This is a genomic window from Paenibacillus mobilis, from assembly GCF_058267595.1.
Genome location: NZ_JBZCMS010000002.1, coordinates 517,219 through 574,889, shown reverse-complemented (window position 1 = coordinate 574,889; position 57,671 = coordinate 517,219). Strand labels below are relative to the sequence as shown.

The following is a 57,671-nucleotide window of genomic DNA, read 5'->3' as shown; positions in this document are numbered from 1 at the left end:
GGAGGAGCTGCAGCACCGGCGCGGGCTCGGTTATCCGCCCTATTGCCGGCTGATCCTGATCACGCTGTCCCATGAGCATATGCCCGTGCTGGTCCGCATGGCTGAAAATTTTGCCGCGGAGCTGCGGGGCAATGCCGTGAAAAAAGGGGTCTTCGGCAGCCTGGACCGTTTGTCCGCGGAAGCGCTGGACATTCTCGGGCCGATTGCCTCGCCGATGCCGAGGTTAAAGAAACGCTATCGTTTTCAATGTATGGTAAAATATCGGGGGGACATCGACGCGGTGGAGCTTGTGCGGCAAACCGCCGTCGGCATGCTGGACGGACTCAAGGATTCGCTGTTCCAGATCAGCATCGACGTGGACCCGCAAATGTTGATGTAAGGCCTCCGGGTATGGAACCTCCCAATTTGGTCTTATCATATACTAATACACAGACGACTCAGTGAATGAAGGAAGGGAATTTATATGGCATTAAGAATTATTGTGCTTGAACCGGACGACGTGCTCCACAAGAGGGCAAAGGAAGTTACAAAAATTACCCCTAATGTACAAAAGCTGCTCACGGATATGGCGGATACGATGTACCACGCCGAAGGCGTAGGACTGGCCGCTCCGCAGGTCGGCATTTTGAAACGGATGATCGTGGTGGACGTCGGCGACGAAAACGGGCTGATCGAGCTGATTAACCCCGAAATCGTGTCCAAAGAGGGCGAACAGTTTGGTCCTGAAGGCTGCCTGAGCATCCCTGGTTATCGCGGCGATGTTAAACGTGCCCAGACCGTCACCGTCAAAGGGCTGGACCGCAACGGCAAAGAGGTGACTTATACCGGTTCCGATCTGCTGGCCCGTGCGTTTCAGCATGAAATCGACCATCTGGACGGCGTCCTTTATACCGATATCGCAGAACGGGTATACGAATCTCCTCGAGAAGAAGAGGAACGAGAGTGAGGCGGATGGCATGAACATCGTATTTATGGGAACGCCGCAGTTTGCGGTTCCTTCTCTGGAGATGCTCCTTGCCGAAGGCTACACCATTGTGGGAGTCGTGACGCAGCCGGACCGCCCGCAGGGCCGGAAAAAGGTGCTGACGCCGACGCCGGTCAAGGAAGCGGCGCTGAAACACGGTCTCCCCGTGCTTCAGCCCATCCGCCTGCGCGCTCCGGAAGCGGTTGCCGAAGTGGCTGCTCTGAAGCCGGACCTGATCGTGACGGCCGCGTACGGCCAGATTTTGCCGAAGTCCGTGCTGGACATGCCGAAGTACGGCTGCCTTAACGTGCACGGCTCGCTGCTTCCGAAATACCGCGGCGGCGCGCCGATTCAGCGCTCCATTATCAACGGCGAGAAGGAAACCGGGGTTACGCTGATGTACATGGCTGAGGGACTGGATACCGGCGATATGATCGCCAAGGTCGTGGTTCCGATCGAAGTTGAGGACACCTCGGGCACAATTTTTGAAAAACTCAGCACGGCGGGGGCCGAGCTTCTTAAAGAGCAGCTTCCGCTGATTATAGAAGGCCGTGCCGACCGCATCCCGCAAAACGATGCCGAATCGACCTATGCGCCGAATCTGACGCGCGAGGATGAGAGGATCGACTGGAGCGCGGATGCCGAAAGCATCCGGAACCGGGTGCGGGGGCTGCTGCCTTTTTCCGGCGGGTTTACGCAGTGGAACGGGGATGTTTTTAAGGTTTGGGAACTTTCGGTAGCCAAGGAAAGCGGCGGAGGTTCGGGCCAGGCTCCCGGCACGGTGCTGGCTTTGTCCGACAGAGGCATCGAGGTACAGGCCGGAACGGGTACGGTGCTGCTTACGCGGGTTCAGCCTGCAGGCAAAAAAGCGATGCCCGCTGCTGAATTTCTGCGCGGCGGCCAAATGAAGCCCGGCGAGGTTTTGTCATGAGCGCCGGAAGAAACGAAGGCAGAAATTCCGCATTTAAGGCTGGAGGACAAGCTTCCGGCAAAGCCGGTGGACGGGGGCCCCGCTCCAAGGGGAAAAGCTCGGCTGCAGGTGCCCGCGGCATGTCTACCGCACGTGAAACAGCGCTTTATGTGCTGACCGAAGTGGAGACGGAAGGGGCATACAGCAATTTGCTGCTGAACGGGGCTATCCAAAACGCCGGGTTATCCGGCCCGGATGTCGGCCTCGCCACCGAACTGGTTTATGGAACGATTTCCAGAAGATCCACGATTGATTATTTTCTGGCCAAATTCGTCTCCAAAGGATTGGACAAACTGCAGCCGTGGGTCCGCAATCTGCTACGGCTCAGCTTCTACCAGCTATATTATCTGGACCGGATTCCTCCCCATGCGGCCGTCAACGAGGCTGTGAACATCGCCAAGAAACGCGGCCACCAAGGAATTTCCGGCATGGTGAACGGCGTGCTGCGGAACGTGCTGCGCCAGAAAGAAACGCTGAAGCTGCCGGACGGCTTGCCTGATGTGCAGCGGATCGCCCTTGCGGAATCCCATCCGAAGTGGATGGTCGAGGGCTGGATCAGTCAGTACGGCGCAGAGACGGCCGAAGCGATCTGCCGGGCCGATAACGAACCGCCGTCCGTCAGCGTCCGGGTCAACCGGACGAAAGCGGACCGGGACGGCCTGCTTAAAGAGATGGCCGCTCAGGGACTGGATGCCTTTCCGTCCACATTGTCGGAGGACGGCATTATTGTACGGGGCGGCGGCAACATGGCGTTGTCCGCCTGGTACCGGGACGGCCGGCTTTCGGTCCAGGACGAAAGCTCCATGCTGGTGGCCGAGGCGGTGGATGCCCGGCCCGGCATGAAGGTGCTCGACTGCTGCGCGGCTCCCGGCGGGAAATCCTGCCACATCGCGGAGCGGATGGAAGGCAGCGGAACCGTCATCGCCAATGACGTGCATGCGCATAAGGCGAAACTCATCGAGGAGCAGGCCCAGCGGCTTGGCCTGTCCAACGTGCAAACCCGGACCGGCGACGCGCTGGAGCTCGCCGGTCCGTACGAGCCGGCTTCCTTTGACCGGATCCTGCTCGACGCCCCGTGTTCGGGGCTTGGCGTGATCCGGCGGAAGCCGGATTTGAAGTGGACCAAATCCCCGCAGGATTTGGTCGAAATTGCGCAGCTGCAGCAGCGGCTGCTCGATGCGGTCTGCGGCCTGCTGAAGCCGGGCGGCGTGCTGGTTTACAGCACGTGTACGATCGGGCAGGCCGAAAATGCCGGGGCGGTCGAGGCGTTCCTCGCCCGCCATCCCGAATTCGCGGCGGATGAAACGCCCGCGCTGTTCCGGCGCCTGTCCGCAGCCAAGGACAGGGAGCCTGTCGGCCTGCAGGTGCTGCCGCAGGACGCGGGTTCGGACGGCTTTTATATCGCCAGGCTGGTTAAACAAGCCTGAGGCGAAAGGATTTAGCCGCCTTTGCTTTTGGCTCCAAAATCTGCTTCTTAACCCGCCGCTCCGTGCTGGCGGGTTATTTCCTCTTTAGACTATCCGGGTTTTATGCTAAAATGGGAAGAATGAGTGAGCATGGCATCCCAGAAGGCAACATACATTAAATTAGAACAGGTGTGTGACAATGAAACCTTTTATATATGATTTTACTTTGGAAGAACTGCAGGCATGGGCAGTGGAACAAGGCGAGCCGGCGTTCCGCGGCGGCCAGATTTTCGAATGGATTTACGTCAAACGGGTGAATGCTTTTGATGAAATGACGAACCTGTCCAAAGCTTTGCGTCAAAAGCTGAACGATGAGTTCCAGTTCGTCACGCTGAACGAAATCACCAAATTCGAGTCCAAAGACGGCACGGTGAAGTTCCTTTTTGGTCTGCATGACGATCATGCGATCGAAACGGTTATCATGAAACATAACTACGGCAACAGCATCTGCGTAACGACCCAGGTCGGCTGCCGGATCGGCTGTACGTTTTGCGCATCGACGCTCGGCGGGCTCAAACGCGATTTGACTGCCGGCGAAATCGTGGCCCAGGTCGTGAAAGCCCAGCAGATTCTTGACGAACGCGGCGAGCGCGTCAGCAGCATCGTCATCATGGGTACGGGCGAACCGTTTGAGAATTACGACAACACGATGAAATTTTTGCGCCTCATGATCCATGAAAAAGGGCTGAACATCGGGCAGCGCCATATCACCGTATCCACCAGCGGCATTGTGCCGAGCATCTACAAGTTTGCGGATGAGGGGACCCAGATCAACCTGGCGATTTCCATCCATGCGCCAAACGATGCCCTGCGCTCCAAGCTGATGCCGGTCAACCGCAGATATCCTTTCGACGACGTCATGGAAGCCCTCCGTTATTACCAGGCGAAGACAGGACGCCGGATTTCCTTTGAATATGCTTTGATCGGCGGAGTTAATGACCAGCCCGAGCATGCGGAGGAGCTCGCGTCGGTGCTAAAGGACATGCTCTGCCATGTCAATCTGATTCCGGTCAACCACGTTCCGGAGCGCAAATATGTGCGCACTTCGCGGAACGACATCTTTAAATTCCAGCGTACCCTCGCGGACCAGGGCATTAACGTGACGATCCGCAGGGAGCAGGGCCATGATATTGCGGCAGCCTGCGGACAGCTGCGGGCTAAGCATATGGAGTCTAATGCGAGGTGAGATTTTTTGATCAATAGCGTAAGTGTAACCAATATCGGACATATCCGTTCCGTGAATGAAGATTCGTTTTCCGTGGTGAAGCTGGAACAGGGATATACGCTCGGGATTGTGGCAGACGGCATGGGCGGCCATCAGGCCGGGGACACGGCCAGCCGTCTGGCCGTCGAGACGATTTCGTCGGACTTGTACGAAGTTTCACCGCACCTGACTCCCGATTCCTGCGGCGTCGCTCTTAAGGAAGCTATTTTGCATGCTAACAAAGTGATTTATGAGACGGCTTCCGAGCATGAAGAGCTGCACAGCATGGGGACGACGGTCGTTGCCGTGCTGCTAGGGCCTGCCGGCGGCGTTATCGGGCATATTGGCGACAGCCGGGCCTACAAGTTTAAGAACGGGACAAGCGTTCAACTGACGGAGGACCATACGCTGGTAAATGAACTGGTCAAAAGCAAGCAGATCAGCGAAGAGGAAGCCAGCGTCCATCCCCGCAGAAATGTAATTATGCGAGCATTGGGTACCGATGCCGAAGTAGAAGTGGATTTGTACCCTGTAACACTGGAGGAGGAAGAAATCCTGCTGGTTTGCAGTGATGGCCTCAGCAGCTATGTATCTGCTCAGGACATTAACCGGACGCTTGGCCTTGAAGGGGCAACCTTAAAGGAGCGCGCCGAACGTCTTGTCTCGCTTGCCCTTGATGCGGGCGGAGAAGACAATATCACTGTCGTACTGCTGGAACTTCAGCCCGAAGCACCTGGGTCAGGCACAAAGGAGTTGAGCTTATGATCGGTCACGAAATCGGCGGCCGTTATCAAATTCTTGAGCGTATTGGCGGCGGAGGGATGGCGCTTGTTTACAAGGCCCAGGACCTTCTGTTAAACCGTCACGTCGCGATCAAGGTGCTGCGGCAGCAGTTCGTCAATGACGAGGAGTTTATCCGCCGCTTCCGCCGGGAAGCGCAGTCGGCGGCATCGCTTTCCCACCCGAATGTGGTCAGCATTTATGATGTAGGGGAAGAGGATGATGTCTATTACATCGTCATGGAATATGTCGAAGGCCAGAATTTGAATGAAATCATTAAGGAGCGTGCTCCGCTGCAGGTGGACGAGGCGGTGCGCATTGCCGCCCAAATCTGCGATGCGCTTGATCACGCCCATCAGAATCAGATTATTCACCGGGACATCAAACCCCATAATATTTTGATAGGCCGCAACGGCCGGGTGAAGGTGACCGATTTCGGCATTGCCCGGGCGGTGACTTCAGCGACCATTACCCAGACCGGCTCGGTTGTGGGCTCCGTGCATTATTTTTCGCCGGAGCATGCCAAAGGGGTGGCGGCGGGGGAGAAGTCGGATTTGTATTCCCTCGGAATCGTGCTCTACCAGATGCTTACGGGCAAACTTCCCTTTCATGGAGAAAGTCCGATCAGCGTAGCGCTGAAGCATCTTCAGGAGGATTTTGAGGAGCCGCGCCGCGTCAACCCTATGATCCCGCAAAGCGTCGAAAACATCATTTGCAAATCGATGCGGAAAAATCCCGACGAACGTTATACGTCCGCCAAGGAAATGCTGCTGGATCTCGAGACATGTCTGCTTCCGGAACGCAGAACGGAGCCGAAGCTGGAATTTGACCCGGAGGACGAGGATAGTACGCGAATCATTCCGGCCATCAAACCCGAGCAAATCGCGGCCGTAAAGCCTAGAAGAACTCGGGAGTATGAATATGAAGGTCCTTCGGCAACTGAAGAACCAGCAAAAGCAAAGGAGCCGGGCCGCAAAAAATCCTCCAAGAAACCGCTCGTTTGGGCAGGCATTGTTCTTGTTATTATTCTCATCCTTGGAGGGATGGCCTGGTACTTTAAAAGCCAGCTGGAGGTGCCGGATGTCAAGGTGCCGAATCTGATTGGCCTGACGCAGGATCAAGCGCAAACCAAGCTGACCGAGATGGGACTTGCGGTCGGCAACGTCAAGCAGGCTTATAACAAAGACTATGAGCCTGACGTCGTTTATGAGCAGAGCAAACCGGAAGGCACTGATGTGAAGGAAGGCGCTTTGATCGACCTGACGGTCAGCATTGAAAAGCCGCTGGAGAAAATGCTTGATCTGAGCGGAATGACGCTGGATGAGGCCAAGCAAAAGCTGGTCGGGCTTGGTGTAAACGACCAGGCTATTTCCAGCAGCGAGGAGTACAGCGACACCGTTGAAGCCGGCAAGGTCATCAGCCAGGATCCCGCTCCAAACAGCGATATTAATCCGGAGATGGCTTCGGTTCATTTGACGATCAGCAAAGGCAAGGAATCGGTCACGATGCCGGATCTGACCGGCCTGGACCAAAAGTCTGCCAAAAGCAAGCTGGATGATCTTGGGCTGACCCTGGTCACCAAAGAAGAGTCAAGTTTTACGGTGGAGAAAGGTTTGGTAATTGAGCAATGGCCTTACAAGTCCGGAGATTCCGTGGAGCCTGGAGCCGAAGTCACCCTGACATTCAGTACCGGTTATCCGGAGGATGCAATCAACTATTCTTATGGCGTTCCGGTCGCCCCGGCGCAAGAGGACAAAAACAGCAAAATCCGCATCGTCTTTAGCGACGCGCGCGGTGATAACCAGGATTGGGGCACGAAAACCATCAACACGATGCAGACGTTGTCCGTCGATTTGGTTCTGGCTCCGAACAAGGACGCTTCCGTCAGCGTTTACCGGGACGGCCAGTTGTTCGACACTTACCGTGTATCCTATATAGACGCCAAACAGGGGACCGTGCCGACTCCCGAGCTGCCGGTGACGGTTCCGCCCGCGTCAAGCGATCCGGGGAATTCCGTTCCGCCGAGTGAATCAGACGGTGACGGTTCAGGGAATGATGTAACGGGTATGTACGGAAATGGAAACCAATCCGGCAACGATCTGGCCTCGCTGAGCCTGAATCAGGGAAACGGCGAAGGCCAACATGATCACGGGAAAGCTAAAGGCAAAAAAGGCCATTAAAATCCTACTCTTACAGCAAACCTAGACAGATGAAAGCGAGGAACCTCATGCCTGAAGGTTTAATCGTTAAAGCGTTAAGCGGATATTATTATGTAAAACCGGACCTGGCGGACGCCGATGCAACGCTGCAGTGCCGGGGACGGGGAATTTTTAAGAAAAAGGGTCTCACTCCGCTTGTGGGCGATCGCGTCGTTTTTGCGCCGACGGAAAACGGAGAGGGCACGGTCGATGAAATTTTGCCGCGGAAGACGGAGCTGATCCGTCCTCCTGTTGCAAATGCCAGCTTGGCCGTGCTTCTTTTTTCCGTAAAAGAGCCGGATCTCAATTTGCAGCTGCTCGATAAATTTCTGGTACATATTGAGCATGCGGGGCTCCAAGTGCTGATCTGCCTGACCAAAGGCGATCTGATGGACGAGCAGGAGGACGAAAAGGTCTCCCGAACCGTAGAACTCTACGAGCGGGTAGGTTACGAGGTGCTTGTGACCAGCTCGCTTAAAGGTGAAGGCATGGAGCTTGTGAAAGAAAAGCTGGCCGGGCATATCAGCGTTTTTGCAGGCCAATCCGGCGTCGGTAAATCTTCGTTGCTGAATGCGATGCTTCCGGGTCTTATACTGGAGACCGGCGAAATCAGCATGCGCCTGGGCCGCGGCCGCCATACGACCCGGCACGTTGAGCTGATTGAGCTCGAAAACGGCGCTTATGTCGCGGATACACCGGGCTTCAGCCAGCTGGATTTCCTGGAACTCGGCGTGGACGAGCTGTCGCCCTGTTTTATTGAATTTGCCCCTTATGCGGAGGAATGCAAATTCCGGGGCTGCAGCCACCTGCATGAGCCCGGCTGCCGTGTCAGGGAAGCGGTGGAATCCGGCGATATCGCCGCAAGCCGGTACGACCATTACAAGGATTTCTATCAGGAAATGAAAGACAAGAAACGGAGGTACTAACATTATGGTATATATTGCACCCTCTATTTTATCCGCCCGCTTTGACAAGCTGGGCGCAGAGATTACAGAAGTCGAAGCCGCAGGAGCGGATTGGATTCACGTGGACGTCATGGACGGACATTTTGTGCCGAACCTAACCTTTGGACCGATCGTAATGGACGCGATTGCGCCGATTGCCAAGAAACCGCTGGATGTCCATTTGATGATCGAGAACCCGGAAAATTACGTCCCGGCGTTCGCCAAAGCCGGCGCTTATATGATTACCGTACATGCGGAAGCCTGCGTGCATCTGCACCGGGTATTGCATTTGATTAAAGAGCACGGAGTTAAAGCCGGGGTGGCGATCAATCCGGGAACGCCGGTATCCGCCATCGAGCAGGTGCTGGAGGACGTGGATCTGGTGCTGGTGATGACCGTCAATCCGGGATTTGGCGGACAGGCGTTTATTCCGACTACGGTTCGCAAGATTGCCGAAATCAGAAAACTGCAGCAGGAGCGGGGAATTGCGGAACTCCATATTGAAGTAGACGGCGGCATTACTGCCGAAACGGCTCCGATAGTGGTTGAAGCGGGCGCTGATGTCCTGGTAGCGGGCAGCGCCGTATTCGGGCGCAGCGACAGGGCTGAAGCGATTCGCGAGATCCGCTCCAGTCTGGCCGTTTCAAAAGGCTGATTTCCGAAAAGGACAAGCAGGACCAAGAACGAATGGCATAGGCGGAGTTTGGTTCGCATAAGAATGGTTACATGAGCAGGCGTTTTCTCATGTAGCCATTTTTTTTGTGCGCGAAAGCGGGACTCGGGCACTCAGATTCGCATATGGTAATGGTGAGAATGATGGGGAGGGTGAAGGATGAAATTTTACACGTTTAAGCTGCCGAAGTTTTTGGGAGGATTTGTGAAGGCCGTTTTGAATACATTTCAAAAGAATTAAACAAAACCGGCTGCCGGAACCGAGCGTAGGGAACCGGACCCCCTGCGCCTTCCGCACCAGGACATGAAAAAAGCACCTCTATAATCAAAGGTGCTTTTTGTTTATATGCGTATGTGATTAAACGCGTGTTACCTTGCCGGATTTCAGCGCGCGGGTGCTGACATAAACGCGTTTTGGTTTACCGTCTACCAAGATCCGTACCTTTTGCACGTTTACGCCCCAAGAACGGCGGTTACGGTTGTTTGCGTGGGAAACATGGTTACCGGTGCTTGGTTTCTTGCCAGTTACATAACATTTGCGGGACATTGATTACACCTCCTTATTCCAAGACGATCATCTTGAAAACACAACACTCTAAATATAATATCACAGCAAAAAAAGCTACGTCAACCGCTCCGGAAACATTATTTCCCGGCCGATGTCATCTTTTATTTATTTCTCTTTGTTCTTATAGTACAATGTTGTTTAAAGCCGGGCATCCCTTATCGGCTTGGCGGCTTGTTTAGGCATGTTTGCATGCGGGCGGATCCCGATGGTGCCGTTGGCCTTGCTGATCCGGGGACTGCTGTTTACCTGACCCACCTTTTTGATAGGATCCGTTATGGGCATGGAAGAATCCGGAGTCAGGGAAATTCCGGTATTGGACCGGTTTTTATAGACAAAATGAAGAATAGGAGCCGCAGAGGAAACCGGCTGGAGAAGCCGTTTATTTCACTGCGCAAATGCGTATTTAAGCTAGGAAGGGGAATTCTCATTGAGTAAGCGTTCTCTAAATGGAACAGATTTCAGCGCGATGGTTCTTGCCGGCGCGGAGCAGCTGCACGGACATGCCGAGCATGTCAATTCACTGAATGTTTTTCCGGTACCTGATGGAGATACGGGAACCAACATGAATTTGACGATGACAAACGGAGTAACGGAGCTGCGCAAACAAGACACCGGAGGGGTGGGAACCAGAGCTGCCGTTCTTTCCAAGGGACTGCTGATGGGGGCTCGCGGGAACTCGGGGGTTATTTTGTCCCAGCTGTTCCGCGGGTTCAGCCGCTATGCAGCAACATATGAAGAATTAAATGCGATTCAGTTTGCTTCAGCGCTGCAGAGCGGTGTTGATACCGCTTATAAAGCCGTTGTTAAACCGGTCGAGGGTACGATTTTAACGGTAGCGAGAGAGGCCGCGAAACAGGCCGTTTATCTCTCCCGCCGCACAACCGACGTAGCTGAGCTGATGAATGAGGTGCTGCTCAAAGCGAAAGAGGCGTTGGCCCAGACGCCTGAACAGCTGCCGGTACTTAAGCAGGTCGGGGTCGTAGATTCGGGCGGACAAGGGCTCGTATATATCTATCAAGGTTTTGCCGATTATTTGAACGGGGTGACCGGACAGCGGTCTGGAACGGCACCGGCTGAAGGACAAGCCGTCCAAACGGCATCCGCTGCTTCAGCTGCTGCGGAAGCTCATTACGCGCAGTTCGCGCCGCCTGTGCAGCGGCCGGCCGCTGAAGTGCCGATGTCCGCGCAGGCGAAGCTTGAAACGGAAGATATCGAATTCCTGTACGATATGGAATTTTTTATTAACCGCAAGCTGGGGGGCGGCGGACTTGCCGGCTTCTCGGAGGACGCATTCCGCAGCGCTTTGGCGGTTAACGGGGATTCTATCATCGTGATTGCGGACGACGAAATCATCAAGGTGCATGTCCATTCGAAAGCGCCGGGCGAAGTGTTGAATCTTGCGCTGCGGTACGGCGAGATTACGCAGATTCATATTTTGAACATGCGTGAACAGCACCGGGAACTGCTCACGGCGGGCATGGATATCGCTCCGGCTCCCGAGCTGTTTGCGGATATTCCGGCAGAACCGGTAAGGCAGGAAGACCCGGCCATTTTGCCGGCGGATGAGCTGGCTCCGTACGGTTTTATAGCGGTGGCTTCGGGCGACGGCATCACGGAAATTTTTAAAAGCCTGGGCGTAGATATCGTCTTGTCCGGCGGACAAACGATGAACCCGAGCACCGAAGATTTCGTGAATGCGGTACAATCGATTACCGCCCAGCACCTCTTTATTCTGCCGAACAATTCGAATATCGTTTTGGCTGCCCGGCAAGCGCAGGAGCTGCTGGAAGGGGAACGCAGCATTACGGTCATTCCGAGCAAAAGCATTCCGCAGGGAATGGCGGCGGCGTTTGCTTTCCAGGAGGAAGACGATGTTCAAATCAACGAAAGCCGCATGATGGAGGCGGTCAGCGAGGTCAGAACCGGACAGGTCACTTATGCGGTTCGTGATACGGCTTTTGACGGGCTGGAGATCAAGGCGGGGCATTACATCGGTATCGCCGATTCCAAAATTGTGGCTACGGAAGAAAACATGATCACGACCTGCCAGGAGCTTTTAGCGAAAATGCTCGTAAACGGCGATGAGGTCGTAACCATTTTGACCGGCGAGGAAGCAAAAGAGGACGATACGCTCCTGCTGACCGGATGGCTTAAAGAGCGTTATCCGGACGCTGAGCTTGAAGTCCATGCCGGCGGCCAGCCGATCTACTATTACTTGTTTTCGGTAGAAGGTTAATCGGCCGGGAGCAAAGCAAGGGGGATTAGGATAAAGATGGCGAAACCCGTTATCGTAACAGACAGTACAGCCGATGTGCCCAAATCAATCGTCGAAGCTTACGGGATTCACGTCATTCCGATGGTTGTCCGATTTGGCGAAGACTCGTACCGCGAAGGCATCGATATGACCGCGGGCGAATTTTATGAGCGGCTGGAGAAAGAGAAGGATCTGCCGACTACCTCCCAAACTTCTCCGTCTCAATATATGGAGGTCTTTCGGACGCTGCTGGATGCCCATCCGGGCAGCTCCGTTATTTCCGTGCAGATTTCTTCCGGCATGAGCGGCACTTACCAATCGGCTCTGCTCGGCAAAGAAATGCTTGAGGAAGAGCTTGGACATCCGGTAGACGTGCACGTGGTCGATTCCAAATGCGCCAGCTACGGCTTTGGCCTGCAGGTAGCGGCCGCGGCCCGAATGGCGGAGGAAGGCGCGGATACGGCGGCAATTCTCAATGAAGTTGAACGGCTGCGCCAGGTCCGGCATTTGTATTTTATGGTCGACACGCTGGAATATTTGCAGAAAGGCGGCCGGATCGGCCGTGCCACCGCGCTGCTTGGCACTTTGCTGAACATCAAACCGATTCTTTCGGTCGGCGAAGACGGCATTATTTATTCGGTGGACAAAGCCAGAGGCCGGAAGAAAGCGATCGCGCGTATGATGGAGCTGTTTCGGAATGACTTTGGCGATGTGCAGGACATTCATGTAGGGCTCGCCGATTCGGCCAATCCGGAAGGAGCCGAAGAGATTCTGGCGGAACTGCGCAATCATTTTACGCTGCATGAAGTGGTCCGCACGGATATCGGCGCCGTCGTGGGCGCCCATGTAGGGCGCGGAACGGTGGCTGTATTTTGCTGGCCTGCGGGGGATCAATGATGTTGCTTAACGAAATTTCGGTAAAAAAAGTCAGCGGCGTGAGTGCTCTCAAAGAAGGAGAGCTTCACGCCTTTCATATCTTTACGGTAAACGATCTGCTTGAATATTACCCGTTCCGTTACGAGGATTACCGCCTCCGCCCGCTTAGCGAAGTGCAGGACGGCGAAAAGGCGACCGTTCAGGGAAAGGTGTTTGGCGTTCCCGTCCTGCAGCGATACGGCAAAAAATCCAGGCTGACCTGCAAAATCATGGCCGATGACTGGATGTTTACGGCGACCTGGTTTAACCGTCATTTTCTGAAAGACCAGCTGACGCCGGGACGGGAGATTACGCTGACCGGCAAATGGGACATGAAGCGGATGCAGCTTACGGTTTCCGATTCGGAATTTCCGGATCAAGGCGTGAGCCGCAGCGGCAGTCTGCAGCCGGTTTATTCGGTAGGCGGAAACATTACGCAGGCCTGGATGCGCAAAACGATCAAGCAGGCGCTGATGCAGTACGGCGAGATGATCCCGGAAATTTTGCCGCAGGAGCTCGTGAACAAATACGGCCTGATGGCCCGCAGCCGCGCCATTCAGCGCATCCACCAGCCGGTGGACAATGAGGAAGGCCAGCAGGCGCGGCGGCGGATGGTTTATGAGGAGCTGTTTCTTTTTCAATTGAAGCTGCAGGTGTACCGGGCGATGAATCAACAGCGGCAGGACGGGGTGCAGCACACGGTCGATAATGCGACCATGCGCGAATTTGTGCGCAGCCTGCCCTTTGAGCTGACGGATGCGCAGAAGAAGGTAGAGCTGGAGATTCTGCAGGATATGCGCTCCCCATACTGCATGAATCGTCTGCTCCAGGGCGATGTGGGCTCCGGCAAAACCGTCGTGGCGGCTCTGGCGTTGTATGCGGCGGTCAAATCGGGGTACCAGGGCGCGCTGATGGTCCCGACGGAAATTCTCGCCGAGCAGCACGCCCGCTCGCTGACGAAATTGTTCGAGCCGTTTGGCATTACGGTGGGGCTGCTTACGGGGAGTATTACGGGGCGTAAAAGAAAAGACCTGCTGGCTTCGCTGCAGATGGGACTCACCGATATTGTGGTCGGCACCCATGCGCTGATTCAGGAGGATGTTTTTTTTCGGTCGCTGGGTCTCGTAGTTACGGACGAGCAGCACCGCTTCGGCGTGAACCAGCGCAGCATTTTGCGGCGCAAAGGCTATAATCCGGACGTGCTGACGATGACGGCGACGCCAATTCCCCGTACGCTGGCGATTACCGCTTTCGGGGATATCGATGTGTCCACCTTGTCCGAACGGCCGGCAGGACGGAAGCCGATTTCGACCTATTGGGTCAAGCACAGCATGATGGACCGGGTGCTTGGTTTCATCAACCGGGAGATCGGCCAGGGGCGGCAGGCTTATCTGATCTGCCCGCTGATCGAGGAGTCGGACAAGCTGGATGTGCAAAACGCCATCGACCTGTTCGTTTCGATGCAGCAGGCTTTTCCGGATTTTAAAGTGGGCCTGCTGCACGGGCGGATGACGCCGGTTGAGAAGGAAGAGGCGATGCGTCTCTTCTACGCGAACGAAACGCAGCTGCTGGTTTCGACGACCGTCGTGGAGGTCGGCGTAGACGTGCCGAACGCGACGCTGATGATCGTCATGGACGCCGACCGGTTCGGGCTGTCGCAGCTGCATCAGCTGCGCGGCCGGGTCGGCCGGGGGGAGCACGCGTCTTATTGCGTGCTCATCGCGGATCCGAAGTCGGAGGTAGGTCAGGAACGCATGCGCGTCATGACCGAAACGGACGACGGCTTCGAGGTGGCCAGACGGGACCTGGAGCTGCGCGGTCCCGGCGATTTCTTCGGCACGAAGCAGAGCGGCGTGCCGGAGTTCCGAATCGCGGACATGGTCAGCGATTTTGCGGTGCTGGAGGCGGCGAGGGACGACGCCGCCGCGCTGGTGCGCCAGCCGGCGTTCTGGACGTCGCCGGCTTATCAGCCGCTGCGGGAATACCTGCGGCGGGAGGAGATTTTGCAGGGCGAGTTGATCGACTAGCGGCCCGATGTTCGCGCGGCCGGTTTTGAGCGCTGCATTTTGTTGGCACTTGGGACAAGACTGCCGTCATATACTGGGAAAGACGACAGTTTTGACAGGAGGTGCCATGGCGTTTGGGCTATCAGCAGTTTGGAATCAGCCAGCAGCTTGTGCAGCGGGTGAAGCAGAAGATGAAAAATCCGGTTGTGAAGGACCGGATCAAGAAGCTTGTGGAGAATGTAAATAAAGCGGATCTGCAGGATCCTGCCAAGGTCCGCAGGCTTGTAAAAAGCGCTTCTGTTATACTTAACGAACGTTTGACCAGTGTGCAGGAAGAGCAAATGACACAATTTGTGCTTGCGCAGCGGATCGATCCGAAAAACACGTTCCATTTAATCAAGCTGTGGGGAATGTTCCGTTAAGCGGATCAGCTATTTGCCAAATAAAAATCCATTTTCATTTTGTACCTGCCGGGGCGGAGCTCCGGCGGTTTTTTTAGCAATAAAGGTGGATAAGCCCCGAGAAATCGGCGGCGACAGTGAACTTCACCGGCTCCAGAGCTCCCTTTACGCTTCGCTAAATTTGCATTTTGCAAAACATAGGTGTAGTTTGGGTAGAGAGAAAAAAGGGGGATAACCGTTATGATTCAACTGAAGACGCCGGAAAACATTGAACAGATGAAGCCGGCCAGCCAGATTGTGGCCGATTGCCACCGTGAAATTGCAAAGCTGATTGCGCCGGGGATTACAACCCTGGAAATTAACGATTTTGTGGCCCGTCATATTACCAAGCTTGGAGGCAAGCAATTTACGAAAGGTTATAACGGCTTTCCTGCCGAAACCTGCGCTTCGGTTAATGACGTCATTGCCCACGGTTTCCCGAACCGGACTCCGCTGAAGGAAGGCGATATCGTTAAAATGGACATCGTGGCGGAATGCGGAGGCTGGTTTGGCGACTCGGCCTGGTGTTACGCGGTCGGCCGCATCAGCGGGGAAGCCCAAAAATTAATGGACGTGACGAAGGAATGCCTCTACTTGGGCATCGAACAGGCGCTGCCGGGCAATCGTCTCGGCGACATTGGCCATGCGATTCAGTCCCATGCGGAAAGCCAGGGTTTCTCCGTGGTCCGGGATTTGCTGGCCCATGGCATCGGCCGCTCTCTGCACGAGGATCCAAGCTTTGAGCATATAGGCCATCCCGGTAGAGGGCTGCTCCTTAAAGAAGGTATGGTCCTGACGATTGAGCCTATGATCAACGAAGGCACGTTCCGGATTACGATCGACGAGGATGAATGGACGGCGCGGACGGCGGACGGCCGTTTGTCGGCGCAATATGAGCATACGGTAGCGATTACCGCGGACGGTCCGCTGATCTTGACGGCCCAGTAATCCGTCTGATGCAGCAGCTTTTAAACGCTTCAAACCCAAAAGAGCCCAGGACGCCGGTCCGGGCTCTTTTTCGACTCTAAGCAAGGCCTGTTATAAGTATCCGTGAAAGCCGGGAGGCTTCACGGGTGACATCAGGACTTGTAAAGCAGCATGACCTCGCAGGGTCACGCTGCGTCAAACATCAGTCTGTTAGATAAAGAATGTGCGGGAAATGATGACGAGAAGAATGAACAATACCAAAATTACGCCTGTGGAAGTCCAAAGTCCGCCAACTGGTCCATAACCTGCGCCTGCTACTTCACCCATGTAAAATTCCTCCTAAATTGTTTTTTATTTTGATTTTGTTGCAGTCCGGCCCAGCCGGACGGATTTACAGCTTAGTAAACAAACCCAAAGCTGCGAGTGATGATAACGAGGAGAATGAACAGAACGAGGATTGCTCCTGTGGAAGTCCAAAGTCCGCCGCCTACCGGACCACAGCCTGCATCATATCCCATGGTTGTTTCCTCCTTTTAAGGAATTGTTACTTTCGGAATCATTGTATGAACGGGAAGGGCATTCGTTATAGACGTTTACCCAGACGAAGCGCCCAAATCTGCTTAAAGGGATAGGGAGAGGCTTGCGTTTATATTTATCCGGCCAGGAAACGGCTGGAATCCGCCCGCTTACTGGGTGAAATAACCATTGCATAACGAACATACATTCGGTATATAATGTTATACGAACGTATTTTCGGTTTGGATGGGGAGTGAGGGAGTGAGGGAGTGAAGACGGAACGTGTCATTATGCTGGCGGATGGGCAGTCCTTTTACGCTTCTATTGAGAAGGCATCCCGGCCGGATTTGAAAAATAAACCGGTAGCGGTCGGGGATCCTTCCCGCCCCTCCGGCATCATTCTGGCGGCCTGTCCAATCGCCAAAGCACGGGGCGTCACGACCGCCGAACGGGTGGGAGAGGCGCTGGCCAAATGTCCCGATCTGGTGGTGATCCGCCCGCGGATGCAAACGTATATCGCCGTCTCACTGTTGATTACGGAAATCTTTGAATCGTTTACGGACCAGGTCGAGCCTTATTCCATCGACGAGCAGTTTCTGGATGTGACCGGGTCCATCCCTTATTTTGGGCCTCCGGAGGAAATTGCCCGTCAAATCCAGACGCGAGTGCTGACCGGCGTCTGGACCCGGTGCGGCATCGGTACCAGCAAGATTTTAGCCAAGATGGCGACGGACAATTTTGCGAAAAAGAAAACGGAAGGCATATTTAAGCTGGATGCCGACAACATCGAATCCGATCTATGGTCCCTGCCCGTCCAGCAAATGTTTATGACGGCGTCCCGGATGACCCGGCATTTTAAACGGATGGGCTTACATAAGATTGGAGACATTGCCCGGCTGGAGCTTCCGGATTTCAAACGGCGCATGCGGCAGGAAATGGGCAGGCAAAGCGATATTCAGGCTGAATATTATTGGCAGACGGCCCGGGGCATCGATCCGAGTCCGGTGGTGACCGGGATCCGCAGCAAGCTGAAATCGGTCAGCCACGGCAAGGCGCTCCGAAGCAGCCTGTATGGCAGGCTGGAGGATATCGAGGTGGTGCTTCTTGAGCTTGTGGTGGAAGTCTGCCGCCGCTGCAGGAGAGGGGGTTACATCGGCCGGATAGTTACGGTGGGGGCCGCCGAGACCGACGGAAAGCGTTCATCCTCCTTCAGCCGCCAGGTCACCCTTCAGGAGCCGACCTCGCTTACCCACGAGGTGGCGGCTGCGGCCAGACGGATTTTCGAGCAATACTGGAAGGGGATGCCCGTAAGCTGTCTGCAGGTTTCGCTGACCGGGCTGATGGATGATGATCTTGTACAGCTTACGCTTTTTGATGACCGCATGAGAACCTACAGACTTGAACAAGCGTCCGACCGGATTAAGGACCGGTACGGCAGCGATGCGATCGTAAGAGCTTCATCCCTGCTGGAATCCGGGGTTGCCAGAGAAAGAGCCGGACAGATTGGAGGCCACTACAAATGAGTAAATTGGACGGGAACGAGCGGTGGAAATCCAAAATGCTGCTTACCGAACACCAGGAGCAGTATGAGCAGCGGCACGAGGCGAAAGTGCCCGTGGCCCGCCCGACGGCGGAGGAGATGATCATGATCCGCGATTATATTTTGCTTCCTTATATGCTCAGCATGGTGGAGAAAAGCCTTGACGATATCGAGCGCCGCTCCAATTTGCTGAAACCTCTATATTTAACAGCGGGCAAAGTCGTACGGGGCAAAATCAGCGAAGATTTGTACCGTTTGCGCCGGGAGTTGTCCAAGCGGAACATTCGGGTCATTCGCGATGAACAGGAGGAAATGGTCGTCTATCACCGTTTTACATGCCGGGGGTACGAGGAGCGGTTCGGCATGGTGCGCGATGTGGTACGCTCCGAGATCAGCGTTCGTTTATCCCGATATCTCAAGGAAATTGCCGAGTGTTTGGCTTAAGCGAATGAAGGCTCCTTGAACGGGGAAAAAGATAAGGCTTCCGTTTAAAAGCGACGGGCGGATGTGGAGCCGGCCTGCAGCAGAAAGGAGAGGGGAGAAAAAAGCTGCCTCTCCTTCTTTTGCTTTAATATATACATAGACTAACGCTTTAGGGCAGAAAAGTTAACGCTGACTTTGAAAAAAATACAAATTTTCCGGCTTTTTTAGGAGATATACACCTATTTCATGTTCGAATATGTTCCAACTATGGGTCTTCTCATGTAATATATAGGAGTAGCTGGGAAGAACGGTCGCCTGGGCCGCAGTTTACATACCATTTAGGAAGGAAGTCTTGAACAATGCGTGTAGGAATTCCGAAGGAAATCAAAAATAATGAAAACCGTGTGGCCATTACCCCGTCGGGGGTGGATACGCTTGTTCGCGCCGGTCATGAAGTCTGGATCGAAACCTCCGCGGGCGCAGGCAGCGGGTTTACGGATGAAGAGTATCTGGGCAAAGGCGCCCATGTGGCGGGTTCGGCGGCAGAGGTTTGGTCCCATGCCGAAATGATCATGAAGGTAAAGGAGCCTATGCCGGCGGAATACGGATTTTTCCGTGAAGGTTTGATTTTGTTTACCTACCTCCACCTTGCTCCGGAGCCGGAACTGACGCGTGCCCTGGCGGAAAGCGGCGTGCATGCGGTGGCCTATGAAACGGTTCAGCTTGAAGACGGCTCGCTGCCGCTGCTTACCCCGATGAGCGAGGTAGCCGGACGGATGGCGGTGCAAATCGGAGCGCAATTCCTGGAGAAACCTTACGGCGGCAAAGGGATTTTGCTTGGCGGCGTGCCCGGGGTGGCTCCGGCAGAGGTTGTGATCGTTGGCGGCGGCGTGGTAGGGACCAATGCGGCCAAAATCGCGCTGGGCATGGGAGCCCGGGTAACCCTGTTGGATCTTAACGCGAGCCGCCTGCGCTACCTGGATGAAATTTTCGGCGGGCGCCTGACCACGGTTATGTCCAGTCCCTACAACCTTGAGCAGGCCGTAGCGAAAGCCGATCTCGTTATCGGGGCCGTGTTGATTCCGGGAGCGAGGGCGCCGAAACTCGTCAAGGAATATATGGTACAGCAAATGAGCGAAGGTTCGGTAATCGTCGACGTGGCTATTGACCAGGGCGGTTCGGTGGAAACGATCGACCGTGTAACGACCCATGCTGATCCGACTTACACCAAACATGGCGTGATCCACTACGCCGTGGCGAATATGCCTGGAGCGGTCGCACGTACGTCCACGCTGGCGCTGACCAGCGTCACGATGCCTTATGCTTTGCAGATCGCCAACCTTGGCCTGGCGGCGAGCATGGAGAAAAACCACGCTTTGGCGAAAGGCGTCAACGTTTTGGCAGGAAAAGTAACCAATGAAGCCGTGGCGCTCAGCCTGGGATACGAATACAAGCCGGTTAGCGAAGTTCTGGACGCTCTGAAAGCTTAAAAAGGCTTTTTCTCACCCGTTTATCCGATATTTCTTTGAAATGTCACGGGTTTGATGGCAGATTTTGTGACATTTTAATGGGCCAAATATTATACTGTATAGAGAAGAAAACTAGGGTAACGGATGACAACAGGAGGATGGCGGATGAGAAAAGGAACAAGAAGAGTAGCCGTGGTAGGGGCGGGCATGGTTGGCGCCGGATGCGCTTATTCCATGATTAACCAGTCGATTTGCGACGAGATCATGATTATTGACCGGACCTACGACAAAGCGGTGGCGCAGGCGCTGGATTTATCGCATTGCATGGAGTTTACCTCCACCCGTACCAAAGTTTATGCGGGTACGCTGGAGGATTGTGCGGATATGGACGTGATTATTTTAACGGCGGGCCGGAATCCGAAGGGCATGCAGTCTCGGCTCGTTTTGCTGGAAGATGCCAAAGCCATTACGGAGGATATTGTAAGCCGGATTATGGCCAGCGGGTTTGACGGCGTATTTGTCGTGGCGGCCAATCCGGTGGATATCGTGACCTATCTCGTACGCGAAGTTTCGGGACTGCCGCGCGGCCGCGTTCTTGGTACGGGCACTTCTATCGATTCCTCGCGGCTGAAGACGCTGCTGTCCGAGGTGTTTTCCGTCGACCCGCGCAGCGTTCAAGGTTATGCGCTCGGCGAGCACGGCGATTCCCAGTTCGTGGCCTGGTCGCACGTCACTATCGGAGGAAAGCCGATTCTGCACATTTTAGAGCAGCATCGGGAACGTTTTAAAGATCTCCATCTGGAAACGATCGAGCAGCGGACGAAAGATGCGGGCTGGGAGATTTTTACGCGCAAAGGCAACACCCAGTTCGGTATTGGCAATGCCCTGGCCTACATTACCCGGTCCATTCTGAACGACGAGCACAAAATCATCGCGGTTTCCGCGATTCTGGACGGCGAATATGGACAAAAGGAGCTTTGCATAGGCGTGCCGGCGATTGTCGGCAAAGGTGGGATTCAGGAAATTCTGGAGCTGAATCTTTCGGCGGACGAGGAGCGGAGGTTTCAGAAGTCTTCCGGAATTATTAAAGAAAACATCGCCAAGCTGGTGGAGACCGTTTGATCCAAGCCGCCGGCTGGAAGCAGAAGAAAGGCTGTGCCTGGGAATCAAGGCGAGCCTTTCTTTTTTTGCGTGTGATGACAATTAATGTTGAAGAAGGAAGCCGGGAGGCTGGTATTTCGGCCAAGCCGCTTATATACTGAATGTAGTTCAAAATGAAAACGCTGCCTTCTTACTAAATGAATCGAAAAAGGGGAAAACCATGACCATTCATTACGACTCCGGCAATCATATTTTTCATTTGCAATCCAAAGATTCCAGCTACATCTTTCAGCTTGTGCAGGCCGGTTATCCGGCTCATTTGTATTGGGGACCGAAGCTGGACGCCTCCCGCTTCCAAACGGACTACCTGACGATCGAGCGCTGCTCGTTCAGCCCGAATTTTATCCGCGAGGACCGGACTTTTTCCTTTGATACGCTGCCGCATGAATATCCTTCCTATGGAACGGGGGACTTCCGCGAGCCTGCGCTGGAAATCCGGTTTGCGGACGGATCGGCAATCAGTGATTTCCGCTACGAGGGACATGCAATTAAGGCGGGCAAACCCGAGTTGACCGGACTTCCGGCCACCTATGCGGAAACCGAAGGGGAAGCCGATACGCTGGAGCTATATTTGAAGGACGAGCCAAGCGGGTTGTCGGTGGTGCTGGCTTTTACCGCCTTCCGGAATATCGATGCGATTACACGTTCCGTGCGGATTGAAAATAAAGGGACAAGCCCGGCCGTTCTGGAGCGGGTGATGAGCGGCAGCGTGGAATTCGCCGATGCGGATTATGACATGCTGCAGCTGTCCGGCACGTGGACGCGGGAGCGCCATATGCATACCCGCCCGCTCGTGCCGGGCATTCACCGGATTGACAGCAAACGCGGCTCCAGCAGCCATCAGCAGAATCCGTTTATCGCGCTGCTTGAGCGGAATGCGGGTGAGGATTTCGGCGAAGTTTACGGCTTCAGCCTCGTGTACAGCGGCAGCTTTATGGCCCAAGCCGAGGTGGATCAGTATGCCACGACACGGGTCATGCTGGGGCTTCAGCCTTTCGGCTTTAGCTGGCAGCTTGAGCCGGGGCAGACGTTCCAGGCGCCGGAGCTTGTGCTTGTCCGGTCCTCAGAAGGGCTTGGCGGCATGTCGCGCACTTATCACAAGCTTTACCGGACCCGCCTTTGCCGCGGCGTTCACCGCGATCAAAGCCGGCCGATCCTGATCAATAACTGGGAAGCGACTTATTTCAACTTCAACGAATCGAAGATCAAGGAGATCGCCGCTGCCGGCAAAGCATTAGGCCTGGAGCTGTTTGTGCTCGACGACGGCTGGTTCGGCCGCCGCGACCGCGACGATTCTTCGCTGGGCGACTGGAAGGAAGACCGCCGGAAGCTGCCGAACGGTTTGAAGCAGTTAGGCGAAGACATTACGGAAACCGGCATGCAGTTCGGACTGTGGTTCGAGCCGGAAATGGTGTCCCCGGACAGCGATCTGTACAGGGCGCATCCGGACTGGTGCCTGCATGTGGAAGGCCGCAGCCGCACATTGGCCCGGGAACAGCTGATTCTGGATCTCAGCCGGCCCGACGTCTGCGATTATATCGTGGAATCCGTGAGCGGCGTTTTATCCTCTGCGCCGATTACCTACGTGAAATGGGACATGAACCGCAACATGACGGAGATCGGCTCGGCCCTGCTGCCGCCTGAACGCCAGCGCGAAACGGCCCACCGTTACATGCTCGGCTTGTATGATGTGCTGGAACGGATCACCTCGAAATTCCCGCATATCCTGTTCGAAAGCTGCTCCGGCGGAGGCGGAAGGTTTGATCCGGGCATGCTGTATTACATGCCGCAAACATGGACCAGCGACGATACCGATGCCGTGGAACGCCTGAAAATTCAATACGGCACCAGCCTCGTGTATCCGGCCAGCGCCATGGGCGCGCATGTGTCCGCCGTGCCGAACCATCAGGTGCACCGCAGCACGCCGTTTGAAACCCGCGGCCATGTGGCGATGTCCGGCAACTTCGGCTATGAGCTGGATCTGACCAAGCTGACGGACGAAGAGAAGCTGAGCGTCAAACTTCAGGTCGAGCAGTATAAGCAGCTCCGGGGATTGATCCAGTTCGGCGATTTTTACCGGCTGCTCAGCCCGTTCGAAGGGAATGAAACCGCCTGGATGTTTGTGTCCGAGGATAAAAAAGAAGCGTTCGCCGCGTATTTCCAGGTGTTGGCCGGCCCGAACGCGCCGCTTCGCCGCCTGAAGCTGAAAGGGCTGGATCCGGCCAAAGCTTATCGTCTGGAAGCGGACGGCAAAGTGTACGGCGGCGACGAGCTGATGTACCGGGGCCTGCATTTTAAGCCGCTTGAAGGAGATTTCAAGAGCTTACTGTTTATCCTTCGCGAAATTTAACGGCCTACGCCGGTTTAAAACAGCGGACGCCCGTATAAACGGGCGTTAAGCTGTTTAGTCATCATTTTTCCTGTGTTATAATAATATTAGGAAAAAAGGAAGCAGAACCGGCTGATCGGCTTTTGCTTCAAATCAAATAAGGAAAGGATCAGGATACCATGAGTTCCCGAAGGACGAAATCCGAAAGGACGATTTGGAAACGTTGTGATCTCTCTTATACTTAGCTCCCTTTCGTAGTGGCATGCCGGATAGGCTAATTCCCTGCGAAAGAAGCGTGTAATCATGCGAAGGACAAAAGCTCGAAGGACCTTCTTTGCAGGGCGTTGCCGAAAGGACAACAAAACTGCGATAAGAGGGATACCTGATGAGAACAGAAAACACCTACCATGTCAGACAGATTTTAATGATTTTAACGGGCTCGATTTTGCTTGCATTGACGTATTACCACATTAACTTTCAGAATCATTTGGCGGAGGGCGGATTTGTCGGGATAGCCCTGCTGGGGAAATACCTGTTTAATCTGCCGCCCGGCCTGATGACGATTCTGCTGGACCTCCCCCTGATGGTGCTTGCTTTTTACCTGAAAGGACGCCGTTTCATCGGCTATATGCTGCTGGGTTCGGTTTCTTTCTCGGCTGTGTATGAAGCATGCGAACGTTTTTCGCCGATAACGCTGAATCTGCACCATAACCTGCTCGTCGTTGCGATCCTTTCCGGATTGCTGACCGGGATAGGGGCCGGTCTTGTTCTGCGCGGAGGCGGAGCCTGCGGAGGGGACGATATATTGGCTTTATGCGTAAGTAAATGGACCGGCATGAAGATCGGTACGGTATTTATTTTACTGGATGCTGTGGTCCTGCTGGTTTCACTGATTTTCCTGCCGCTGCCGGAAACGCTGTTTACGGTTCTGGCCGTGTTGATCGCGGGAAAAATCATCACCTGGATCGTCGGTTTCCAGAAGAAAACCAAACCGGCCAAATCGGTCACCATCTCTTACGTCGTGGAACGGGTGGATGGCAAACCGGTGCAAGCTTAAGACCTTGGGGCGCTTCCCTTTTCGGGGAGCGCTTTTTACATAACGAACTTTCATTTTATGGCTGAAAGGAGCATGGCGGATGAACGAAACGAACAGAAACAGCAGCAGAAGCGGAGAGGTTTTGATTCAGGAAGTCAACAACACGGAGGTGCCGTACGGCTGTCTGGCAGTCTGGTTTCTGGGCCAGGAAAGCGTCATCATCAAAGGGGGAGGAGTGACGGTTTACGTCGATCCTTTTGTGTCCGAGTTTGAGGCGCGGACTTACCCGGCGCCGATTCGCCCGGAGCATATCACGGGGGCCGATCTTTGCCTGATCACGCACGAGCATATCGATCATATGGACCCGGCCACGCTGTCGGTTATGGTCCGAAGCAATCCTTCCATGAAAATGATAGCGCCGGCCTGGTGCCGCAAACCGCTGCTGGAGGAAACCGGCGTTCAGGAGGACAAGCTGCAAAATGCCGAAACCGGGGTTTGGATTTCTCCCTTGGAGGGACTTCGCCTTCAGCCCATCCCGGCAGCGCATGAACAATTGGAGCAGGACGGGCAGGGTTTTCACCGTTACGTCGGCTACATCCTTGAGCTGAACGGCGTTACGCTGTACCATGCGGGGGACACGGTCATTTACGACGGCCTTCTGGAAAAGGTTCGGCAGCATAACGTGGATTTGGCGATGCTGCCGATTAACGGACGAGATTATTTCCGGACCAGCCGGGACATCGTCGGCAACATGAATTACCGGGAAGCTGCCGAATTCGCTTATGCTGCGGAGTTTGAAACCGTCATTCCGCTTCATTATGACTTATTTGCCGGCAATGCCGAAAATCCGGGGTATTTCGCCGACTATCTGTACCGCCATTTTCCGGAGCAGAAATTTCATATCATGGCGCGCGCCGAACGGTTTGTGTATGTATCGCCGCGGGCGTTTCTGAACTGATCCCGCAACGAACCCCACCTCGTGGGGTTTTTGTTTTTGTATTTCCTGCGGGGGTAAGGGGACATAAACAAACTTTGCAGGCCAATCTTGGTGCATTTATTGAAAACGCTTGCAGGAAAGCGGCCGCCGATACTAAAATAAGGGCGGGAAAGCTGTTTTCAAAAACGGTATCAACTTGGACGAGACAAGGGGGATGGAGCGATTGCTGGCGCTTATCGTTGATGATGAATTGGAAATCCGCGAAGGACTTCGCAAAAGCATTCCTTGGTCCGCTTACGGTATAGACCGGGTAATAACGGCCGACGACGGGGATTCCGCCCTGGAGCTGGCGCGCAGGGAACTGCCGGATGTCATTGTGGCCGATATTCGCATGAAACGCATGTCCGGGCTGCAGCTGATCGAGGCGTGGGGAAACGAGCGGCCGGACGGGTGGAAAGCCGTCATTGTCAGCGGATACGACGATTTTGACATGGTCCGGCAGGCGATGAAGCTGGGCGCCTTGGATTATGTGCTGAAGCCGATCAATACGGAGGAGCTTGGCGACATCCTGAGGCGCGCGGCCTTGCTGCTGCAGCAGGAGCAAAAGGACGAAGAAACCCGGCTGCTGCTGCATAATGAAGTCCGCAGCATCCTGCCGAAGATCCGCGAGGACCTGCTTAAGGAAATTCTGGAGCAGGAATATGATCCTTACCGCGAAACGCGGATCCTGCACCGACTGCGAACGCTGGAGCTGGACTGGCTGGTTGCCGGCCCTTCTGCGGTCATGCTGATCGAGGCGGACGACCTGAAGGCGGTGGAGAACCGGAAAGGGCTCCGCAGGGAAAAGGAACTGATTTTGTTCAGCATCGGCAATGTGGTCAAGCAGACGCTGGAGGAAGAATTCGACGGGCGTTTTGCGCTATATGAGGATTCCAAGCAGCGCTGGGCGGCCGTGTTTTATTGCCCGCATGAAGGGGATTTGGAGAAAGCCCAGGCTTTGGGGCGGCTGCTGGTGGAACGGTTCCATGATTTTGTGCGGGCCAAAGCCAGCGTGGCCTTTAACCTGAATGCTTCCGCGCTGGCCGGCCTGCATGGCCGTTATCTCGAAACCGAGGACATCTTGGAGCAGAAGGCGGTATACGGCGGAGATCGGCTGCTGACGAGCCAGGGCTGGGAAAACGAAGCGGAGCAAGAGGATATCCCGATCACGAACCCGGAGGAGGTCGTCGATTTGATCCGTTACGGTTCTGAGGACGATATCCGGCAGGCGATGGGTCAGTTTTGCAATTTGGTGCAGGGCTGGCCGGCCGTGCAAATCAAGGATATCCAGCAGCGGGTGTTCGAATGGCTGCTCGGCATTTTTCAAAGGGCGGCCAGATACGGCGGGAAAGAGCAGGTCTGGCTGCGGAACCCGATGCAGCTGTGGGAGCGGCTGGAGCGTTACGATACGCTGGAATCCCTGCGCGGGCAAGCCGAGCAGTGCCTGATCGAGTTGTCGCGGGAGTTTGACAAATGGTCCTCGTCGCCGGGACAAATCATCCAGGAAGCCGAGCGGTACATCCGCGGGCATTATGCCGACAACCTGACGCTGAACAACGTGGCGGCCGAAGTGCACGTCACCCCGGTTTGGCTCAGCAAACTGTTCAAAAAAGAGAAACGGCAGACCTTCCTCGAATTTTTGACGGAGGTCCGGCTGGAGAACGCCAAAGCGATGCTGGGGGAAGTCCACTATAAAATTTATCAAGTTTCCTCGCTTGTCGGTTATAAGGACCCGGTCCATTTTACAAAGCTGTTCAAAAAACAAACGGGCTGCACGCCTAAAGAATACCGAAAGCTGCAGGGGATCGCCGATGAATAGAATAACCAGCTGGAGAAAGATGAAACTGGAGCCCGGTTCGCTGCGCGACCGGGTTATTTTGATTTTTTTTGCGATGATGGTCGTTCCGTTTCTGCTGTTTGCCTATTATTCACACGTCAAAGCGATCGAAGGCATTTCGAATGCCAACAACATCACTTCTTTCAGTTATCTGGTGCAGGCGCGCCAAAACTTCGAGGGTTACTTGGCACGTCTGAACGACCAGATCAATGACCTGATCGGCAACAAAAACCTGCAGGCCATCCTGGAGGATCCGCCGAAAAATGCGGATGAGGAAAGCACGTTTACAGTCAGCATGCTGACCCTGCTGAATCAATGGACGCCGACGATCGATGCTTTCCGCGTGCATTTTTATCCGGCCCATCCGGACCGTTATCCAATTTATATGAACACGGTGGGGGAAAACGCGGCCCATATCGCCGAAGAGGCGTGGTACAAGGACGTTACCGCCACGGGAACGCCGACCTGGACGCTCTATATGCCGCAAAGCGGGCAATATGCGAAACCGCTGCTGACCTATATCAAGCAGTTTACGGGGCTCTACGACAACACGCCGCGCGGGATTATCGCGGTTGATGTCTCGGAAGACCAGCTGGGCCGTTTTTTCAATCCGCCGGGTTATATCAAAGGCCAGAAGATCCTGCTGCTGGATGAACACGGGAACGTCATGTACGATTCCTCAGCCAACGAATGGACAGGCCGGACGGATATGGCGAAAAAGTTTGCCGGGCTCGCCGTAGGCGACGCCGAAAATGCGCAAACCCTGATCGTGGGCGGGCAAAAATATTTGGCTTCCAGCGTGAAGCTGGGCGACCGCCCGTGGTATGTCGTCAATCTGTCGCCGCTGGCCGAGCTGACCGGCTCCATTTTCGAAATCAACCGCGTCATGCTTGTTTTCCTGATTATTTATCTGGTCAGCAGCTTTGGCGTGGTTTTTTATATCACGATCCATTTTACCCAGCCGGTGGTGAAGCTGGTGCAGCTGATGCGCAAAGCGGAGCAGGGTTTCCTGCGCCATCATACTGCCTGGAGCAGCCGCAAGGACGAGGTCGGCTGGCTGTACCGGGGCTTCAATAGCTTGACGGCGCGGATCGAGCACCTGGTCGAGGAGGCGGCGCGTTCGGAGCTGAAGAAGCGGGAGCTCGAGTTTCAGGTGCTTAGCCACCAGATTAACCCTCATTTCTTATATAACACGCTGGAGTCCATCCGCTGGAAAGCGGAAACGAACGGGCGCAGCGATATCAGCGAAATGGTCGCGGCCCTGGGCAATTTGCTCAGGCTCAGCCTCAACCAGGGCAAGGAGATCACCTCCCTGCAAAGGGAAATCGAGCAGGTCCAGGCTTATGTGCAAATCGAACAGGCGCGGATGGGGGAAAAAATCCGGATTGCGTACGCCATCGACCCCCGGCTGCTGCCGCTGCCGTTTCTGCGGCTGCTGCTGCAGCCTTTGGTGGAGAACGCGATTCATCACAGCATCCGCGATAATTTTGCGCATGGCAAAATTCTGATTTCTGTTTACCGGGAAGCGCAGGACCTGGTGCTGGAGATTATCGACAACGGCAAAGGCATTCCGGCGGAGGTGCTGGCCAAGCTGAACGAGGATACCGGAGTGGCCGGCGCTTTCAAGCCTTCCACCGGAACGAAAGGCGTGGGCCTGCGCAATGTCAACGAACGCCTGCGGCTGTATTTCGGCGAGGGTTACCGCTTGAAGATCGAGTCAAACGCGGAAGCGGGTACGCGCATTACGCTGCGCCACCCGGTAATGGAGGGCCAATCCGCGGAGAACGGGGGAGCGGATTCGGACAAACGCCGGGAAGGCTAATTCTGCACTGGAAAGAACAAGATCGGCTCGTAGAGATGCGCGTGGACCTGTTTTATGATGAAAACATCAATCATAGAGAAAGGTACATGCGTATGAAAACGATAACCGCAACCCCTAAAGGCCGGCCGGAACGCCGCCTCGCGACCGTGAACAAACATAGCGTGTTTAAAGAGCTTTACAAGAGTCGCACGCTGCTGCTCATGTTTCTGCCGGTGGCCGTGCTGCTGCTGCTGTTCAACTACCTCCCGCTGGCCGGCCTTGTCATCGCCTTCAAAAATTTCAGCTTTGACAAAGGCATTTTCGGCAGCGACTGGATGCATCCGCTGCTGAACAATTTTGATTACCTGATGTCCTCGGACAGCGCTTTCCGCGCTATCCGGAACACGATCCTGCTGAACGCGCTGTTCATTGTGGTCGGGCTTGTTTTTGAGGTAGGGCTGGCGCTGCTGCTGAATGAGCTCAGGAACAAATATTTCAAAAGCGTGGCCCAGTCGCTGACGTTCCTGCCGTTTTTTATTTCCTGGATCGTCGTCGGGGTGTTTACCTACAACCTGCTGAATTATGAAAGCGGTTCAATGAATCGGCTGCTGGAATGGTTCGGGCTGAACCCCGTCGATTTCTACAACTCGCCCGGCCTGTGGCCGCTGATTCTGACGATTGCGGCACGCTGGAAGTCGACGGGGTACGGGGCCATCATTTATTTGGCGGCGCTGACCTCCATCGACCAGACCTATTATGAAGCGGCGGAAATCGACGGAGCCACGCGCTGGCAGCAAATCCGCCACATCAGCCTGCCGATGCTGCGGCCGACGATCATCATTTTGACGCTGCTGGCCGTTGGGCGAATCATGAACGCGGATTTCGGCATGTTTTACGCCATGGTCGGCGATGCGTCGCTGCTGTTCCCGACCACCGATGTCATCGATACTTTCGTCTACCGGAGCCTGCGCCAAACCGGCGATATCGGGATGGCTTCGGCGGCAGGTTTCCTTCAGTCGGTAGTTGCGTTTGTGCTGGTACTGGCCAGCAATTTCGCGGCGCGCAAAATCGACAAGGATTCCGCTATCTTTTGATTGAAGGAGGGACCGAACCTTGCTTAAGAAAAAAATGACGATAGGGCACGCCGTTTTGGCGCTGGTCGTAGCCCTGTTCAGCGTGGCCTGCCTGTATCCCTTCCTGATGGTCATCGCCGGCTCGCTGAGCACGGAGAAAGACATCGTGGACTATGGCTACAACCTGATTCCGAAGCATATTACCTTCGCTTCCTATGAAATCCTGTTTTTCAGCTCGAACCGCATTTTGCAGGCCTACGGCATCAGCGCCTTTGTTACCGTAGCAGGCACGGCGCTTTCGCTGGCCGTCATCGGGATGGGCGCTTACGTAATGGCCAGACGTTCCTTTAAATACCGGAACATTCTGTCCGTCTACGTCATTATCACGATGCTGTTCAACGGCGGGCTGGTGCCCTGGTACATCATTTGCGTCCGCTATCTGCACTTGAAGGATTCGGTCTGGGCGATGATTTTGCCGTCGCTGGCCGGGGCGTTTAACCTGTTCCTCGTGCGCAACTTCATGCTTTCCATTCCCGAGGAAATCCACGAATCGGCGAAAATGGACGGAGCCGGCGAATTCCGCATATTCTGGAGGCTCATTGCGCCTTTGTCGCTGCCCGTCATGGCGACGGTCGGGCTGTTCATCTCGCTCGGCTATTGGAACGACTGGTTTCTCGGCCTCATGTTCGTCGACAAGCAGGAGCTGCAGCCGCTGCAGCTGCTTTTAAGGACGCTGATCGCCAACGTCGATTTCCTGCGCAGCTCGGGCAACGGGGCTGCCATGCAGCGCATTTCCGCGCAGATCCCGACCGAATCGATGAAAATGGCGCTGACGGTCGTCACGATCGGTCCGATCGTGTTCCTGTATCCGTTTGTACAGCGCTATTTCGTCAAAGGCCTGATGGTTGGGGCCGTAAAAGGCTGATTTTATCCACGCAGTCCAACGATTCAACTATACCGGCCAAGGCCGTTATAGCATAAATACCATCATTATCATTATGGGGGAGAGGTTTAGATGCGCAAAAAAAGATCCGGCCTGATCGCTATGGTTACCGTGCTGCTGCTCAGCCTGATGCTGTCGGCCTGCGGCGGAAATTCGGCGAATTCAGGCAACGGGAAAAATGGAACCGCTTCAAACAATACGGGCAGCAACAGCGGCACAAGCGAAAGCGCCCAGTCCGGCAGCGACGAAGAGGTTACGCTGAAATTTTATTTCGGAGGGGACAAAAAAGCTGCTACCGACGAAGTATGGGGAAAAATCAGCGATTACGTAAAAAGCAAAGGCCTGAACGTCAAGTTCGATACCAACTTCATCTCGTTCGGCGACTTCAAACAGAAGATGCTGGTCATGGCCGCCTCCGGCGACAGCTGGGACATGAATTTCGACGGTGACTGGCTTTCCTACAAACAAATGGCGGCCAAAGGCTCCTATATGGCGCTTAATGATCTGCTGCCTAAATACGCGCCAAACCTGTACAAAAAGTACCAGGAGCAGGGCACGCTGGATGCGGCCACCGTCAACGGCAAAATCGTCGGGCTGCCTTGGACGATGAAGATGAACGAACGCAAATTTATCGCCTGGCGCTCGGATCTGGCCGAGAAAGCAGGGCTGAACGTTCCCGACGGTTCGGTCAAAACGGTGGAAGATATGGAAAACCTGCTGACCCAATTTAAGGAAGCGTATCCGAACGACAAAATTTCCCGTACGCCGCCGACTTCGATTTATATGATCCGGGACGAATGGGTGGACCTGAACTTCCACGGCCTCGGCTTCTATCTGAACGATCCGGCTATTAAAATCCAGCCTGTCGAAACCCAGCCGTTTTACCGGGAAGCGGCCCACAAATCGAAAGAGTGGTACGACAAAGGCCTGATCAACCGCGATGCGATGATCGACAAGGAAGGCGAAGAAGTGCAGTGGAGAAACGGCAAAAAGTATGTGACCATCACCTCCCATGAATGGGCTTATGCCGATCCGGGTTTTGTGGATAAATCCTATACGCAGGGCGTGTCCGAACTTTATCCCGACAAAAAATACGTAAACCGCTCACCGCTGGCGAACGTGGTCGCCATCAACGCCAATTCCAAACATCCGGATCTGGTGCTGCGTTTCCTCGATATGGTGGAAACCGACCGCACGCTGTATGACCTGCTGGAATACGGCATCGAAGGAAAAACCTATGTGCTGGACGGCGACATCGCCAATTATCCGGAAGGCATGGACTCTACGACCAGCAACTATATGGAATGGGGCGGACAATGGGCGTTCTGGAAACCGCAGTTCATGCGGCCGACCACCACCTATCCGCAAGGCTTCTGGGAAAAAGAAGCCGAATTCGCCGCCGAACCTGAAAATGTGAATTCCCCTGTGGACGGCCTGTTTATCGCCGAAGATTCCATTAAAAACGAGCTGGCGAAACGCGACCAGACCGCCGAGGAATTCGGCAAGCCGATCGAATACGGTATCGCCAAGGGAGACGTCGACAAAACGCTCGACAATTATATCGACCTGCAAAAGAAAAACGGCATCGATAAAATCATTGCCGAAGCGCAAAGACAGGTGGACGTTTACCTGGCCGGAAAGAAATAAACCGGCGGCGTCCGGCCCTGCCGTGGCTAAAACGCCCCAAAGCCGCCAGGCTTTCGGGGTGTTCTTGTCACCTGTCATGTCACCGCACACGATGTTATAAAACACTATGCAGCGCTATCCAAATCATAAGCAAACAATATCGGAGGTCCCTATCATGAACGCCATTCCAAAGGTTTTTGCCAAAAAGACGGGTCAAAACCCAGCTATTACCACGATTTTTGCGGCCGATCCGTCGGCCCACGTTTGGGAAGACGGACGCCTTTATCTTTACGCTTCCCACGACATCGATCCGCCCAGAGGGTGCGATCTGATGGATGCTTATCACGTTTTTTCATCGGATGACTTGGTGAACTGGATCGACGAAGGCGAAATTTTGCATTCGCGCGACGTGAAATGGGGACGCCCCGAAGGCGGGTTTATGTGGGCTCCCGACTGCGCGTACCGGAACGGCAAATATTATTTCTATTATCCGCATCCGAGCGGCTCAGACTGGAATAATACGTGGAAAATCGGCGTGGCCGTAAGCAGCCATCCGGCCAAGGATTTCGTCGATCAGGGATACATTCCTGGCCTTGGGGGATTTGCGATGATCGACCCGTGCGTTTTTACGGACGAAGACGGCACGGCTTATATGTATTATGGCGGCGGGAGCGTATGCCACGGCGGCCGGCTTGGCGAGGATATGATGTCCATAGAAGGCGGGATGCGGGACATGGAGGGGCTGGAGGATTTTCATGAGGCCGCCTGGGTGTTCAAAAGAAAGGGGCTCTATTATCTCACTTACGCGGATAATCTCGAAGACAACAACCGGATGCGGTACGCAACTAGCGAACATCCGCTGGGGCCGTGGACGTACCGGGGCATTTTCCTGGAGCCGACCGGCTGCTCGACCACTCATGGCTCGGTAGCGGAATTTAAAGGCCAGTGGTATTTGTTTTACCATAATCAATCCTTGTCCGGCCATGGCAATCTGCGTTCCGTGTGTGTCGACGCCTTGTATTTTGGCGAAGACGGTTCGATCCAACCGGTGCGGCAAACGCGTGAAGGCTTGAAGCCGGCCGGAGAGACGCCGCTGTCAGAGGAACCTGTCCGGTTTTATCCGGCTTCCGGCTGCGGGCTTGCTGGCGGGGCGAAGCTGGAGGAGCTCCCGGACGGCCGCACGGTGGTGACAGGCCTGCACGCGGCCGGGGCGGCTTGCCGTTTTGACGGGATTGATGGGGGAAGCGGCGGGAGAGCGGCGTTATACCTCCATTACCGGACGCCGGAACGGCTGGCCAAATTAAATCTGGTGGTCAATGACACCGATTATACGCTGCTCAACCTGCCTTGCGCCGGGTATCCGGACGCTGCTGGCGATAGTGCGGCAGGGACTGTCCCCGCCGATGCAGACTCTGCCGGAGCAGTCTATGCAGGTGCAGTTTCGGCGGACAGCGGCGATGGCGTTGCTTCTTTTACCGTCCGGCTAAAACCCGGCACGAACAACGAAGTGCAATGGACGGGCGGGCACGGAAACGCCGAGCTGCTCGGTCTGTCGGTTGTACGGTTTCCTGAAGCTCAAGACGGTTCAGGCGAGGCTGAATGAAAGGAATAAGCGGAACCGGGCGGATGTAAACCTGGAAATTTTTTAAAGGGGGTGATCCCGGCTATTTCCAGCATCACGAGACTTCATGGCGAGCGCATACCTTTCAGCTGAATCCCAATGGAATGGAGAGGTGCGATTCATGACAGGAAGCGGCAAAACTTTATTCAAGCGTAACGCGATACTGCTGCTCGCGGTATTGCTCATTTTTACGGGAGTGGGGGCTAATCCGTTGAACGTCTATTCACAAACCGAACCGTCAAACGTTGCCGGAGAGGACGAAGTCAGCGTAACGCTGGGGCTGGTGCCGGAAACGCACGGCATTTCGCCGAGAGCCGGGGATTACGAAGCAGGCCTGCAAACCGGTACGCTGGACGGGAAAACCTATTGGAAAACAAACCGGGACACGCCAAGTCCGCAAACCTTGTATTTGTACATGAATGTGGACGATTCTTTTTTGGCGGACAGCGGGAATCAGGATGTTTATATCACGGTCGAATATTATGATGCGGGCAGCGGGCAGATGGTGCTGCAATACGATGCGCAAAGCGGGGCCTTCAAGGATGCGCCTTTGTTTCGCTACGGCGATACCCGCCAGTGGCTGCAGCACACCTTCAAGCTGACCGACGCCAAATTCGCGAACCGGACAAACGGAGCCGATTTCCGGCTAGGCATCAGCGGGGCCGGCGCAGCGGCGGATAACCCGGACCTGACGTTAGCAAGGGTAACGGTCAAGAAGGTGGCGCGCATTCCGGGTTCCGGCAGCGCTGCCGTTATAGAAACGCAGTTTGCCACGGATGATGTCGTGATCGCCACGGAAAACGTTGCCGACTATGGCGCCAAAGCCGACGGATGGGCGGACGACACGTCTGCGGTGCAGCAGGCGCTGGATGCGGCGGGCTCCGCGGGCGGCGGCGTGGTGTTTATGCCGGCGGGCATCTACAAAATCGCCGGACACCTGCTTATTCCGACCGGTGTGACGCTGCGCGGGGACTGGGCCGATCCGGGCGCAAACGGCGGCCCTGTGCAGGGCACCGTTCTGGCGGCTTATGAAGGCCGGGGGAACGAGGCCGGAACCAGCTTTATCCGGATGGAGCCGGCGAGCGGCGTCACTCATCTCTCCGTATGGTATCCGGAGCAGACGCTGGCCCACCAGCCTGCCGCTTATCCTTGGACGTTTGAGCAGCTTTCCGGGGACAGTGCCACGGTTGAAAACGTCACTTTGGTCAATGCCTACAACGGCATTAAAATCGGTCCCGAATGGAACGAACTGCATTACTTAAAAAATGTATACGGAACAGCCCTGCATATGGGCATTTTTCTGGATTACACGACGGATATCGGCCGTCTGGAAGGCGTGACGCTGAAGCCGGGCGTTTGGGCGGGCTCCGGACTGCCCGGCGCGCCGGATGAGGCGGCCTTGCTGGCGTACATGACGGCTCACGCCGAAGGGGTCGTGATGGGACGGTCGGATTGGGAATACATGTCCGATTTAACCATCTCGGGTTTTAAAACCGGCCTGAGAGTCACCACGCGGACCGGCTCGCTGGAAGCGGCCAACGCCCAGCTGTACCGCATTCATATTGCGGACTGTGCCGTAGCCCTGCAGATTGAAGGCGTCAATGATTACGGGCTGCTGATTACGGACAGCAGCTTTGCGGCGAATGCCGGGGACAATCCGGTTGCGGTGCGGGCGACGGACGGCTTCCATACCCTCGTCCAGTTCAACACGGTGAAAATCGGCGGCAGCCCGGTAAACGCGGTCGTGAGCGACGGGGACGGGGTGCTGTCCTTCGAGAACAGCAGCTTCGAGAATTGGGACGCCGCGTCGGGCGGCAGCGCCATCGTCATGAACGACGGATCGCTGCTGCTGGGCCAGACGTCTTTTGCAGGGCCGCAGCAGCATGTGCGGCTTGGGGCGGACGTCCGGACGCTGAACGCGATCAACTCGGGCTATGCGGGCAAGCTTGACGTCGCCGGCCAAACCGAAGGCGCGGACGTTCATGTCCGCTTCAATGAAAGTTACGCGCTGGAGCAGCTGCCGGCCGGCATCGTCACGGATGCGCCCAGCCGGCCGAAGCCGGCGAACGCGCGGCTGTTCAACGCCGCCGCGGCGCCGTACAACGCGGACGGCAGCGGCCAAAGCGATGCCGCGGAAGCGGTGCGGCAGGCGCTGAGCGATGCGGGCGCAGCCGGCGGCGGCACGGTTTATTTGCCGGCCGGCATCTACCGGATCGACAGCCCGCTGGTCGTTCCGTCCGGCGTGGAGCTGCGCGGATCGTGGGATGTGCCGCATCATACGATCGGCGGCGGCAGCGTTATTTTTACCCATTACGGGGAAAATGACGAAGGTGCGGCGGCGCTGATCACTTTGCAGGCCTCCGCGGGCGTGCGCGGTTTGTCGGTTTATTACGACCAGCAGGACTTTAACGCCATCAAGCCATATGCCTGGACGATCCAGGGACAGGGACATGGCGTATATGCGATGGATACGACGCTGGTGAATCCTTACCAGGGCATCGATTTCGGCACTTATGACACCAGCGGGCACTATATCGACTACGTAGCGGGTTCGCCGCTGAAGGAAGGCATTTTTGTCGGCGGCGGTGCCAAGGATGGTTACTTGCGGAACGTGCAGTTTAATCCGCATTATTACGGCAGAAGCACCTATCCGAACCATCCTGAAGGGGACGGCTTCAACAAAGTATGGGATTATCAGAAGGAAAACCTGGATGCTTTCCGTATCGGGGACGCGCAAGGGGAAACGGTATTTAACACCTTTGTCTACGGATCGGAATACGGCATTCATTTCGCTCCGCAAAACGGACGGGGGCCGTCAGCGGTGGTGGTCGGACACGGCACGGACGGCAGCAAAAAAGGGGCCGTGCTGGAGCAGGCCGCTCCCGAAGGGCTGGCGCTGATCAATACCGAACTCGTATCGCTCAGCTCGGAGAACAAGGTGTATGTGGAAGTGGAGCCGGCGTTTGACTCGAAGGCCGTGCTGTTCAACTCGGCGATGTGGGGAGACACGACCCACGCCATGGATATCAGCGGCGGGCGGATCGTGGTGCAGCAGGCTAACGTAGTGACCGCCGGCTCGCGCGGACTTGGCGCGCTGGGCGGCGACATTGCGATGTACGACACCTACTTCCAGCAGGCCAAAACCACCCATGTTTACGCGGCGCCGGAGGTGGATCGGCTTGTCCTGACCAACAACTTATACAGCGGCGGCCTGCAGCTCGACAATCAGGCCGGCTTTAAGGTGACGGGCACGGACCTTTTTCCGCTCCAGCTGAAATTAAACAAAAAAGTCTTTGAAGGCGCTCACCCGGAGAAATCGATAAGCACGCTGCAGATCGCAAACGCTTCGGCCGAACCGCAGTCCGCCAGCCTTACGCTGCTGGAGCCTTCAGCTTATGCTTCGGTTCAGAAGCCGATACGGGTCAAGGCGCTGGCTCCGGGCCAAACGCTGGAGATTCCGCTGCCTTTCCTTACGGGAGATACGCTGAAATACCGCGTCATAACGGAGGGCGGGGAATCTTTTGCGGCTTCGCTTAATCTCGCCGAAACGTTTGCTTCCCGCAAAACGGGCAGCACCGGCGAAGCAGCGCCGCCTGTCAAGCTGGCGGACGCCGATCATTACAGCTCGCTCGGCGGCGAATGGCGGGGAACGGACGATCTGAGCGCCGAAGCGGATGTCCGCTGGGATGACCGGCAGCTGTACGTGACCGTCCGTGTCAAGGATGATATACAGGCGCAGGATTGGACGGGGGGCGATATTTGGCAGGGAGACAGCCTTCAGCTTGGCATTGACTTGTCCCGGGCGGACGGTGCGGCCAGCGCCAATGTCAGCGAACTCGGCTTTGCCCTGAGCGGACAAAACACTGTAAACGTCTGGCGCTGGAGAGCGCCGGAGGGGCTGCAAACGGGCGCCATGGCTGAAGTCAAAGCCGAGATCACCCGCAGCGAATCGAAGAAGGAGACGCTTTACAAGCTGGAGATTCCGTTTTCGGCGCTCCACGGTCCGGGTACGGTCTTGAGGCCTGCGGACGCCCGGTTAGGTTTCGCGCTGCTGCTCAATGAAAACGACGGCAGCGGCCGTTCCGGCTATATGGAATATAATCAGGGCATCGGGGCGAGCAAAGACGCGACCCAATACGGCGACTTGTATTTGCTGCGCGGCTCCTACACCGGCGCGCTGGAGGCGCCGGCTAAAAAAGCGGTGGCTCTGGCCGAGTCGCTGCGAAACGTTACCAGCTATGATGCGGCGGTCAACTTTGTCGCCCTGCTGCCGGAAGGAAAGCTGAAACATTCGTTGTCCGCCCGTTTGGCGGTGCTGAAGAAGAAGCTGAAGCTTTAACAGGCGGAAGGCAGCACGAGATGGGAAACCTCCGAAACAGTCTATATCCTTGAACAGTCGCGGGCCAGCCAATCAGTGAGCTAGCCAGTCAGGCAGAAACGCCAAAAGCGGACTTTGGGGCAGTACCGGCCCCAAGTCCGCTTTTTTAATGATCAGAACGTTTTTAACTCGTTTAAGATTTAAGACGGAATGCGGCAGCGCTTTTTAAGCTTTTCCCTTTTTGGAACCGCCTACCGTAAACACGGACGATTCGCGTACAATCAGTTCGGAGTCAACGACAAACACCCGTTTGTCGGCAAATCGGTTGTCGTTCATCTGGTCGATGAATTTCTCGATCAACAGGGCGCCCATCGCATATTTCGGCTGGTTCACCGTGCTTAGCGTCGGGTTGATATATTTACTGATCCGGCTGTCGTCCACCCCAATAACGGCCAGCTGATCGGGAATGGCAATGCCGAGCTCGCTGCAGGCCCGGTAAACGCCAAGCGCCATCTCGTCATTGGCGGCGAAAACTGCGGTGAACCGGAGCTTCTTCTCCACCAGGCGTTTGAGGGCCTCGTAACCGCCGGTTTCGTTGAAATTGCCGTTCTCCACAAAGTCCGGCCGGAACGGAATTTGATGATCCTTCAGCGCTTTCAGGTAACCCTCCAGCCGGTCAAAGCTGTCCACCGCATCCGGTGAACCGTTCAGGAACACGATATCGCGGTGACCTTGCTGGACCAGATGTTTCACCACTTCGCGCGAAAACTTCACGTTATCGGTATAAACGCAGGGAACCCGGTCATGCTGCACATTCCGGCCGACAACCGCGACGAAATAACCTTTATCTGCAAGCTCGATGATCTCCTCGTCGGAAATGTGGGGAGCAATCAGAACAAGACCGTCAATCGTGCGGTCCAGCAGCAGGTTCAAATATTCCTGCTCCTTTTCTTTCTGGTTTTCCGAATCGCAAATGATAACCCGGTATTTCTGCGCATAAGCCATATTTTCGATCCCTTTTATGATTTCGGTAAAATAAGCGCTGTTGATATCCTGAGCGATGACCCCGATCGTTTTCGTTTTTTGGGAGCGGAGGTGTTTGGCCGCGGCGTTGGGATGGTAGCCCAAATCCTCGATAGCCTTCATCACTTTTAATCTTGTTTTCTCCGTAACGCCGCTGGACTGGTTAAGCACCCGGGAAACGGTGGCAGGGGAAACGCCTGCTTTGGCGGCAACATCGACAATTTTGGTATCCATAATTAACCTCAACCTTGCAATTTATTGTTAAACAAAGATATATGGGCTTTATTATAAGTCAAAATGAAATCGATTACTATATTCAACGAAATCTAAGGGAGGAAGCGACCAAAGGAAGGGGAAATCATTTATTCATCCTACAATAGGAACGATTTTGAACTCAAAAAGAAAGAAATCGATTTCAATCTTATTGATGACAACAACAAAAAAACACATCTTATCTCTTCCCTACGGGCTTTGACAAGATGTGTTTTCTCTGAACAACCAGAATCTTAATTAATCTTTTTCAGGATGGTCTTTATCCCATTCCTCCGCTTTGGCGGTGCCGATCGCAATGGCCCGGCCTTCCTCGTAACCGTCTTCCAGCAGGGCGTTGGCGATTTCGACGGCTTTTCGGCGGACGCGGGGTTCCAAATTTTTCATGGATGGCGGGTAATCGTTTTTGCTCCAAGGCATATTTAGTCCTCCCTTGAACGCATACAGGAATGTAGGAACAATCCGGTGCCTGCTTCCTGTATTAATTGAAATCCGGAGCAAGCCGAAAGGGCCTTAGCCCGCTCCGGTTATCCTTTAAATTACCCGAACCTTTGTTATTCAAACAGCGACAGATATTCGCCGTAACCTTCTTTTTCCATATCCGCTTTAGGCACAAACCGGAGGGCGGCCGAATTGATGCAGTAACGCAGGCCGTTTGGTCCGGGTCCGTCGTCGAATACGTGGCCCAGATGGGAATTGGCTTCCCGGCTGCGCACCTCGGTCCGGACCATAAAGTGGCTCGTATCCAGCTTTTCTTTGATGCTGTAATCGCGGAGCGGGCGGGTAAAGCTTGGCCATCCGCAGCCGGCGTCATATTTGTCCGTAGAGCTGAAGAGCGGCTCACCGGATACGATATCCACGTATATGCCCTCTTCCTCATGATCCCAATATTCGCCGGTAAACGGGCGTTCGGTGGCGCTGTTTTGCGTAACCTCGTATTGGATCGCCGTCAGCTTTTCCTTCAGCGTCTTTTGATCCTCCAGCGGTTTCGACCAGTGGGTTTCGATGAAATCCTCACGGCCGGAGCCTTTGCGGTAACGTTTGTAATGCATCGGATTTTTTTTGTGGTAATCCTGATGATAATCCTCAGCCTCATAAAAAGGTTTGGCCGGTAAAATCTCCGTTACGATCGGTTTATCAAACCGGCCGCTGTTTGCAAGCTCCTGCTTGGAAGCCTCCGCGGCTTCCCGCTGCGCTTCGTTATGATAGAAAATGGCAGTTTGGTAAGACTGTCCCCGGTCATGGAACTGTCCGCCCGCATCCGTAGGGTCGATTTGCTGCCAGAACAGCTCCAGCAGCTTGCTGTAAGGAAATACGCCCGGATCAAACGTAATTTGTACCGCTTCATAATGGCCGGTGCCTCCGGCGCATACCTGTTCGTAGGTCGGGTTTTCGGTGTGGCCGCCAGTATAACCGGATACGATGCCTTTGATGCCCGGAAGTTCCTCAAACGGGGTAACCATGCACCAGAAGCAGCCGCCTGCAAATGTGGCCAGTTCTGTTTTTCCTTGTATATGATTCATAGCAATTCGCCTGCCTTTGCTTCAAATTTTAATAATCGGGAATATGAACTTATTATAATAGAATCTTTTGCAAAACTGAAATGCGACGCTTTTGCGCGCAGCTTTTATGCGCTTTTTCTCCCCTTACTCGGTTCTGCGCGCGTTCCTTCTTTTATATCCCCAAACCGCGGCCAAAACAAACACGGCGTACAGTCCCAAAACCTCGGCGGCCAGCAGAGGACGTGAAAACAGGGAGCTCCCCAAAAAGGCATAGACGAACATCCCCGGAAGTTTGCCGATGACCGAAGCGCTTAAGTAGATGCCGAACGGGATGGGCGCCGCCCCCGCATATAAGTTCAGGATCCCCTGAGGCACGATGGGGAGAAGCCGGTACAGCAGCACGGATTCGAAAGGATGCTTACGGACGTAGGAGGAAAACCGTTCAAGAGCCGGAACCCGTTTGAACCAGCGTCCTGCGTCCTGGCGGTACCAGAAGGCGCCCGCGGCGTAAAGCAATATGCCGGATAAGGTGGAGCCCGCTATTGTCAGCAGCGCCCCGATCCAAGGGCCGTATAAAAGGCCGGCCGCCGCAATAACGAGTTTGTAAGGCATAACGGGGAAGGTGGCCAGCAGTACCGCGAGCATCAGCATCAGCAGCGGGGAGGGGCGATGCTGCAGCAGCAGGCTGATCTGGTCCCTGAAGGCAATCCCGGCTGCCAGAACCAAGATATAAATAAGAGGTGCAAGCCATTTTTTCATCCTGTCCGATTCCTTCCTGTTTCTACTTCAAATGATATAGAATCAGTCCCCAAGATACAACAGCCGAGGAATTCGGAAGGCAAGGGCCCGTTTCTATTTTTTGTATCCATAAAAATAAAATTTATGGGCAATTGTGATAGCAATTTCGGACGGCAGATGCTATAATAAGGCAAATGAATATGTTCGGTTCCCAAAGGGGAGTAGCTTGAAACAATAAAGTCGTCATTACGGGATCATATCCCCGGCTTTATAGACAACGAATCCATTTGTTGTTAGCGAGACCTTTGCCTGCTTGTATTGCTGCGGGTGAAGGTCTCTTTTTGTGCGGTTTTTTTGGACAAAACGGCCCTTCGCCCAAAGCACGGCAAGGCGCTTCAGATTTACGGGCTCGCTGATGAGCGGTTCATCAGTCCCGGCCAGCGCGGATCCGGCAACATCCAAAAAAGGAGGTTATGGATTTGGATTTGATGAGCGTTGAATTTTGGACCGCATTGCTCTCCATTGTTCTGATCGACCTCGTGCTGGCGGGGGATAATGCTATCGTCATCGGTTTAGCCGCCAGAAACGTGCCGAAATCGGATCAGAAGAAAGTAATCATGTGGGGAACGGTAGGCGCTATTTTGGTCAGAGTCATTATGACCGTGCTTGTCGTGCAGCTCCTGAACATTCCCGGTCTCCGTCTGGCGGGCGGCCTGGCTTTGATCTGGATCGCCTACAAGCTGCTGGTGGAAGAGAAAAAACACGACATCAATGCGGGAACCCGCATGTGGGCGGCCATACGCACGATCATCATCGCGGATACGATGATGGGGCTTGATAACGTGCTGGCCGTTGCGGGCGCGGCTCATGGCGACATGACGATGGTCGTTATCGGACTGGCCATTTCGGTACCGATTATGGTTTGGGGCAGCACGATGATCCTGAAGCTGACGGAACGTTTCCCTATCGTCATTACGATCGGTTCGGCTGTGCTCGCCTGGACCGCGGCCAAGATGCTGGTCGAGGAGCCGCTGGTTCACGACTGGTTTGTGAACGGCGTCTTGAAATATTTGTTTGAAGCCGTCGTTATTATTGCCGTAGTCGGAATCGGTCTGCTGGTCAAATCGAGACGGAAAAGTCTAACTCCGGAACAAGAACAATCTTTCTCTTGAGGAAAAAAAGGATGAAGCCTGCGCGTTACAGCGCCGCTTCATCCTTTTCTTTTTTGAAAGCGAAGAGGGAAAACGATATCCTTATTTCGTGTTTTCCCGGCTCGCCAGGCGAAACTGCTTCGGAGACATCCCGAATTTGGAGCGGAACACCTTGTGAAAATAGTTATAGCTTGGGAACCCTGAGCTTTCCGCCACGTGCTCCAGCGACAACGGGCTGAAAATAATCCGTTCCCGCGCCATATTCAGCCGGATATCGGTGGCGTATTGAATAATGCTTTGCCCGAAGGTCGCCTTGAACAGATGGACGGCCCTCGAAACGCTGATCCCGACATGGGCGGCAGCGTCCTCCAGCCGGAAGCTGGTGGCCGCATTTTCCTCGACAAAATGTTTGAGCTGGTAAGCCAGATAAGAACGTTGCCCATCACGGGGCTGTTCTTCCAGCTGGCGGTCGATCTCCAGACACAAAATTTTTATGTAGTGGGCCGCGATGTCATCTTTAAGAGGGGATACCCGCTGCTGCTCCAGGGTGATTTGCCTGAACAGATTGATAAAAGCGTCGGTCATCGGCATCCGAATTTTATTCGGCCTGCTTTTGTTTCTCCACCACTTTTCGATCCAGCCGCCGTCAATAAAGATATAATAATCCCCGCTTAAGACGGAAGAGGTTTTCGTTTGGGGAGCGGAATCGATATAAAGCTCGTACGGCTCGCTCGGAGAAAAGAGAAGCACATCGCCCATCTCCACATCCACAAGCTCGCTGCCGATGCGCGTTCGCGCTTTGCCTTCGGTTTGCAGCCGGATCAAATAATGCTCCGGACCGTTGGCGTCGTTGAATCCATAGGCTTTACGGTGAACGGAATAACCCGCCGCCAAAATAACCAGGTGCTCTTCGGCGACCATACTGAGACATCCTCCTGCTAATTAAAAAATAAAATATTGACCAGATTGTGCATGTTTGAATCATATTATTCATTTTACTTTATTCCAATTCATATTACTATAAAGCTAACTTAAGGAAGCGCAACCAATGAGGCGGGCGCTCCTAAGAAGGAAATCCAGACAGATCAAAATCGAATAGCTTATGAATAGTCTAAGGAGTGATTCCGTGACCCCGTTAAAAGTTGGTGTGATAGGCTGCGGCAACATAAGCCCCGCTTATTTTACTTATCTAAAGAACAGCTCCAAGGTAACCTTGGCGGCCTGTTCGGACATGCTGCCGGAAAAGGCTCGGGAGCGGGCCGAGCAGTTCGGAGTTGAAAGCGTATTCAGCGTTGAGGAAATGCTAAACAGCGATGTGGATGCCATTTTGAATTTGACCATTCCTTCTTCCCACGCCGGGATCAGTCTCGCTGCACTGGAGCATGGGAAACATGTATATACGGAGAAACCGCTGGCCATTTCGCTTTCAGACGGGAAAAAAATGCTTGAGCTGGCGGCGAGAAAAGGATTGGTGATCAGCTCGGCTCCCGACACGTTTATGGGCTCCGGCCTGGAAACGGCCCGTCAGGCGCTGCTCGGCGGGGCTATCGGCCGTCCGGTTGCGGCTACCGCCTTCATGATGGGGGGAGGACCGGAAAGCTGGCATCCGAACCCTGCCTTTTTCTATGCGGTCGGGGGCGGACCGATGTTTGACATGGGGCCGTATTATTTGACTGCGCTCATTCAGCTGCTGGGGCCGATTTCCCGCATCAGCGGTTCGGCAGGCAGCCAGATTCCGGAGCGGAAGGTCGGCTCCGGCCCGGATGCCGGTGCGCCGATTCTTGTTCAGACGCCGACCCATTACAGCGGCACGCTGGATTTTGCCAGCGGCGTCATCGGCACGATGGTCACCAGCTTTGACGTCCGGGGCGGCAGCACGCTGCCGTGGATCGAAATTTACGGAACGGAGGGCACGCTGCGCCTGCCCGACCCGAACCATTTCGAAGGCGAAGTCAAGCTGCGAAAGGCGGGCAGCGAAGAATGGACGGTTGTGCCGCCTGTATTCGAAAGCCACGGCAATGAGCGCGGCAGGGGCCTTGAGGATATGGCGGATGCCATTTCCGAAGGCCGCGAACCCCGGGCATCCGGCCTGGTCGCTTACCACGTGCTGGAGGCGATGCATGCTTTCGGACGTTCGTCCCAGGAGGGACGGCACATTGCGCTGGAAAGCGCCCCCGAATTAAGCGCGGTGCTGGCGGAGCAAGCGGCAAGGCAGGGCCGGTCCTGACGGAACGGCTTTGAAACGCAATAATAAGTTGCTTGAGTGAGTAACCTATCCTAATGAAGAGGTGAATTCAAATGGCAAAAGTAGCATTGCAATTGTATACGGTTCGCGAGCAAATGGAACAGGATTTTGAAGGGACGCTCCGCAAAGTGGCGGAGCTTGGTTATCAGGGCGTTGAGTTTGCGGGCTTTTACGGCCGGACCAAAGAACAGGTGAAAGCGCTCCTCGAGGAAAACGGCCTGACGGCCGTAGGCGCGCATACCTCGCTGGATCTGATGCTCAATCACTTGGAGGAGCAAATCGAAATCAACCAGTTTATCGGTAACAACCGGCTGATCGTGCCTTACGTCGCTGAACAGGACCGCAACCGCTGGCCGGAAATCATCGCTGACATTAAACGCATAGCGGAAACCTGCTCGGCCAAAGGGATTACCCTGCTGTACCACAATCATGATTTTGAGCTGACGCAGCAGCTTGACGGCGAAACGGTGCTGGATACGATTTTCAAGACGGTGCCTGCTTCGCTCTTAGAGGTTGAGCTGGATTCCTGCTGGGTAGAGTACGCCGGCTTCGACGCGGTTTCTTACATTGAGAAATATAAAGGACGCATGCCGCTCCTGCATCTGAAAGACGTGAAAAAGAAAGAAGACGGCTCGCCTGAAACGGTTGAACTCGGCGCAGGCGAACTGGATATTAAGCGGATCGCAGACGCTGCGATTGCCGCTGGCGTGGAATGGCTGATCGTGGAGCAGGATTATACTGCAAACGGCGCCATCAACTGCATTACCACCAGCATGGACTGGATTAAAAATTACGTGACCCAGGGAGGACAACTTCATGTCTAAACAGCTTAAAGTAGCCGTTATCGGCTGCGGAGGAATCGCAAACGGCAAACATCTGCCGAGCTTGGCCAAGCAGCCAGAGGTGGATTTGGTCGCCTTCTGCGACATTATCGAGGAACGCGCGCGCAAAGCGGCCAAAGAATACGGCACGCAGGACGCTAAAGTATATACCGATTACCGCGAGCTTTTGGCAAGCGGCGACGTGGACGTCGTTCATGTCTGCACGCCAAATGATTCCCACTCCGAAATCACGGTAGCCGCCCTCGAAGCCGACTGCCACGTCCTGTGCGAGAAGCCGATGGCCAAAACGACCGAGCAGGCGCGCGCCATGCTGGAAGCGGCCAAACGGACCGGCAAAAAGCTGAGCATCGCTTACCAGAACCGTTTCCGCAACGACAGCCTCTATCTGAAAGAATTGTGCGAACAAGGCGAACTGGGCGACATTTACCTGGGTAAAGCGCTGGCCATCCGCCGCCGCGCGGTTCCGACCTGGGGCGTATTCCTCGACGAAGAGAAACAAGGCGGAGGACCGCTGATCGACATCGGTACGCATGCTCTAGACTTGACTTTGTGGCTGATGGACAACTATGAGCCTAAAAGCGTCATGGGTTCCGTGTTCCACAAGCTGGGACATCGCGAAAACGCGGCAAATGCTTTCGGTTCCTGGGATCCGGCCCAATTTAAGGTGGAGGACTCCGCATTCGGTTATATTACGATGAAAAACGGCGCAACCATCATTCTGGAATCCAGCTGGGCGCTGAATGTTGTGGAAACAGGCGAAGCAAAAACGCTGCTCTGCGGTACTGAAGGCGGAGCCGATATGAAAAACGGCCTTCGCATCAACGGCGAGAAAAACAGCCGCCTCTACGACACTCAGATCGACCTCACCTCCGGCGGCGTAGCTTTCTTCTCCGGCGAGGAAGAAACGGATGCTTACCGCGAAGCGAAAGCCTGGGTGCAAGCGATTCTCGAAGATAAAGAGCCGCTTGTCAAACCGGAGCAGGCCTTTGTTGTTACTCAGATTCTGGAAGCCATCTACGAATCGGCCAAAACCGGCAAAGCCGTTTATTTTGATTGATAAGACGCTTGCGTTTTGCAGGGTTTCAAACTGTGAATGACGAACAAGTTTAATCATAAAAAGAATCCAGGGAGGAAACAGGTGTGAAACTAGGCATATTTATGGTGCTGTTTGGCGGACGTCCACTAGAGGAGGCGCTGGATTTTGTAGCCTCAAAAGGCATCCAGGCCGTGGAAATCGGCACAGGCGGCAATCCCGGCAATGCGCACTGCAAACCTGAGGAGCTGCTTGAAAATAAAACGAAGCTGACTGAGTTCAAACGTGCTATCCAGTCCCGCGGATTAACGATCAGCGCACTCAGCTGCCACGGCAATCCGCTGCATCCGCAAAAAGAGCTGGCACAGGCGGACCACGACGATTTCGTAAAATCCGTGTTGCTTGCCGAGCAGCTGGAAGTACCGGTAGTCAACACGTTTTCGGGTTGCCCGGGGGATCACGAAGACGCTAAATATCCAAACTGGCCGGTTGCCCCTTGGCCGAACGACTATCAGGAAATCCTGAAGTGGCAGTGGGAGAACAAGGTTATTCCTTATTGGACCGAGTGGGGCAAATTCGCTTCTGACCATCATGTGAAGATCGGTCTGGAGCTGCACGGCGGTTTCTCGGTACATACGCCGGGTACGCTGCTCAAGCTGCGCGAAGCCGCTGGCGAAGTGATCGGCGCTAACCTGGATCCAAGCCACATGTGGTGGCAGGGCATCGATCCGGTGGAAGCGATCAAAATTTTGGGCCGCGAAAATGCGATCCATCATTTCCACGCTAAAGATACGACCATCGACCCTGTGAACGTCAACAAATGGGGCATTACCGATATGCAGACTTATGACAAGATGATGGACCGCGCCTGGCAGTTCCGTACCGTCGGTTATGGCCATGATTTGAAGACCTGGGCGGATATCATCAGCACGCTGCGTCTGGTCGGCTATGATTATGTGGTCAGCATCGAGCATGAAGACGGCCTCATGTCCGTGGAAGAAGGCTTTACAAAAGCCGTCGGCAACCTGAAGCAGGTTCTGATCGAGGATTCCGCGGCGGATATGTGGTGGCTGTAAGGCTGCAGACTTTTGAGTAGACCTACGGTTTGATTTCAAGCCTTGGACTAGATGAATGAACAAAAGCAATCCTGAACGTACGGAATCGTTTCGGGGTTGCTTTTGTTTTTAGGCGTATGCCTATTTTTAATGCCAAAAGGCTTTATTTCGCTTCTTTTTCGCCATAAAAGTTGATCTTCCATGAATAGCCCGTTTTCAAATCGTCAAAACTATGTTAAAATGATATGTACTAACTTAATGTAAGCCTATTCCGGAACCATCTGCTCCGGATCATTTAAGAGGTGATAAGCAATGGCGGATAATGATTTCAGCATGTGCCCCCGCTTTGAAACCGCATTTTCTTTTCTGGGGAAACGGTGGAACGGATTGATTATTCAAACCTTAATGAGCGGTCCTAAACGCTTTAAGGATATTTCGAATTTGATTCCTTCGATGAGCGACAAGATGCTCTCCGAACGGATGAAAGATCTGGAATGCGAAGGGATTTTGACCCGGCACGTCTATCCAGAAACGCCGGTCAGAATCGAATATGAGCTGACGGAAAAGGGGAGAGCCCTTCGTCCGGTGATGGATCAGATTCAATCTTGGGCCGAGGACTGGATTCAATAAGGTTTGGATTAAACAAGAGTGTCCGGCGAACATAGCGGCCGAAAGCGGCACTCCATCCGAGGTATGAACAATGAGCGATAAGGAGCAACCCCAATAGAGCCAACTCCGAATTTCCGGTAAACGGGAAAGCGGTGTTGGCTTTATTTTTTATATACGTAAGTTCAGTTGGAATGAGAAACCTGCTGCCCTGCAAGAGCTGAAAGAGCAGCTCAAAATCCGCAGCATTTTCGACCTTGACGAGCAGAATGGATAAAAGGAAGGGCTTAGGCTGCGAGGAGGCGGGGGCCGATTTGAGCCGTAGGATTTTTGCGTTAGAATGAAACTTGGCGGATTAACGAGGCCCTAACGGAGCGATCCAAATTAGCCGGAGCCGGAATCCAGAAGGCGTTCCCTGACAGGGGCGCCTTTTTTGCGGTAAATTTGAAAGAGACCCGGATGTCCGTTATGCTTATTAGAGAAACACAACACGAAAGGAGGAGGAGGATGAGACGGTTAACCCGACTTCTTTTGGCATTGGGGCTAGGCTCGGCGCTGCTGCTATTAGCTGCTTGCACCTCCAAGCCCGCCGCAGAACCGCTTCCCAGCGCCAATTCCCAGGAACAGGGAGTCAAGCTGCGCATCGACGGAGGCCAAGGGGTACCGGATAGGACCCAGACCCTCCCGCTTCATGAAGCGGACAAGCCTGACCTGCGGCGTTTGCTGCAAAACAGCGGCCTTGTTGTGTTGAATTCGGAGAAAAACGGCATCGCCTCCACCCAAGGCATCTCGCTGGACAGCGGCTTGTCCTGGGCCGTTAAAGTCAACGGCGTAGAGATGGCTCCTTCTTCATGGGACAGGCAGATGGAAGACGGGGACAACGTGCTTGTTTATGTGAAAGAAAATGACGGAACGTCCGCAGCGTCTTTCCCTCCCGTTGTTCTGGATATTACGGGCGGATTATCGAAGCCGGACATCCAGTATTATTTCGTGTATACGTATCAGGCCCATTTGAAGGTCCGCGACGTTCTTGCGAAATGCGGAATGATTCAGATGAACGACCAGAGCCGGCTAGTATCCGCGGTCAACGGCTATACTGGGAATGTTTACGAGCAATGGACCGTCAAGCTCAACGACAAGAAACTTCTGCTCAGCGGACTTGATCTGCTGCTTCATCCAAACGATAAGATAGAGGTTGTATTAAGTCAGGTCTGAATCGTCTGTGCCCTTTTACGGCTTACTCTACGTCGCAATTCGGTTAAGCAAAAAGGCTGTCCCCTGGTTCTTCATCAGCGGGAACAGCCTTTTATTATTCGAAATCATACGGATCAGCCGGTTATTCCAACGAATCATGCCGATGATCATCAGATCCGGCAGATTTCATTCGGACAAAGCTCGCAGTGGCAAATATCCTGCAGCATGACGAGGTCTTTGATGGCGATCATGCCGTTTTCGTACTCCAGCGCGTCTTTCTTGCGCAGGTCGCTCAGCATCCGGTTGACGCTTTCGCGCGTGGCGCCGATCATGTTCGAAAGATCGGTGTGCGTAATCTTTTTGTTGATCAGAATCGTGTCGCCATGTCTTTCCCCGTAAGTGTTGCTAAGACGGATCAGCGTGGAGCAGAGCGCTCCCGGTTTGCCGTACATCATCAGGTCCCTGAATTTGGTTTGCGTCAGCCGGTGGTGAATGCCCATCCATTTCATAAAATCGATCGCAAAATCGCAGTGTTGGCAGATGAGAATTTCAAGGTCTTTATTTTCCACGATGCCGACTTCGCAGTCTTCAATGACTTCCGCCGTAAAGCTGTGCTTCGAGCTGAAGAACGGATCGGCCTGGCCGATCAGGTCCCCGCGTCCGTACATATATAGAATGAGTTCTTTGCCTTCATCTGTCGATTTGGTCATTTTAACGCGTCCGCGTTTGATGTAGAACAATTTATCCGACACATCGCCTTCCCAGAACAGATGGGAACCTTCGGCGTAGTTTTTGTCTTTCATGATGACAAGCAGTCGATTGAAATTCTGTTCCGAAAAACAACTCGTATTCCCTTGGGCTTCAACGCTGTTCATTTGCTCGCTCATTTTTGGTTTCCCCTTTGTACTCCAAATTTTTCTCAAATTTTTAAATTAATTATAACCCGTATTATTTGTAATTTGGGGCTTTTTAAAGCCTAAAAAGTGGCGAAATTTTAAACATTGTGACTATTTTCACTTAAAGTGGGGAGAAAGCTGCATATTAGATCACGAAAAACGGAAAAATGATTTTGGAGTGGCCGTAATTGATTTGATTGACTATAAAGGTTATTCTGCAAAAAAATTGAAACTAGAGCACAAACATGAAACTAGAGCGAAAGCATGTTTTCAATTCAGACAAACTTTGTGAAAAAATTCACTACAAAAGTCAAAGAGGCTATGATATGATGAATCCGTAAAGAAGATCGCCAAGGTGATTCGGCGCGGCATACTTTGTAACAAAGTGTTACAAACTTTTTTTGGGAGAATGGCAGCCGGGCTGCTCCGCCGGAACTAAAGAAAATTTTCAAACTATCAGGAGGATGAGAGAGATGGCCGTAAAAAATGAAGCAGCTTCAAACGTAAAGCAGGCAGTACAGCCTGCACAGGAGTACATTCAAGGTTTGATCGACAAAGCGAAAAAAGCTTCCGAGGTTTTCATGAGCATGGATCAGCAGCAAATCGACGACATTGTGCAGGCGATGGCTCTGGCCGGACTAGACAAACACATGTATCTCGCGAAGAAAGCCGTTGAAGAAACGGGTCGCGGAGTATACGAAGACAAAATCATCAAAAACATGTTTGCTACCGAATACATCTGGAACAGCATCAAATATGACAAAACGGTTGGCGTCATCGAAGATAATCCTTACGAAAGCTTCCAGAAGATCGCTGAGCCGGTCGGCATTATCATGGGGATTACACCGGTGACGAATCCGACTTCCACGACGATCTTCAAAGCGCTGATCGCCATTAAGACACGCAACCCGATCATCTTCGGCTTTCACCCTTCCGCACAGGAATGCAGCCGCGAAGCCGCTAAAATCCTGCTGGAAGCCGCTGTGAAACATGGCGCTCCCGCCGATTGCATCCAGTGGATCGAACAGCCTTCCATGGACCGCACCAACGCTTTGATGAATCATCCTGACGTAGCCTGCATTCTCGCCACCGGCGGCTCCGCCATGGTGAAGGCAGCTTACAGCTGCGGCAAACCGGCTCTCGGCGTAGGTCCTGGTAACGTTCCTTGCTTCATTGAGAAAAGCGCTGATTTGGATCAGGCGGTCAATGATTTGATCCTGTCCAAAACGTTCGACAACGGCATGATCTGTGCCTCCGAACAAGCGGTTATTATTGAAGAACCTGTTTTTGACCAAGTGAAGAAGAAAATGATCGCAAACGGCTGTTATTTCGTCAACAAAGAAGAAGCCGCCAAGCTGACGGCCGGAGCCATTGTGGCCGAGAAATGCGCCGTTAATCCGGCAATCGTCGGTCAGCCAGCCGTTAAAATCGCCGAAATGTGCGGCATTCAGGTGCCGGCCGGAACCAAAATCCTTGTCGCCGAAATTGACGGCGTAGGACCTAAATTCCCGCTGTCCGCCGAGAAGCTCAGCCCTGTCCTGGCCTGCTATAAAGTAAAAACCGCCGATCAAGGCATCGACCTTGCGGAACAGGTTGTTCACTTCGGCGGCATGGGACACTCTTCGGTCATCCATTCGAACAACGATGAAATCATCCGGAAATTTTCGGACCGTCTGCCAACCTGCCGGATCCTGGTGAACCAGCCTTCTTCGCAGGGCGGCATCGGCGATATCTACAACACGAACCTGCCGTCGCTGACGCTGGGCTGCGGATCTTACGGACGCAACTCGACTTCGTCGAACGTGACCGCCGTCAACCTGATCAACGTGAAAAGGGTGAACCATCGTACCGTGAACATGCAGTGGTTTAAAGTACCTTCCAAAATCTATTTTGAAAAAGGCGCGACCCAATACCTGGCCAAAATGCCGGACATCACCCGCGTCATGATCGTTACCGACCCGATGATGGTGAAGCTCGGTTATGTGGAAAGAGTGGAGCATTATCTCCGTCAACGTCAAACGCCTGTAGCGATCGAGGTGTTCTCCGACGTTGAACCGGATCCATCGACCACGACCGTTGCCCGCGGTACGGAAATGATGGCCAAATTCCAGCCGGACTGCATCATCGCCCTCGGCGGCGGTTCGCCAATGGATGCCGCGAAAGGCATGTGGCTGTTCTATGAATATCCGGACACCGATTTCCACAACCTGAAACAGAAATTCATGGATATCCGCAAACGGACCTACAAATACCCTAGTCTGGGTCAAAAAGCAAAATTTGTAGCGATCCCGACAACATCCGGTACAGGTTCCGAAGTCACGCCGTTTGCAGTTATTACTAATAAAGAAGTCGGCAACACCAAATATCCTTTGGCCGATTACGAGCTGACGCCGGACGTTGCGATCATCGACCCTGAATTCGTCTACAGCCTGCCAAAAGTAGCCGTTGCGGATACCGGCATGGACGTTTTGACCCACGGGATCGAAGCTTATGTTTCGGTTATGGCGAACGACTATACGGACGGATTGGCGATTAAAGCGATTCAGCTGGTGTTCCAATATCTCGAAAAATCGGCTTTGACCGGCGATAAACTCGCCCGTGAGAAAATGCACAACGCTTCGACTTTGGCCGGTATGGCCTTCGCCAATGCGTTCCTCGGCATCAACCACAGCTTGGCGCATAAATGGGGCGGCCAATATCATACCGCTCACGGTCGCACCAACGCAATCCTGCTGCCGCACGTCATCCGCTACAACGCGAAGAAACCTACGAAATTTGCGGCTTGGCCTAAATACACCAACTTCGTAGCCGACCAGCGTTATGCTGAAATCGCCCGCATCCTGGGACTGCCTGCACGCACCACGGAAGAAGGCGTGAAGAGCCTGATCAACGCCATCCGCGAACTGAATAAAAAGCTGGGCATTCCGGAAACCTTCCAGGCGCTCGGATTTGATCCAAAAGATTTTGAATCGAACGTGGATTATCTGGCAGACCGCGCTTTCGAGGATCAATGCACAACCGCCAATCCAAAGCTGCCGCTGGTGACCGAGCTTGCTGAAGTTTACAGAGACGCCTTCTACGGACGTTTCGAAGAGTAATCGGAAACAAGGCCTGTACAGGCTTAGTCGACATCAACAGAGATAAAGCTGCGATAACGGACCAAACTCGCTAGATTTGTGAAAAAAGTGACAAACATCACGGCAACTGTGATGTTTGTCACATCCCTTTTACCAGGGATAAGCTATGATGAAACCATAAAAGATCCCGGACACAGTGGTGGGGCAGCTGAAGTAAACCTTGAACTGGCCTCATCAGACTCTGAGTTGTGAAATCAATCACAAAATTAGGGATCTCGAGGCGGAGGATAACCTTCAAGCCTTCGTACTCCAAACTATATAAATGGAGGGATTACAAATGTCGGTGATTGAAAAAGAAACGGCAGCTGCACAAAACGCCTGGAGAGGTTTTAAACCGGGCAAATGGATGAGAGAGGTCAATACGGCCAACTTCATCGATACGAACATCAAACCTTATGAAGGAAACGAATCTTTTTTGCAGGGCGCAACGGCCAATACCAAAGCTTTGTGGGAAATCGTATCCGACCTGTCCAAGAAAGAAAGAGATGCCGGCGGTGTTCTGGACGTAGACGTTAACACGCCTTCAACGATCACTTCGCATGCTCCGGGTTTCCTGGATAAAGACAAAGAACAAATCGTAGGCGTGCAGGGCTCCGCTCCGTTCCAACGGACGATTCGTCCAAACGGCGGCGTGAGAATGGTCATTACGGCTTGTAAAGCTTACGGCTTCGACCTTCCGCCAGAAATCGTTGACTTGTATACAAATGTACGCAAAACGCATAACCAAGGCGTATTTGATGCTTATACCGCTGAAATGAGAGCAGCCCGTCATACCGGCATCATCACCGGTTTGCCCGATGCTTACGGCCGCGGCCGCATTATCGGCGACTACCGCCGCGTAGCTTTGTATGGGGTAGACTTCCTGATCAAACAAAAACAAGATGAACTGAAAGATATGGAAGTAGACGTGATGGACGTCGATGTCATTCGTCTCCGCGAAGAGCTGTCCGAACAAATCCGCGCTTTGGGCGAATTGAAGCAGCTTGGCGAAATGTACGGCTTTGACATCTCCAGACCGGCCAACAACGCTAAAGAAGCTTTCCAATGGCTGTACTTCGGCTATTTGGCAGCCGTTAAGGAACAAGACGGCGCGGCCATGTCGCTTGGCCGTGTATCTTCTTTCCTTGACGCTTATATCGAACGCGACCTTGCCGAAGGTACAATGACGGAAGAACAAGCACAGGAACTGGTTGACCATTTCGTGATGAAGCTGCGGATCGTGAAGTTCCTCAGAACACCTGAATACAACGAATTGTACAGCGGCGACCCTACCTGGGTAACGGAATCCATCGGCGGCATGTCCGTAAACGGAACAACCAAAGTTACGAAAAACAGCTTCCGTTTCCTGCATACCCTGTACAACCTGGGACCTGCTCCGGAACCTAACCTGACGGTTCTCTGGTCCGACAAACTGCCTGAAGCTTTCAAAAAATATTGCGCCAAGGTTTCCATTGAAACCAGCTCGATCCAATACGAAAACGACGATCTGATGCGTCCGATCTACGGCGACGATTACGGCATCGCCTGCTGTGTATCCGCTATGCGCATCGGCAAACAAATGCAGTTCTTCGGCGCGCGCGCCAACCTGGCCAAAGCTTTGCTATACGCCATCAACGGCGGTAAAGACGAAAGATACGGCACGCAGGTCGCGCCGGAATTCCCAGCCATTACTTCCGAATATCTGGACTATGACGAAGTGATGAAACGGTTTGTGCCGATGATGGAATGGCTGTCCAAACTGTATGTGAATACGCTGAACGTGATCCACTACATGCATGACAGATATGCTTACGAACGGATTGAAATGGCGCTGCATGACCGCGACATCCTCCGCACCATGGCTTGCGGCATCGCCGGCTTGTCGGTTGTAGCTGACTCCCTGAGCGCGATCAAATACGCTAAAGTCAAACCGATCCGCAACGAAAACGGCATCGCCGTTGATTTTGAAATCGAAGGCGAATTCCCTTGCTATGGCAACAACGACGACCGTGTCGACAGCATTGCGGTCAGCCTGGTCGAAACGTTCATGAGCATGATCCGCAAACATAAAACGTACCGCAACGCTTTGCCTACCCAATCGATCCTGACCATCACCTCCAACGTGGTGTACGGGAAGAAAACAGGGACAACACCTGACGGACGCAAAGCCGGCGAACCGTTTGCACCAGGCGCAAACCCGATGCACGGCCGCGATAAAAAAGGCGCGCTCGCTTCCTTGAGCTCGGTAGCCAAACTGCCATATGAACACAGTCTGGATGGCATTTCGAACACATTCTCCATTGTGCCTAAAGCGCTCGGCAAAGAAACCGATATCCGCAAAAACAACCTGGTGGCGATGATGGACGGCTACTTCGGCAGCGACGCGCATCACCTCAATGTCAACGTGTTCGACCGCGAACAACTGCTGGATGCGATGGAACATCCGGAGAACTATCCGCAATTGACCATCCGCGTATCCGGTTATGCGGTTAACTTTATCAAGCTGACCCGCGAGCAACAGCTGGACGTAGTCAACAGAACGTTCCACGAAGGCATGTAAAATTTGTTTCAAACCTGGGCAGCAACAAAACCTAAAGCAGCGTTGCCCGGTTTCCCTATTTCCCTGCAGTCCCTGCAGAAAGGATGACGTAACATGATCAAAGGGCACATACACTCACTTGAAACCTTCGGAACGGTCGACGGCCCCGGAATTCGTTTCGTACTCTTTATGCAGGGCTGCCTGCTGAAATGCCAGTATTGTCATAACCCGGACACTTGGAATCTCGAAGGTGGCAAGGATATGACGCTGGAAGAAGTACTTGCCGAGATCGAACCCTACATTAATTATTACCGTTCTTCGGGGGGCGGTTTGACGGTATCCGGCGGCGAAGCGACGCTGCAGGCCCATTTCGTGGCCGAATTGTTCCGGGCCGTGAAAGAACGCTGGAACCTTCATACCACCCTCGATACAAACGGTTATAACGAAGGGGATAAAATCAAGGACCTGCTTGATGTGACCGACC

48 protein-coding genes (2 of these 48 only partly in view) are annotated in these 57,671 nt (G+C 54.1%); 39 read left to right on the top strand and 9 right to left on the bottom strand.

Going from position 1 to position 57,671, the window contains the following annotated elements; translation table 11 throughout:
• From priA to spoVM, 10 genes are all read left to right on the top strand, one after another.
• On the top strand, positions 1 to 379 hold the end of the coding sequence (gene priA, locus AC3ZPD_RS05895) for a primosomal protein N' (protein WP_490983331.1). Its footprint begins 2,228 nt before the window's first position; only the last 379 of its 2,607 coding nucleotides appear in the window; its start codon lies off the left edge, out of view; the stop codon is at positions 377 to 379.
• An 84-nt stretch (positions 380 to 463) separates the two neighbouring features.
• Positions 464 to 946 carry a peptide deformylase gene (def, locus tag AC3ZPD_RS05890; RefSeq protein ID WP_490983330.1) on the top strand — a complete coding sequence of 161 codons (483 nt, stop codon included), beginning with the start codon at positions 464 to 466 and terminating at the stop codon, positions 944 to 946.
• Between the two features lie 10 nt (positions 947 to 956).
• A complete protein-coding gene (fmt, locus tag AC3ZPD_RS05885; RefSeq protein ID WP_490983329.1) occupies positions 957 to 1,895 on the top strand; it encodes a methionyl-tRNA formyltransferase in 939 nt (312 codons plus the stop codon).
• On the top strand, positions 1,892 to 3,361 hold the full coding sequence (gene rsmB, locus AC3ZPD_RS05880; protein ID WP_490983328.1) for a 16S rRNA (cytosine(967)-C(5))-methyltransferase RsmB: 1,470 nt from the start codon (positions 1,892 to 1,894) through the stop codon (positions 3,359 to 3,361). Before fmt ends, rsmB begins: the two co-directional genes overlap by 4 nt.
• A 178-nt stretch (positions 3,362 to 3,539) precedes the next feature.
• Positions 3,540 to 4,586, top strand: coding sequence for a dual-specificity RNA methyltransferase RlmN (gene rlmN / locus AC3ZPD_RS05875; RefSeq protein WP_490983327.1), 1,047 nt, complete (start codon positions 3,540 to 3,542; stop codon positions 4,584 to 4,586).
• 6 nt (positions 4,587 to 4,592) lie between these two features.
• On the top strand, positions 4,593 to 5,369 hold the full coding sequence (locus AC3ZPD_RS05870; RefSeq protein WP_490983326.1) for a Stp1/IreP family PP2C-type Ser/Thr phosphatase: 777 nt from the start codon (positions 4,593 to 4,595) through the stop codon (positions 5,367 to 5,369).
• On the top strand, positions 5,366 to 7,564 hold the full coding sequence (gene pknB / locus AC3ZPD_RS05865) for a Stk1 family PASTA domain-containing Ser/Thr kinase (RefSeq protein WP_490983325.1): 2,199 nt from the start codon (positions 5,366 to 5,368) through the stop codon (positions 7,562 to 7,564). Before AC3ZPD_RS05870 ends, pknB begins: the two co-directional genes overlap by 4 nt.
• Before the next feature lie 47 nt (positions 7,565 to 7,611).
• Complete coding sequence (gene rsgA, locus AC3ZPD_RS05860; RefSeq protein WP_490983324.1) at positions 7,612 to 8,508, top strand: ribosome small subunit-dependent GTPase A; 897 nt, start codon at positions 7,612 to 7,614, stop codon at positions 8,506 to 8,508.
• Between the two features lie 4 nt (positions 8,509 to 8,512).
• A complete protein-coding gene (gene rpe / locus AC3ZPD_RS05855) occupies positions 8,513 to 9,181 on the top strand; it encodes a ribulose-phosphate 3-epimerase (protein ID WP_490983323.1) in 669 nt (222 codons plus the stop codon).
• Positions 9,182 to 9,358: 177 nt separating this feature from the next.
• Positions 9,359 to 9,439, top strand: a complete 81-nt coding sequence (gene spoVM / locus AC3ZPD_RS05850; RefSeq protein ID WP_055107596.1) for a stage V sporulation protein SpoVM — start codon at positions 9,359 to 9,361, stop codon at positions 9,437 to 9,439.
• Between the two features lie 117 nt (positions 9,440 to 9,556).
• On the opposite strand, the gene rpmB is transcribed toward spoVM, so the two are convergent.
• On the bottom strand, positions 9,557 to 9,745 hold the full coding sequence (gene rpmB / locus AC3ZPD_RS05845) for a 50S ribosomal protein L28 (RefSeq protein WP_068696193.1): 189 nt from the start codon (positions 9,743 to 9,745) through the stop codon (positions 9,557 to 9,559).
• A 448-nt stretch (positions 9,746 to 10,193) separates the two neighbouring features.
• On the opposite strand from rpmB, the gene AC3ZPD_RS05840 reads away from it, so the two are divergent.
• The 5 genes from AC3ZPD_RS05840 to map all read left to right on the top strand — a co-directional run bounded on the left by AC3ZPD_RS05840 (position 10,194) and on the right by map (position 16,329).
• The gene (locus AC3ZPD_RS05840; protein ID WP_490983322.1) at positions 10,194 to 12,002 is read left to right on the top strand and encodes a DAK2 domain-containing protein; all 1,809 of its coding nucleotides are present in this window, start codon (positions 10,194 to 10,196) and stop codon (positions 12,000 to 12,002) included.
• Positions 12,003 to 12,038: 36 nt separating this feature from the next.
• Positions 12,039 to 12,917 carry a DegV family protein gene (locus AC3ZPD_RS05835; RefSeq protein ID WP_490983321.1) on the top strand — a complete coding sequence of 293 codons (879 nt, stop codon included), beginning with the start codon at positions 12,039 to 12,041 and terminating at the stop codon, positions 12,915 to 12,917.
• A complete protein-coding gene (recG, locus tag AC3ZPD_RS05830; protein WP_490983442.1) occupies positions 12,917 to 14,962 on the top strand; it encodes an ATP-dependent DNA helicase RecG in 2,046 nt (681 codons plus the stop codon). Before AC3ZPD_RS05835 ends, recG begins: the two co-directional genes overlap by 1 nt.
• 113 nt (positions 14,963 to 15,075) lie before the next feature.
• A complete protein-coding gene (locus AC3ZPD_RS05825) occupies positions 15,076 to 15,363 on the top strand; it encodes a stage VI sporulation protein F (protein ID WP_490983320.1) in 288 nt (95 codons plus the stop codon).
• Between the two features lie 219 nt (positions 15,364 to 15,582).
• On the top strand, positions 15,583 to 16,329 hold the full coding sequence (gene map / locus AC3ZPD_RS05820; protein ID WP_490983319.1) for a type I methionyl aminopeptidase: 747 nt from the start codon (positions 15,583 to 15,585) through the stop codon (positions 16,327 to 16,329).
• Positions 16,330 to 16,518: 189 nt separating this feature from the next.
• Here map and AC3ZPD_RS05815 read toward each other — a convergent pair whose 3' ends face one another.
• Complete coding sequence (locus tag AC3ZPD_RS05815; RefSeq protein ID WP_490983318.1) at positions 16,519 to 16,635, bottom strand: sporulation protein YjcZ; 117 nt, start codon at positions 16,633 to 16,635, stop codon at positions 16,519 to 16,521.
• A 71-nt stretch (positions 16,636 to 16,706) separates the two neighbouring features.
• Positions 16,707 to 16,826 carry a YjcZ family sporulation protein gene (locus AC3ZPD_RS05810; RefSeq protein ID WP_490983317.1) on the bottom strand — a complete coding sequence of 40 codons (120 nt, stop codon included), beginning with the start codon at positions 16,824 to 16,826 and terminating at the stop codon, positions 16,707 to 16,709.
• Positions 16,827 to 17,093: 267 nt separating this feature from the next.
• Here AC3ZPD_RS05810 and AC3ZPD_RS05805 point away from each other — a divergent pair, with 267 nt between their 5' ends.
• The 14 genes from AC3ZPD_RS05805 to AC3ZPD_RS05740 all read left to right on the top strand — a co-directional run bounded on the left by AC3ZPD_RS05805 (position 17,094) and on the right by AC3ZPD_RS05740 (position 38,998).
• Complete coding sequence (locus AC3ZPD_RS05805) at positions 17,094 to 18,347, top strand: DNA polymerase IV (RefSeq protein WP_490983316.1); 1,254 nt, start codon at positions 17,094 to 17,096, stop codon at positions 18,345 to 18,347.
• Complete coding sequence (locus AC3ZPD_RS05800; protein ID WP_490983315.1) at positions 18,344 to 18,808, top strand: YhjD family protein; 465 nt, start codon at positions 18,344 to 18,346, stop codon at positions 18,806 to 18,808. Before AC3ZPD_RS05805 ends, AC3ZPD_RS05800 begins: the two co-directional genes overlap by 4 nt.
• A gap of 338 nt (positions 18,809 to 19,146) precedes the next feature.
• Positions 19,147 to 20,277 (top strand): alanine dehydrogenase, encoded by a 1,131-nt coding sequence (gene ald, locus AC3ZPD_RS05795; protein WP_490983314.1) that lies wholly within the window; start codon positions 19,147 to 19,149, stop codon positions 20,275 to 20,277.
• 144 nt (positions 20,278 to 20,421) lie between these two features.
• Positions 20,422 to 21,378 (top strand): L-lactate dehydrogenase, encoded by a 957-nt coding sequence (locus tag AC3ZPD_RS05790; protein ID WP_490983313.1) that lies wholly within the window; start codon positions 20,422 to 20,424, stop codon positions 21,376 to 21,378.
• Between the two features lie 199 nt (positions 21,379 to 21,577).
• Positions 21,578 to 23,767 (top strand): alpha-galactosidase, encoded by a 2,190-nt coding sequence (locus AC3ZPD_RS05785; RefSeq protein ID WP_490983312.1) that lies wholly within the window; start codon positions 21,578 to 21,580, stop codon positions 23,765 to 23,767.
• 364 nt (positions 23,768 to 24,131) lie between these two features.
• The gene (locus tag AC3ZPD_RS05780) at positions 24,132 to 24,803 is read left to right on the top strand and encodes a YitT family protein (RefSeq protein ID WP_490983311.1); all 672 of its coding nucleotides are present in this window, start codon (positions 24,132 to 24,134) and stop codon (positions 24,801 to 24,803) included.
• Positions 24,804 to 24,882: 79 nt separating this feature from the next.
• Positions 24,883 to 25,740: an MBL fold metallo-hydrolase gene (locus AC3ZPD_RS05775; RefSeq protein WP_490983310.1), complete on the top strand. Its 858-nt coding sequence runs from the start codon at positions 24,883 to 24,885 to the stop codon at positions 25,738 to 25,740.
• Positions 25,741 to 25,933: 193 nt separating this feature from the next.
• Positions 25,934 to 27,577, top strand: coding sequence for a response regulator (locus AC3ZPD_RS05770; protein WP_490983309.1), 1,644 nt, complete (start codon positions 25,934 to 25,936; stop codon positions 27,575 to 27,577).
• A complete protein-coding gene (locus AC3ZPD_RS05765) occupies positions 27,570 to 29,417 on the top strand; it encodes a cache domain-containing sensor histidine kinase (RefSeq protein ID WP_490983308.1) in 1,848 nt (615 codons plus the stop codon). Before AC3ZPD_RS05770 ends, AC3ZPD_RS05765 begins: the two co-directional genes overlap by 8 nt.
• A 92-nt stretch (positions 29,418 to 29,509) precedes the next feature.
• Positions 29,510 to 30,490: an ABC transporter permease gene (locus AC3ZPD_RS05760; protein ID WP_490983307.1), complete on the top strand. Its 981-nt coding sequence runs from the start codon at positions 29,510 to 29,512 to the stop codon at positions 30,488 to 30,490.
• Between the two features lie 19 nt (positions 30,491 to 30,509).
• Positions 30,510 to 31,394 (top strand): carbohydrate ABC transporter permease, encoded by an 885-nt coding sequence (locus AC3ZPD_RS05755; protein ID WP_490983306.1) that lies wholly within the window; start codon positions 30,510 to 30,512, stop codon positions 31,392 to 31,394.
• Positions 31,395 to 31,484: 90 nt separating this feature from the next.
• The gene (locus tag AC3ZPD_RS05750) at positions 31,485 to 33,059 is read left to right on the top strand and encodes an extracellular solute-binding protein (protein WP_490983305.1); all 1,575 of its coding nucleotides are present in this window, start codon (positions 31,485 to 31,487) and stop codon (positions 33,057 to 33,059) included.
• Between the two features lie 154 nt (positions 33,060 to 33,213).
• Entirely contained in the window at positions 33,214 to 34,641 is a 1,428-nt protein-coding gene (locus AC3ZPD_RS05745; RefSeq protein ID WP_490983304.1) for a family 43 glycosylhydrolase, read from the top strand.
• A gap of 139 nt (positions 34,642 to 34,780) precedes the next feature.
• On the top strand, positions 34,781 to 38,998 hold the full coding sequence (locus AC3ZPD_RS05740) for a glycosyl hydrolase family 28-related protein (RefSeq protein WP_490983303.1): 4,218 nt from the start codon (positions 34,781 to 34,783) through the stop codon (positions 38,996 to 38,998).
• A 204-nt stretch (positions 38,999 to 39,202) separates the two neighbouring features.
• Here the strand turns inward: AC3ZPD_RS05740 and AC3ZPD_RS05735 are convergent, their stop codons facing one another.
• The 4 genes from AC3ZPD_RS05735 to AC3ZPD_RS05720 form a co-directional block, all read right to left on the bottom strand.
• Positions 39,203 to 40,234 (bottom strand): LacI family DNA-binding transcriptional regulator, encoded by a 1,032-nt coding sequence (locus AC3ZPD_RS05735; RefSeq protein WP_490983302.1) that lies wholly within the window; start codon positions 40,232 to 40,234, stop codon positions 39,203 to 39,205.
• Positions 40,235 to 40,510: 276 nt separating this feature from the next.
• Positions 40,511 to 40,690, bottom strand: a complete 180-nt coding sequence (locus AC3ZPD_RS05730; protein WP_490983301.1) for a DUF2188 domain-containing protein — start codon at positions 40,688 to 40,690, stop codon at positions 40,511 to 40,513.
• A 134-nt stretch (positions 40,691 to 40,824) separates the two neighbouring features.
• The gene (gene msrA, locus AC3ZPD_RS05725) at positions 40,825 to 41,793 is read right to left on the bottom strand and encodes a peptide-methionine (S)-S-oxide reductase MsrA (protein ID WP_490983300.1); all 969 of its coding nucleotides are present in this window, start codon (positions 41,791 to 41,793) and stop codon (positions 40,825 to 40,827) included.
• 123 nt (positions 41,794 to 41,916) lie between these two features.
• Positions 41,917 to 42,531, bottom strand: coding sequence for a TVP38/TMEM64 family protein (locus AC3ZPD_RS05720; RefSeq protein ID WP_490983299.1), 615 nt, complete (start codon positions 42,529 to 42,531; stop codon positions 41,917 to 41,919).
• Between the two features lie 458 nt (positions 42,532 to 42,989).
• Here AC3ZPD_RS05720 and AC3ZPD_RS05715 point away from each other — a divergent pair, with 458 nt between their 5' ends.
• Entirely contained in the window at positions 42,990 to 43,682 is a 693-nt protein-coding gene (locus AC3ZPD_RS05715) for a TerC family protein (protein WP_490983298.1), read from the top strand.
• An 81-nt stretch (positions 43,683 to 43,763) separates the two neighbouring features.
• Here the strand turns inward: AC3ZPD_RS05715 and AC3ZPD_RS05710 are convergent, their stop codons facing one another.
• Complete coding sequence (locus AC3ZPD_RS05710; RefSeq protein WP_490983297.1) at positions 43,764 to 44,582, bottom strand: AraC family transcriptional regulator; 819 nt, start codon at positions 44,580 to 44,582, stop codon at positions 43,764 to 43,766.
• A 205-nt stretch (positions 44,583 to 44,787) separates the two neighbouring features.
• Between AC3ZPD_RS05710 and AC3ZPD_RS05705 the strand changes: the two genes are divergently transcribed.
• From AC3ZPD_RS05705 to AC3ZPD_RS05680, 6 genes are all read left to right on the top strand, one after another.
• Positions 44,788 to 45,888 carry a Gfo/Idh/MocA family protein gene (locus AC3ZPD_RS05705; RefSeq protein WP_490983296.1) on the top strand — a complete coding sequence of 367 codons (1,101 nt, stop codon included), beginning with the start codon at positions 44,788 to 44,790 and terminating at the stop codon, positions 45,886 to 45,888.
• Between the two features lie 71 nt (positions 45,889 to 45,959).
• Positions 45,960 to 46,730, top strand: coding sequence for a sugar phosphate isomerase/epimerase family protein (locus AC3ZPD_RS05700; protein ID WP_490983295.1), 771 nt, complete (start codon positions 45,960 to 45,962; stop codon positions 46,728 to 46,730).
• Positions 46,723 to 47,805 (top strand): Gfo/Idh/MocA family protein, encoded by a 1,083-nt coding sequence (locus tag AC3ZPD_RS05695; protein ID WP_490983294.1) that lies wholly within the window; start codon positions 46,723 to 46,725, stop codon positions 47,803 to 47,805. Before AC3ZPD_RS05700 ends, AC3ZPD_RS05695 begins: the two co-directional genes overlap by 8 nt.
• Before the next feature lie 83 nt (positions 47,806 to 47,888).
• The gene (locus tag AC3ZPD_RS05690; RefSeq protein ID WP_490983293.1) at positions 47,889 to 48,857 is read left to right on the top strand and encodes a sugar phosphate isomerase/epimerase family protein; all 969 of its coding nucleotides are present in this window, start codon (positions 47,889 to 47,891) and stop codon (positions 48,855 to 48,857) included.
• Positions 48,858 to 49,148: 291 nt separating this feature from the next.
• Positions 49,149 to 49,466, top strand: a complete 318-nt coding sequence (locus AC3ZPD_RS05685) for a winged helix-turn-helix transcriptional regulator (RefSeq protein ID WP_490983292.1) — start codon at positions 49,149 to 49,151, stop codon at positions 49,464 to 49,466.
• Positions 49,467 to 49,949: 483 nt separating this feature from the next.
• Positions 49,950 to 50,657 carry a hypothetical protein gene (locus AC3ZPD_RS05680; RefSeq protein ID WP_490983291.1) on the top strand — a complete coding sequence of 236 codons (708 nt, stop codon included), beginning with the start codon at positions 49,950 to 49,952 and terminating at the stop codon, positions 50,655 to 50,657.
• A 149-nt stretch (positions 50,658 to 50,806) separates the two neighbouring features.
• Here AC3ZPD_RS05680 and AC3ZPD_RS05675 read toward each other — a convergent pair whose 3' ends face one another.
• On the bottom strand, positions 50,807 to 51,523 hold the full coding sequence (locus AC3ZPD_RS05675) for a Crp/Fnr family transcriptional regulator (protein ID WP_490983290.1): 717 nt from the start codon (positions 51,521 to 51,523) through the stop codon (positions 50,807 to 50,809).
• A gap of 482 nt (positions 51,524 to 52,005) precedes the next feature.
• Here AC3ZPD_RS05675 and adhE point away from each other — a divergent pair, with 482 nt between their 5' ends.
• The 3 genes from adhE to pflA form a co-directional block, all read left to right on the top strand.
• Positions 52,006 to 54,630, top strand: a complete 2,625-nt coding sequence (gene adhE / locus AC3ZPD_RS05670; RefSeq protein WP_490983289.1) for a bifunctional acetaldehyde-CoA/alcohol dehydrogenase — start codon at positions 52,006 to 52,008, stop codon at positions 54,628 to 54,630.
• Between the two features lie 316 nt (positions 54,631 to 54,946).
• Entirely contained in the window at positions 54,947 to 57,208 is a 2,262-nt protein-coding gene (gene pflB, locus AC3ZPD_RS05665; RefSeq protein ID WP_490983288.1) for a formate C-acetyltransferase, read from the top strand.
• Positions 57,209 to 57,301: 93 nt separating this feature from the next.
• Positions 57,302 to 57,671: the 5' portion of a pyruvate formate-lyase-activating protein gene (pflA, locus tag AC3ZPD_RS05660; RefSeq protein ID WP_490983287.1), read on the top strand. The gene runs 392 nt beyond the window's last position; only the first 370 of its 762 coding nucleotides appear in the window; its start codon is at positions 57,302 to 57,304; its stop codon lies off the right edge, out of view.

Coding starts and splice junctions, on each gene's coding strand:
- AC3ZPD_RS05800 (WP_490983315.1), top strand. CDS start 18,344: ATGAGTAAATTGGACGGGAACGAGCGGTGGAAATCCAAAATGCTGCTT.
- AC3ZPD_RS05685 (WP_490983292.1), top strand. CDS start 49,149: ATGGCGGATAATGATTTCAGCATGTGCCCCCGCTTTGAAACCGCATTT.
- AC3ZPD_RS05735 (WP_490983302.1), bottom strand. CDS start 40,234: ATGGATACCAAAATTGTCGATGTTGCCGCCAAAGCAGGCGTTTCCCCT.
- rlmN (WP_490983327.1), top strand. CDS start 3,540: ATGAAACCTTTTATATATGATTTTACTTTGGAAGAACTGCAGGCATGG.
- AC3ZPD_RS05760 (WP_490983307.1), top strand. CDS start 29,510: ATGAAAACGATAACCGCAACCCCTAAAGGCCGGCCGGAACGCCGCCTC.
- AC3ZPD_RS05770 (WP_490983309.1), top strand. CDS start 25,934: ATGGAGCGATTGCTGGCGCTTATCGTTGATGATGAATTGGAAATCCGC.
- AC3ZPD_RS05775 (WP_490983310.1), top strand. CDS start 24,883: ATGAACGAAACGAACAGAAACAGCAGCAGAAGCGGAGAGGTTTTGATT.
- AC3ZPD_RS05695 (WP_490983294.1), top strand. CDS start 46,723: ATGTCTAAACAGCTTAAAGTAGCCGTTATCGGCTGCGGAGGAATCGCA.
- recG (WP_490983442.1), top strand. CDS start 12,917: ATGTTGCTTAACGAAATTTCGGTAAAAAAAGTCAGCGGCGTGAGTGCT.
- AC3ZPD_RS05810 (WP_490983317.1), bottom strand. CDS start 16,826: ATGGGATATGATGCAGGCTGTGGTCCGGTAGGCGGCGGACTTTGGACT.
- ald (WP_490983314.1), top strand. CDS start 19,147: ATGCGTGTAGGAATTCCGAAGGAAATCAAAAATAATGAAAACCGTGTG.
- rsmB (WP_490983328.1), top strand. CDS start 1,892: ATGAGCGCCGGAAGAAACGAAGGCAGAAATTCCGCATTTAAGGCTGGA.
- AC3ZPD_RS05730 (WP_490983301.1), bottom strand. CDS start 40,690: ATGCCTTGGAGCAAAAACGATTACCCGCCATCCATGAAAAATTTGGAA.
- AC3ZPD_RS05720 (WP_490983299.1), bottom strand. CDS start 42,531: ATGAAAAAATGGCTTGCACCTCTTATTTATATCTTGGTTCTGGCAGCC.
- AC3ZPD_RS05780 (WP_490983311.1), top strand. CDS start 24,132: ATGAGAACAGAAAACACCTACCATGTCAGACAGATTTTAATGATTTTA.
- AC3ZPD_RS05790 (WP_490983313.1), top strand. CDS start 20,422: ATGAGAAAAGGAACAAGAAGAGTAGCCGTGGTAGGGGCGGGCATGGTT.
- AC3ZPD_RS05835 (WP_490983321.1), top strand. CDS start 12,039: ATGGCGAAACCCGTTATCGTAACAGACAGTACAGCCGATGTGCCCAAA.
- AC3ZPD_RS05785 (WP_490983312.1), top strand. CDS start 21,578: ATGACCATTCATTACGACTCCGGCAATCATATTTTTCATTTGCAATCC.
- adhE (WP_490983289.1), top strand. CDS start 52,006: ATGGCCGTAAAAAATGAAGCAGCTTCAAACGTAAAGCAGGCAGTACAG.
- msrA (WP_490983300.1), bottom strand. CDS start 41,793: ATGAATCATATACAAGGAAAAACAGAACTGGCCACATTTGCAGGCGGC.
- spoVM (WP_055107596.1), top strand. CDS start 9,359: ATGAAATTTTACACGTTTAAGCTGCCGAAGTTTTTGGGAGGATTTGTG.
- rpe (WP_490983323.1), top strand. CDS start 8,513: ATGGTATATATTGCACCCTCTATTTTATCCGCCCGCTTTGACAAGCTG.
- AC3ZPD_RS05750 (WP_490983305.1), top strand. CDS start 31,485: ATGCGCAAAAAAAGATCCGGCCTGATCGCTATGGTTACCGTGCTGCTG.
- AC3ZPD_RS05740 (WP_490983303.1), top strand. CDS start 34,781: ATGACAGGAAGCGGCAAAACTTTATTCAAGCGTAACGCGATACTGCTG.
- pknB (WP_490983325.1), top strand. CDS start 5,366: ATGATCGGTCACGAAATCGGCGGCCGTTATCAAATTCTTGAGCGTATT.
- AC3ZPD_RS05680 (WP_490983291.1), top strand. CDS start 49,950: ATGAGACGGTTAACCCGACTTCTTTTGGCATTGGGGCTAGGCTCGGCG.
- AC3ZPD_RS05700 (WP_490983295.1), top strand. CDS start 45,960: ATGGCAAAAGTAGCATTGCAATTGTATACGGTTCGCGAGCAAATGGAA.
- map (WP_490983319.1), top strand. CDS start 15,583: ATGATTCAACTGAAGACGCCGGAAAACATTGAACAGATGAAGCCGGCC.
- AC3ZPD_RS05675 (WP_490983290.1), bottom strand. CDS start 51,523: ATGAGCGAGCAAATGAACAGCGTTGAAGCCCAAGGGAATACGAGTTGT.
- fmt (WP_490983329.1), top strand. CDS start 957: ATGAACATCGTATTTATGGGAACGCCGCAGTTTGCGGTTCCTTCTCTG.
- rpmB (WP_068696193.1), bottom strand. CDS start 9,745: ATGTCCCGCAAATGTTATGTAACTGGCAAGAAACCAAGCACCGGTAAC.
- AC3ZPD_RS05710 (WP_490983297.1), bottom strand. CDS start 44,582: ATGGTCGCCGAAGAGCACCTGGTTATTTTGGCGGCGGGTTATTCCGTT.
- def (WP_490983330.1), top strand. CDS start 464: ATGGCATTAAGAATTATTGTGCTTGAACCGGACGACGTGCTCCACAAG.
- AC3ZPD_RS05765 (WP_490983308.1), top strand. CDS start 27,570: ATGAATAGAATAACCAGCTGGAGAAAGATGAAACTGGAGCCCGGTTCG.
- rsgA (WP_490983324.1), top strand. CDS start 7,612: ATGCCTGAAGGTTTAATCGTTAAAGCGTTAAGCGGATATTATTATGTA.
- AC3ZPD_RS05815 (WP_490983318.1), bottom strand. CDS start 16,635: ATGGGTGAAGTAGCAGGCGCAGGTTATGGACCAGTTGGCGGACTTTGG.
- pflB (WP_490983288.1), top strand. CDS start 54,947: ATGTCGGTGATTGAAAAAGAAACGGCAGCTGCACAAAACGCCTGGAGA.
- AC3ZPD_RS05745 (WP_490983304.1), top strand. CDS start 33,214: ATGAACGCCATTCCAAAGGTTTTTGCCAAAAAGACGGGTCAAAACCCA.